Annotated in this window: 46 protein-coding genes, 1 pseudogene and 3 riboswitches (2 of these 50 only partly in view); of the genes and pseudogenes, 14 read left to right on the top strand and 33 right to left on the bottom strand. The window is 38.4% G+C overall.

Annotation, left to right across the window (positions count from 1 at the left end; translation table 11 throughout):
• From RE409_RS01890 to RE409_RS01870, 5 genes are all read right to left on the bottom strand, one after another.
• Window positions 1-467: the 5' portion of a toll/interleukin-1 receptor domain-containing protein gene (locus RE409_RS01890; protein ID WP_201254176.1), read on the bottom strand. 349 nt of this gene lie to the left of the window's left edge; the window shows 467 of its 816 coding nt (coding positions 1-467); its start codon is at window positions 465-467; its stop codon lies beyond the left edge, outside the window.
• A 267-nt stretch (window positions 468-734) separates the two neighbouring features.
• Window positions 735-2,255 carry a glutamine-hydrolyzing GMP synthase gene (gene guaA, locus RE409_RS01885; protein WP_201188434.1) on the bottom strand — a complete coding sequence of 507 codons (1,521 nt, stop codon included), beginning with the start codon at window positions 2,253-2,255 and terminating at the stop codon, window positions 735-737.
• A 178-nt stretch (window positions 2,256-2,433) separates the two neighbouring features.
• Window positions 2,434-2,535, bottom strand: a riboswitch (purine riboswitch).
• Between the two features lie 26 nt (window positions 2,536-2,561).
• A complete protein-coding gene (locus RE409_RS01880; RefSeq protein WP_201250146.1) occupies window positions 2,562-4,766 on the bottom strand; it encodes a DUF4129 domain-containing transglutaminase family protein in 2,205 nt (734 codons plus the stop codon).
• Window positions 4,763-5,959: a DUF58 domain-containing protein gene (locus RE409_RS01875; protein WP_201250147.1), complete on the bottom strand. Its 1,197-nt coding sequence runs from the start codon at window positions 5,957-5,959 to the stop codon at window positions 4,763-4,765. Before RE409_RS01875 ends, RE409_RS01880 begins: the two co-directional genes overlap by 4 nt.
• A complete protein-coding gene (locus tag RE409_RS01870) occupies window positions 5,959-6,915 on the bottom strand; it encodes an AAA family ATPase (protein WP_309558414.1) in 957 nt (318 codons plus the stop codon). Before RE409_RS01870 ends, RE409_RS01875 begins: the two co-directional genes overlap by 1 nt.
• A gap of 201 nt (window positions 6,916-7,116) precedes the next feature.
• A riboswitch (cobalamin riboswitch) is annotated at window positions 7,117-7,337 on the top strand.
• Between the two features lie 197 nt (window positions 7,338-7,534).
• Between RE409_RS01870 and RE409_RS01865 the strand changes: the two genes are divergently transcribed.
• Both RE409_RS01865 and RE409_RS01860 read left to right on the top strand, forming a co-directional pair.
• Window positions 7,535-8,041 (top strand): hypothetical protein, encoded by a 507-nt coding sequence (locus RE409_RS01865; RefSeq protein WP_242486089.1) that lies wholly within the window; start codon window positions 7,535-7,537, stop codon window positions 8,039-8,041.
• Window positions 8,042-8,044: 3 nt separating this feature from the next.
• Window positions 8,045-8,995 (top strand): ABC transporter substrate-binding protein, encoded by a 951-nt coding sequence (locus RE409_RS01860; protein WP_201188401.1) that lies wholly within the window; start codon window positions 8,045-8,047, stop codon window positions 8,993-8,995.
• On the opposite strand, the gene RE409_RS01855 is transcribed toward RE409_RS01860, so the two are convergent.
• Together RE409_RS01855 and RE409_RS01850 are read right to left on the bottom strand one after the other, a co-directional pair.
• Window positions 8,974-9,174, bottom strand: coding sequence for a hypothetical protein (locus RE409_RS01855; RefSeq protein ID WP_207198788.1), 201 nt, complete (start codon window positions 9,172-9,174; stop codon window positions 8,974-8,976). The two genes, RE409_RS01860 and RE409_RS01855, sit on opposite strands and share 22 nt — an antisense overlap.
• A 902-nt stretch (window positions 9,175-10,076) precedes the next feature.
• Window positions 10,077-10,991: a nucleoside hydrolase gene (locus RE409_RS01850; protein WP_309558413.1), complete on the bottom strand. Its 915-nt coding sequence runs from the start codon at window positions 10,989-10,991 to the stop codon at window positions 10,077-10,079.
• 592 nt (window positions 10,992-11,583) lie between these two features.
• Between RE409_RS01850 and RE409_RS01845 the strand changes: the two genes are divergently transcribed.
• A complete protein-coding gene (locus RE409_RS01845; protein WP_056523237.1) occupies window positions 11,584-11,766 on the top strand; it encodes a hypothetical protein in 183 nt (60 codons plus the stop codon).
• Between the two features lie 180 nt (window positions 11,767-11,946).
• Here the strand turns inward: RE409_RS01845 and RE409_RS01840 are convergent, their stop codons facing one another.
• The 7 genes and pseudogenes from RE409_RS01840 to hutP form a co-directional block, all read right to left on the bottom strand.
• Window positions 11,947-13,674 carry a glycine betaine ABC transporter substrate-binding protein gene (locus RE409_RS01840; protein ID WP_201188397.1) on the bottom strand — a complete coding sequence of 576 codons (1,728 nt, stop codon included), beginning with the start codon at window positions 13,672-13,674 and terminating at the stop codon, window positions 11,947-11,949.
• Between the two features lie 4 nt (window positions 13,675-13,678).
• Entirely contained in the window at window positions 13,679-14,884 is a 1,206-nt protein-coding gene (locus RE409_RS01835; protein WP_201188395.1) for a quaternary amine ABC transporter ATP-binding protein, read from the bottom strand.
• Between the two features lie 1,230 nt (window positions 14,885-16,114).
• A pseudogene (locus RE409_RS01830) lies at window positions 16,115-16,225 on the bottom strand (hypothetical protein); the annotation flags it as partial.
• A gap of 119 nt (window positions 16,226-16,344) precedes the next feature.
• On the bottom strand, window positions 16,345-17,643 hold the full coding sequence (gene hutI, locus RE409_RS01825) for an imidazolonepropionase (RefSeq protein ID WP_201188432.1): 1,299 nt from the start codon (window positions 17,641-17,643) through the stop codon (window positions 16,345-16,347).
• Window positions 17,644-17,656: 13 nt separating this feature from the next.
• A complete protein-coding gene (gene hutU, locus RE409_RS01820) occupies window positions 17,657-19,315 on the bottom strand; it encodes a urocanate hydratase (RefSeq protein WP_201188391.1) in 1,659 nt (552 codons plus the stop codon).
• A gap of 194 nt (window positions 19,316-19,509) precedes the next feature.
• Window positions 19,510-21,021, bottom strand: coding sequence for a histidine ammonia-lyase (gene hutH, locus RE409_RS01815; protein ID WP_201188389.1), 1,512 nt, complete (start codon window positions 21,019-21,021; stop codon window positions 19,510-19,512).
• Between the two features lie 317 nt (window positions 21,022-21,338).
• Window positions 21,339-21,803 carry a histidine utilization transcription antiterminator HutP gene (gene hutP / locus RE409_RS01810; protein ID WP_053348919.1) on the bottom strand — a complete coding sequence of 155 codons (465 nt, stop codon included), beginning with the start codon at window positions 21,801-21,803 and terminating at the stop codon, window positions 21,339-21,341.
• Between the two features lie 487 nt (window positions 21,804-22,290).
• On the opposite strand from hutP, the gene RE409_RS01805 reads away from it, so the two are divergent.
• On the top strand, window positions 22,291-22,440 hold the full coding sequence (locus tag RE409_RS01805; RefSeq protein WP_309558411.1) for a hypothetical protein: 150 nt from the start codon (window positions 22,291-22,293) through the stop codon (window positions 22,438-22,440).
• Between the two features lie 2 nt (window positions 22,441-22,442).
• On the opposite strand, the gene RE409_RS01800 is transcribed toward RE409_RS01805, so the two are convergent.
• Window positions 22,443-24,482, bottom strand: coding sequence for a sigma 54-interacting transcriptional regulator (locus RE409_RS01800; protein ID WP_309558409.1), 2,040 nt, complete (start codon window positions 24,480-24,482; stop codon window positions 22,443-22,445).
• A gap of 274 nt (window positions 24,483-24,756) precedes the next feature.
• Here RE409_RS01800 and RE409_RS01795 point away from each other — a divergent pair, with 274 nt between their 5' ends.
• Together RE409_RS01795 and iadA are read left to right on the top strand one after the other, a co-directional pair.
• Window positions 24,757-26,178, top strand: coding sequence for a YfcC family protein (locus tag RE409_RS01795; protein WP_201222360.1), 1,422 nt, complete (start codon window positions 24,757-24,759; stop codon window positions 26,176-26,178).
• 48 nt (window positions 26,179-26,226) lie between these two features.
• Complete coding sequence (iadA, locus tag RE409_RS01790; RefSeq protein ID WP_201222362.1) at window positions 26,227-27,399, top strand: beta-aspartyl-peptidase; 1,173 nt, start codon at window positions 26,227-26,229, stop codon at window positions 27,397-27,399.
• A gap of 280 nt (window positions 27,400-27,679) precedes the next feature.
• Here the strand turns inward: iadA and RE409_RS01785 are convergent, their stop codons facing one another.
• On the bottom strand, window positions 27,680-27,847 hold the full coding sequence (locus tag RE409_RS01785; protein WP_162878727.1) for a hypothetical protein: 168 nt from the start codon (window positions 27,845-27,847) through the stop codon (window positions 27,680-27,682).
• Between the two features lie 698 nt (window positions 27,848-28,545).
• Here RE409_RS01785 and RE409_RS01775 point away from each other — a divergent pair.
• Both RE409_RS01775 and RE409_RS01770 read left to right on the top strand, forming a co-directional pair.
• The gene (locus tag RE409_RS01775; RefSeq protein WP_201188379.1) at window positions 28,546-30,180 is read left to right on the top strand and encodes an acetolactate synthase large subunit; all 1,635 of its coding nucleotides are present in this window, start codon (window positions 28,546-28,548) and stop codon (window positions 30,178-30,180) included.
• 27 nt (window positions 30,181-30,207) lie between these two features.
• Window positions 30,208-31,641, top strand: coding sequence for an aldehyde dehydrogenase family protein (locus RE409_RS01770; protein ID WP_309558408.1), 1,434 nt, complete (start codon window positions 30,208-30,210; stop codon window positions 31,639-31,641).
• A gap of 328 nt (window positions 31,642-31,969) precedes the next feature.
• Here RE409_RS01770 and RE409_RS01765 read toward each other — a convergent pair whose 3' ends face one another.
• The 7 genes from RE409_RS01765 to RE409_RS01735 all read right to left on the bottom strand — a co-directional run bounded on the left by RE409_RS01765 (window position 31,970) and on the right by RE409_RS01735 (window position 41,595).
• Window positions 31,970-33,151, bottom strand: coding sequence for a D-alanyl-D-alanine carboxypeptidase family protein (locus RE409_RS01765; protein ID WP_201188375.1), 1,182 nt, complete (start codon window positions 33,149-33,151; stop codon window positions 31,970-31,972).
• Between the two features lie 536 nt (window positions 33,152-33,687).
• Complete coding sequence (locus tag RE409_RS01760; RefSeq protein WP_309558407.1) at window positions 33,688-34,896, bottom strand: M20 family metallopeptidase; 1,209 nt, start codon at window positions 34,894-34,896, stop codon at window positions 33,688-33,690.
• An 80-nt stretch (window positions 34,897-34,976) separates the two neighbouring features.
• On the bottom strand, window positions 34,977-35,849 hold the full coding sequence (locus tag RE409_RS01755; protein WP_309558406.1) for a MetQ/NlpA family ABC transporter substrate-binding protein: 873 nt from the start codon (window positions 35,847-35,849) through the stop codon (window positions 34,977-34,979).
• A 21-nt stretch (window positions 35,850-35,870) separates the two neighbouring features.
• On the bottom strand, window positions 35,871-36,521 hold the full coding sequence (locus tag RE409_RS01750; protein ID WP_098175930.1) for a methionine ABC transporter permease: 651 nt from the start codon (window positions 36,519-36,521) through the stop codon (window positions 35,871-35,873).
• Between the two features lie 13 nt (window positions 36,522-36,534).
• Window positions 36,535-37,557: a methionine ABC transporter ATP-binding protein gene (locus RE409_RS01745; RefSeq protein ID WP_201188370.1), complete on the bottom strand. Its 1,023-nt coding sequence runs from the start codon at window positions 37,555-37,557 to the stop codon at window positions 36,535-36,537.
• A 361-nt stretch (window positions 37,558-37,918) separates the two neighbouring features.
• Window positions 37,919-38,030, bottom strand: a riboswitch (SAM riboswitch).
• A gap of 1,943 nt (window positions 38,031-39,973) precedes the next feature.
• Window positions 39,974-40,225 carry a hypothetical protein gene (locus RE409_RS01740; RefSeq protein ID WP_201188368.1) on the bottom strand — a complete coding sequence of 84 codons (252 nt, stop codon included), beginning with the start codon at window positions 40,223-40,225 and terminating at the stop codon, window positions 39,974-39,976.
• Between the two features lie 659 nt (window positions 40,226-40,884).
• Window positions 40,885-41,595, bottom strand: coding sequence for an SH3 domain-containing protein (locus RE409_RS01735; RefSeq protein ID WP_201188366.1), 711 nt, complete (start codon window positions 41,593-41,595; stop codon window positions 40,885-40,887).
• 263 nt (window positions 41,596-41,858) lie between these two features.
• Between RE409_RS01735 and RE409_RS01730 the strand changes: the two genes are divergently transcribed.
• Both RE409_RS01730 and RE409_RS01725 read left to right on the top strand, forming a co-directional pair.
• Window positions 41,859-42,044: a hypothetical protein gene (locus RE409_RS01730; protein ID WP_309558404.1), complete on the top strand. Its 186-nt coding sequence runs from the start codon at window positions 41,859-41,861 to the stop codon at window positions 42,042-42,044.
• 277 nt (window positions 42,045-42,321) lie between these two features.
• Entirely contained in the window at window positions 42,322-42,489 is a 168-nt protein-coding gene (locus tag RE409_RS01725; protein WP_201188361.1) for a hypothetical protein, read from the top strand.
• Window positions 42,490-42,994: 505 nt separating this feature from the next.
• On the opposite strand, the gene gnd is transcribed toward RE409_RS01725, so the two are convergent.
• The 6 genes from gnd to RE409_RS01690 all read right to left on the bottom strand — a co-directional run bounded on the left by gnd (window position 42,995) and on the right by RE409_RS01690 (window position 51,897).
• Window positions 42,995-44,398 (bottom strand): decarboxylating NADP(+)-dependent phosphogluconate dehydrogenase, encoded by a 1,404-nt coding sequence (gene gnd / locus RE409_RS01720; RefSeq protein WP_201250152.1) that lies wholly within the window; start codon window positions 44,396-44,398, stop codon window positions 42,995-42,997.
• Window positions 44,399-44,475: 77 nt separating this feature from the next.
• Window positions 44,476-45,822, bottom strand: a complete 1,347-nt coding sequence (locus tag RE409_RS01715) for a GntP family permease (protein WP_309558403.1) — start codon at window positions 45,820-45,822, stop codon at window positions 44,476-44,478.
• A gap of 18 nt (window positions 45,823-45,840) precedes the next feature.
• Window positions 45,841-47,385, bottom strand: coding sequence for a gluconokinase (gene gntK / locus RE409_RS01710; RefSeq protein WP_201222374.1), 1,545 nt, complete (start codon window positions 47,383-47,385; stop codon window positions 45,841-45,843).
• The gene (locus RE409_RS01705) at window positions 47,378-48,109 is read right to left on the bottom strand and encodes a GntR family transcriptional regulator (RefSeq protein ID WP_201250155.1); all 732 of its coding nucleotides are present in this window, start codon (window positions 48,107-48,109) and stop codon (window positions 47,378-47,380) included. Before RE409_RS01705 ends, gntK begins: the two co-directional genes overlap by 8 nt.
• A 432-nt stretch (window positions 48,110-48,541) precedes the next feature.
• Complete coding sequence (locus RE409_RS01695; RefSeq protein WP_201222378.1) at window positions 48,542-49,309, bottom strand: ABC transporter ATP-binding protein; 768 nt, start codon at window positions 49,307-49,309, stop codon at window positions 48,542-48,544.
• A 170-nt stretch (window positions 49,310-49,479) separates the two neighbouring features.
• Window positions 49,480-51,897 carry an ABC transporter permease gene (locus RE409_RS01690; RefSeq protein ID WP_242489035.1) on the bottom strand — a complete coding sequence of 806 codons (2,418 nt, stop codon included), beginning with the start codon at window positions 51,895-51,897 and terminating at the stop codon, window positions 49,480-49,482.
• A gap of 651 nt (window positions 51,898-52,548) precedes the next feature.
• Between RE409_RS01690 and RE409_RS01685 the strand changes: the two genes are divergently transcribed.
• Window positions 52,549-52,725, top strand: a complete 177-nt coding sequence (locus RE409_RS01685) for a hypothetical protein (RefSeq protein WP_242486995.1) — start codon at window positions 52,549-52,551, stop codon at window positions 52,723-52,725.
• Window positions 52,726-52,796: 71 nt separating this feature from the next.
• Here the strand turns inward: RE409_RS01685 and groL are convergent, their stop codons facing one another.
• Together groL and groES are read right to left on the bottom strand one after the other, a co-directional pair.
• A complete protein-coding gene (groL, locus tag RE409_RS01680; protein WP_053348953.1) occupies window positions 52,797-54,434 on the bottom strand; it encodes a chaperonin GroEL in 1,638 nt (545 codons plus the stop codon).
• 59 nt (window positions 54,435-54,493) lie between these two features.
• Window positions 54,494-54,778, bottom strand: a complete 285-nt coding sequence (groES, locus tag RE409_RS01675; RefSeq protein WP_053348954.1) for a co-chaperone GroES — start codon at window positions 54,776-54,778, stop codon at window positions 54,494-54,496.
• A 336-nt stretch (window positions 54,779-55,114) separates the two neighbouring features.
• Between groES and RE409_RS01670 the strand changes: the two genes are divergently transcribed.
• Complete coding sequence (locus tag RE409_RS01670; protein ID WP_201188347.1) at window positions 55,115-55,840, top strand: CPBP family intramembrane glutamic endopeptidase; 726 nt, start codon at window positions 55,115-55,117, stop codon at window positions 55,838-55,840.
• A complete protein-coding gene (locus RE409_RS01665; protein ID WP_201188345.1) occupies window positions 55,837-56,052 on the top strand; it encodes a YdiK family protein in 216 nt (71 codons plus the stop codon). Before RE409_RS01670 ends, RE409_RS01665 begins: the two co-directional genes overlap by 4 nt.
• A 27-nt stretch (window positions 56,053-56,079) precedes the next feature.
• Here the strand turns inward: RE409_RS01665 and RE409_RS01660 are convergent, their stop codons facing one another.
• Both RE409_RS01660 and moaC read right to left on the bottom strand, forming a co-directional pair.
• Window positions 56,080-56,739, bottom strand: a complete 660-nt coding sequence (locus tag RE409_RS01660) for a redox-sensing transcriptional repressor Rex (RefSeq protein WP_053348957.1) — start codon at window positions 56,737-56,739, stop codon at window positions 56,080-56,082.
• Between the two features lie 34 nt (window positions 56,740-56,773).
• Complete coding sequence (gene moaC / locus RE409_RS01655) at window positions 56,774-57,283, bottom strand: cyclic pyranopterin monophosphate synthase MoaC (protein ID WP_053348958.1); 510 nt, start codon at window positions 57,281-57,283, stop codon at window positions 56,774-56,776.
• Between the two features lie 130 nt (window positions 57,284-57,413).
• Here moaC and RE409_RS01650 point away from each other — a divergent pair, with 130 nt between their 5' ends.
• Window positions 57,414-57,671, top strand: the start of a protein-coding gene (locus tag RE409_RS01650) for an ABC-F family ATP-binding cassette domain-containing protein (RefSeq protein ID WP_201188343.1). Its footprint extends 1,662 nt past the window's final position; the window shows 258 of its 1,920 coding nt (coding positions 1-258); it begins with the start codon at window positions 57,414-57,416; the stop codon falls past the right edge of the window.

Raw genomic sequence — 57,671 nt, 5'->3', positions numbered from 1 at the left:
ACTAATTCAACAAACTCCATTGTCGGCAAACCTTTTACGGAAAATTCCTGTTTTATCCCTTCAACAAATTCACATAATCTGTCTTCATTATTTAATTTAAAGGCCATTTGGTTGGGATTAACCGCCCCAGCAATATTTTCATAATCAAAATTAGGAGTCAAAATAGTTGTATAATTTTTATTCAATATCCAACAAGCACCCATTTCATTTAAACATGCTGCACTATCATAATAATTTTTTGATAAAACAAATATAACTCGACCAGTTCCATTAAGTTTATCAGCTAAATAATCATATATATCAACATCATTCGGAATATGATAACGATTTAGCGAACTGCAAACTATATTTGGAATATGTAAAGGAACTAATAAATTAACTAACTCTTTTACATATTTTTCATCACTACTAGCATGGCTAATAAAAATTGTATCGGGGATACTTGTATCATTTTTTTCACTCGACATACAACTCCTCCTTAACTAAATCTCTAAACATTTTCTAAATAATATTCAAAATGACTTTTGAATTAATTGTACATTACTACATATAATTTTATAATTAAAATTTCATATATTTTATCAATAGGGAAATTAAGTTTAAAACTTCTGAATAGAAATCACTATACAATATAAATTTCCCATAAAAATAAAACTCTGGTATCACTCAAACAAAAAAGCTTGGAAAAACCTATCTACATAGGCTTTCCAAGCTTTTTAATTGCTATCTAATATCTATTCCCACTCAATTGTTGCAGGTGGCTTAGACGTAATGTCATACACGACGCGGTTTACGTGGTTTACTTCATTAACGATTCTTGTTGAGATGATTTCAAGTACATCCCATGGAATTCTAGCCCAATCTGAAGTCATTCCGTCAATGGATGTAACCGCACGAATACCAATTGTGTAATCATACGTACGAGCATCGCCCATTACCCCTACACTACGGATATTAGGAAGCACCGTGAAGTACTGCCAGATTTCACGTTCCAAACCATTATTTTTAATTTCTTCACGTAAGATATGATCAGATTCACGAACGATTTCAAGTTTTTCATCCGATATTTCCCCTAATACACGAATACCTAAACCTGGTCCAGGGAACGGCTGACGCCAAACGATTTCATCTGGAATCCCCATTTCACTTCCAAGTGCACGCACTTCATCCTTGAATAGAGTATTCAATGGCTCAATCAGTTTAAATTGCATATCTTCCGGCAGACCGCCAACATTATGATGCGATTTAATTGTTTGTGCAGTAGCCGTACCACTTTCAATAATGTCTGTGTAAAGTGTTCCTTGTGCAAGGAAATCAATACCTTCAAGCTTCGTTGCTTCATCATCGAATACGTAGATGAACTCATTACCGATAATTTTCCGTTTTTGTTCCGGATCGGAAACGCCAGCAAGTTTCGAAAGGAAACGCTCAGCTGCATCGACTTTAATTACGTTCATATTAAAGCCTTCACTGAATGTTTTCATTACACCTTCGGCTTCCCCTTTACGCAGCAATCCATGATCAACGAAAATACATGTTAACTGATCGCCAATTGCCTTATGGATCAATACAGCAACAACGGATGAATCCACTCCGCCGCTCAAAGCGCATAGTACTTTTTTATCTCCGACCGTTTGACGGATTTTTTCCATTTCGACTTCAATGAAGTTTTCCATGGACCAGTCGCCTTTGCAGCCACAAACGCCAAATACGAAATTTTTCAAAATATCATTTCCGTATACAGAATGACGTACTTCTGGATGGAATTGTACTGCATACAATTTACGTGACTCATCACTCATAGCTGAGATCGGGCAAGATGGGTTCGTTCCATCGATGGTGAAACCTTCAGGCGTTTCGACAACTAAATCACCATGGCTCATCCAGACAATTTGTTCTTTTGGCAGATCGCCGAATAACTTAGAATCATTTTGAATGGCAAGTGTTGCTTTTCCGTATTCACGGTTTTTAGCTGGCTCCACTTTTCCGCCAAAATGTTTCGTCATTAGCTGCATACCATAACAAATACCGAAAATCGGCAGACCTAATTCGAAAATGCGCTCATCGCACCCAAATGCAGATGCATCATACACACTGTTCGGACCGCCTGAAAAAATAATCCCAGTTGGATTCATTTTTAGAATTTCTTCTGCTGTAATTGTATGAGGATGAAGCTCACTGTACACACCAAATTCACGAATACGACGAGTAATCAATTGATTATATTGGCTTCCGAAATCAAGTACTACGATCATTTCCTGGTTTTTTTGCAATTCTGTTTTCCCCGGCACAAACGTCACCTCTATCAATGTAATTCACCCAAAAAATCGAGTGATAGTTTCTTATAAAAAATATTATCATAAAAAAAGAAAAACTAAAAATCCACCCTCAAAAATACACAAAAAGTACAGACGAAGGCAGATTTTCAGCTTTCCAGTTAAAATCCGCCTTCATAGTCAAATCATTTACGGTGATTCGGTAGAAACTTTCGATCCATATTATCGAGGATATATGAAGGATATATTAGTTTAAGTTATTGTATCAATATAATAAAAAGCTGGTCAAGAGCTAGTTTTTTTCATTAAGCTTTCCCAACTGATTTGTAAGTGCTCCCATTCGCCATTTTCAACGTCTCCACGGTAAATTATTAATTCGTAACGAGCTGTCAACTTCTGCATCTCATCTGTACCGTACACTGCATCCACATATGCGGCGTACTCCCTTAATGTTTGCCCTTCCGGACGTGCTAAACCAGCACGTTTTAATTGTTTCAATAATAATACATAGGCCGTCGTAAAATGAGAGCCAGATTTCTTTTTATAGCGGAGAATCTGCAGGTGCGGAATCCACTTCCTTCTAGAGAAATAACCAATTGTCACAAGCATCAGCAAACTTATGAGAGTGATAGAAGTCCATTTCAAGATTCCTTCCTGGCTTCCCACAAACCTGTCTCTAGATGATTGAGTATCCTTATCAGGGGTATCATGACGTTCACTAGTCTCCATCTTTTTCTGCTCTGCATTAGCTGGAGTGTCCGTCTCCGAATTCTTTATATCATCCTGTTTCAAGTCCGAATTGTAAAATTCAACTTCTCCAGTGAATCCCTTTGTTGGTTCAAAGGGAACCCAGCCAATTCCAGAAAAATAAACTTCTACCCAGGAATGAGCATTATTATTCGTTACCTTATAAACGGATTCACCCTTATAAATTGATTTTTCTCCTTCAGTATAACCCTTTACCCACCTAGCCGGTATATTGGCGGCACGTAGTAAGACGACCATTGCAGTTGAATAGTTGTCGCAATATCCAATCTGGGTCTCGAATAAAAATTGATCGACATAATCTTGATTTGCCTCCGGATACGCAACATCATCCTTTGAATAAACAAAATCAGGACCATCAAAATAATTTTCAATGGCTTTCGCTTTATCGTACCAATTTGTTTCATTAATTGTAAGCTGCGATGCCAATTCATATATTCGATTAGGTAAGCCCTCTGGAAGCTGAGTATTTTTATCCATTAAGACACCCATCGTTTCATCCGGCTCTGTGACCTTCCTTAGCTCAGCCATATCAAACCTCGGCATATCATAGGTCATTTCATATTCTTTCAATAGAAGGCTTTCGCCGTCTTCCTTTTCGGATATGATTTTGTCCATATCCTTATAAAACTTGAACTCTTTTCCTTTTTTACCCTTGACCTTTTTTAAATAACCTGACTGCGGATGAAGAATATGAGAATACAATTCCATCATGGATACTCTCGCTGACATTTCATCTGCTTTTACTACCTCCGGAATATCGTAAGTATTTAACGAAGTCATTTCCTGGCCGTTAGAAAAAGTAAAAAAGTCTATTCCCTCTAAGGAAACCCATCCTTTTCCAGTATAGACATCTTTGTTCTCCACTTTCCAGTAATGACCTGCAGGAGCATTGTTATAAAAGACAATAGAACTATCTGGCTCTATCGATCCGCCAAGTTCCGAATCATCTTCATCATACCCCACCCTTTTGTCTGTGGAACTACTATCTTCTTTCATCACTTTATCTGAATAAGAAGTAATATACGGAACTGGATCCCGCCATTGTGGAGAGAACTTAGGGGCACCAAAACCGAAAAGGACACTTATCAAAATCATCCCCGTTAGGATCAAGATCCATTTCTTGATAGGAGCCCTTGAAAACCTAAGCTGCTCCTGAATGGACAGACGCATCAAGGCCAGCAGACCGAGCATTGCAAAACCAATTATGATGATTCTTATCATTGCCTTATCACCATCATAGGGAGTAAATGTATCAAGTATCGATATAAAAATCACCGTTAACATAAAAAAGAAAAAGATACTTTGCTTCACCATCACCCAGTAATGAATCAAATATGTCACAAGCCAAAGAAGCAAGAAAAATAGAAAAGTTCGAAATGGATTTGAAAGTAACTCCCATTTGCCATCGTATATATTTGATAGATTGGCTGTAAAATCAAGCAGATTGCCTTTAAACCATGAAAATTCAAATAAAGCGGTTTTCGAATGAAGAAACTGTACTGAAATCATTATATAAACACTTAAGAGGGTACAGCGGATTAGCCAATGGAAGTGGAAATAATGCAGTAGTAGGGAAAAAATCACAAACAGAACAAAAACAACAATATTCCCTGTATCCGTGAGTTTCTCAACAGGCCTTAACCATTCTGTGATCAACAACAGACCAAAGGTATACAGAAGAACATGCATCCACTTTTCCAACAAGGGGGTTGAAACATTCATTTCATCATCACCTCTCGTCTGTCGTGTTGCAGATACCCCTGTTCAAGAAAGCAAACCTTTATTCCCCGTGATACTGCTGCTGCTCTTGATTTTTTTTCCTCATCTGTAAAGTCTGCTGGGTTTTTCACACAAAACAACGTTAATCCTTGATTAGCGCGGAATGCACTCAATACTTCTACCTTTTCTAATGTTAATTCCGAGACAATGAAAATCACAGCTGCGTTGGCCGGCAGAATTTCCTTCCTTATGATCCCGTTCCAAGTGGTTATCCTACTCGGTTTTTCTTTAGCAAGGCGGTTAAAAATCTTTCGTTTCTGGTTATTGCCTCCTCCAGTCGGTAAGATTTGCCTCGATCCCGTACTAGCGAAACCAATCTCTATGCCTTTTTTTAACATGGCATGTACAAAGGAAGCCGTCATTACAATTGCTTCTTCGAAGAAAAGCGATTCCTGATTATCAAGTATGATAAACACATCACGGTTTTTCTGAACTTCAAATTCCTTTGTCATGATTTCACTTGTTCTAGCCGTTGCCTTCCAGTTAATCCAGGATAACTGATCACCTGGCTGATACTCTCTAACTCCAGATACTACTGATTGTTCTCGCTGTGTTTTTTTTGTTGATCCCACTTGTCCCTGATTGAATACACGCTCAAGATCTCTGTAGGTAAGCTCATGATATGAAGGGAAAACAGTGATTTTTAAAGGTGAACTATATGTCGCTTCCTTTTCAAAGACGCCAAAAAAGTCTCCTGTCCTGAAACGGATTGTTTGAAATGTATGCTCACCCCGTGGCAAATTGTTCAAAGTATATGTCATACTGAATGTATGCCTGAAACCAGGAAAGACAAGTGTTTTTCTTTGCATCCCCCTATTTTCCAATTCCTTCGGCAACTCTTCCTCTACCATCAAATATAAAAGAGGCAGCCTGTTTTTACGGGTAACAGTTAAAGCTATTTCTACAGAATCGCCTGCTCGGCATTCTCTTTTACTGACCTTTCTCTCAACGATAATGTTATTAATCGGATAAAAAAGTAGAATCGTAGAGTACACAGCGAACGGCAAAAATGTATAAAAAATAAACCAACTGACAAAACCGCCTTGAAACATCGCAAAAGAAAAGGAAATCGCTATAAGTAATAACAAGCCAATCACACTCATGTTTTCCTTTAAGATGCTGATCAAGTTCCGCATTAGGTCACAGCTCTCTTCACAGGCACTTGAATCGTCGCGACAATCTCGTGAATCACCATGCCAGCATCCACTCCCTCATAATTCGCTTCTGGCTTCAGGATAAGTCTGTGGGCAAACACGAACGGTACTAAATATTGCACATCATCCGGTAGAACATAATCTCTGCCCTGCAAAAGTGCATAAGCTTGGGCCGCCTTCATCAATGCAATCGATCCACGTGGACTCACCCCTAAATATACTCTCTCATGCGTACGAGATCGATTAGCCAAATTAACAATATACCGCTTTATCGTGTCATCCACTATCACTGCTTTAGCCTCTTCCTGTAAAGCTATTAATTCCTCTAAAGTAATAACAGATTCTAACTCTTCAAGTGGTGCGGCATATTGAGCTCGATGCAAAACCTCAATTTCTTCGTCAACACCCGGATAGCCCATTTTCATTTTTAATAGAAAACGATCCAATTGCGCCTCTGGAAGTGGGTATGTTCCTTCGTACTCAATGGGATTTTGTGTTGCCATAACGAAAAAGGGTTTCTCCAATCCCCTTGTAACCCCATCAACCGTCACACTTGCCTCTTCCATTGCTTCAAGCAAGGCAGATTGTGTTTTCGGCGAGGTCCGGTTTATCTCATCGGCTAAAATAATATGGCCCATGATTGGTCCTGGTCTAAAAATAAATTCTTGTTCCTTTGGATTGAAAATTGAAACACCCGTTACATCTGAAGGTAGTAAATCAGGTGTGAATTGTATACGCTTAAAGTTTGCGCCTATCGATCTTGCCAGTGCTCTGACCATGACAGTCTTACCTACACCAGGAACATCCTCCAATAAAACATGCCCCCCAGAAAGAAGTGCTACGATGCTCAGTTCTGCTATATCTCGTTTTCCAATAATCACTTTTTCAATATTCCCTAAAATCTTTTCCAGTTTTTGATTTACCTGCTTATACATCATACTCTACCTCCTGAGATTACCCTATTACTCTTATATAACACCTATTATATATTCTTTATACTCGATATGCGTTTTACATTAACATCCAATTAAACCTTACATTGTAAGTTTACTAGATAATTCGCAAACCATAAACGAATTTCTCTAAAAATATTCATACTGCTTTAGGAAAAAGGTATGGTAAACTGTTGCTAAGTGAATATAAACCTTGCAGAAAAAGGTGCTGACTTGTCAGCTTAATAGGGAATTTGGTGTAAAACCGAAGCTGTTTCCGCAACTGTAAGTGCTAATGAAATAAGATAAATACCACTGTTTGAGGATAAAGATTCACATCGATAACCATTCATCCTGTTCAAATGGGAAGGTTCTTAGAGTAAAATGACGCACGGGCCAGGAGACCTGCCTTTTTTATCGTATTATGCTCTTCGGAAGATAGGAGGATTGTACGGCAATCTTCCATCTTTTTCTGTTACAGATACATAGGTGATTGATGCCGACCAATGCCCTTGGTCGGCTTTTTCTTTTGCTGAGAAAAGCGATACTGAGGTGATTCATCTAACTATGAAGAGGAGGAAGAGTTATGGCAAAAAAGGATTTTCGTTTTTTATGCTATCCATACATGCGCGAATCCGAGTCTACCGTCGATTATGAAATACGTACCGACTCTTTGACGACACAAATTGGCTTGGCCGCCTCGCTTACAAAGGATGTTCCGGATGTATACCGAGATTTAATGGAATTGTTGCCGATGGCTTATCATTTAAATGGTTCAGTCCGTGGGAAATTGGCCATTACCGACAATGATCTGAAACGTCTAAGTGCCATCTACGACCATTATGTCGCAGAAGTTAAAGAGCATATTGAGACATTCGTGCTTCCGCAAGGTTCAACCGCCGCCTGTGTTCTGCATACTTGCCGTAGTGAAGCCAAAAAGTCGGTCCGTGCTTTACACAAGGTTAGTTTAGAAATAGAAATCCCTGAAATTCTCTTTGATTACGCCCATTTGCTTGCAAATGTTCTATTCGTGATGGCTGTCTACGTCAATAAGCAACATGGTATTGAGGAGATTCCTTTTATCAGTAAATCATACCCAACCAAACCCATGAAGAAGAAAACGGAGGAATAAATAATGAAGAGAAGCATACGATTTAGTTGGATTTCCACCTTGATACTTGCCCTTTTCCTTACCGGATGTGGAGTAACGGATGACCAGACGGCAAAGGAAAAGAAAGACACTAATAAGACAGAAGAAGTCAAAGCCTATACCGTTACCGATGATACTGGAAAGAAAATAAAATTTGATAAAGTTCCGGAAACAGTAGTTTCACTTCAACCAAGTAATACAGAAATTTTATTTGAACTAGGGCTGGGAGATAAGGTCGTTGGCGTGACCGACTTCGATAATTATCCAGAAGAAGCAAAGGATATTGAACATGTTTCCGATTCGGTGAATATCAATGCAGAGAAAATTATTTCCTTAAAACCAGATGCCATTATTGCTTATACCATTGGTGATGAAACGACGATGAAACCACTTGAAGATGCTGGAATCCCAGTATTCATTATTAAATCCGCGACAAATTTTGATGATGTATATGGGGATATTGGGCAAATTGCTGAAGTCATGGGCGTAGCTGAAAAAGGCGAAGAATTGGTGAAAGATATCCAAACCCAAATTACAAGTGTTGAGGAAAAAATTGAAACATTAGATGAAAAGGAACAAACCTATTTTGAAATTAGTCCAGCTCCAGAAATCTATACAACAGGAGCGGAAACCTTCCAACAAGAAATTCTAAAAACTGCAGGCATTGAAAACATCTTTGCCGACCAAAAAGGCTGGGTTAAGGTTTCAGATGAAGAAATTGTCAAACGAAACCCTAATGCTATCATTACAACTGCTACCTTTGCAGATGATGCTGTTGATGAAATTAAATCCCGTAAAGGCTGGGAAGATATCAACGCCGTGAAAAATGATCAAGTCTATCTACTTGATGAAAATATTATGTCACGTCCTGGGCCAAGGATTGGTGAAGCTGTAGAACTCGCAGCAAAGACCATTTATCCAGACTTATTTAAATAATGCGAAAGAAGGATGTTCCAAAGTTCTTGGATCATCCTTTCCTTTTTTACCTCTGCTTCCCTAAGTCCATCACTACAACCACACACTCTCCTGGAGCAGCTGCCCTCCATCGCTAATCCCTTATATTTCTCTTTTAAGGTCTCCCTTTGCAAATAACGAACCACCTGCTCTTCTTTCATCTTTATGCTAAGATGAATGCAATCTAATCATAAAAAATTCGAGGTAATGATCATGTATAAAAAATTCTTTATATGGGTCTTAGCAGTCGCCCTTCTTTTAGGAATTCTTAAAACCTTTCTAGGTATGTAGCAAAAAAACAGCCGTATGGCTGTTTTAAGAACACAGGTATTCACATACCTTTTAAAGCAATGTGAGAACTTCATTGAAAGTAAAAACACAGCTTATAAAAACATTAGTTTTGAAATTTATTTCGAAGGACCATTTAACTTTAGTTAAATGGTTTCCTTTTTATTTAGGCTCCGTTATACTACATTGTTGTTTTTTCCAAAAAAAGAAGACCACCCGAGTGCCAACTATTTTACATGTTTTATAAGTATAAAAACTTTATGCCCATGAATACGTGACTATTATGGAAAATACATTTCTTTTCCCCATAAAATAGTAACCTTAGACTTTCACTAATCCTTCCAATTATTTTATTAATCAAACGATTGATTAAATTTTAAAAAAACAAAAAAGCCAATATCGTTTAAGTGTTTTCCCTAAAGAGATTGTAGTATTAAGTTGGACTCCACCCGCACTCTTAAAAATACTGTGCGTTACCTGTAATCAATTCTAGATCATAAAAATGTTTATTTTGAAACTGCTCATGAAAACATTTCAGAAAGAAAATCGAAAAAGGACATCCAAATGAAAGGATGTCCTTTTTCCAGCAAATATAATGCTGATTTATTACCTATAGCCGTTGATTAAAACGATCCTTAGGTGAATATGAAACGTTAAAACCGCTAACTTTGAAAAGTATCAAACGGAGCATATCTCTTAACTAGTAATCCCCATGCAGAGTAATCGATATTCTTTAAAGTTCAAAGCTAGAGCCTCACATCATGAGTCCATGTCCTTATATAACTCGTTCCAAGAAATGTTCCACAAATCGATCTGCATCTACTTTTGTACAGACGCGAATCCTTGCCACACCTTCATGTTGACCGATTGTTCTACCTGTCTCTTCTCCTTCAGTCACAACCTTAACGTTCATCCATTCTGTAGTCACAAAACTTGGATCAATCACAACTCCAACTGCGAGTGGATCATGAAGAGCACAACCTCCAATACCCGGATTGAAAGTTTCATAAGACTTCATATAAAATTCGGTCATTTCTGCAAAGAATTGGGCAGTCCCTTTTCCAGTCGAACGCCATTCATCAAGCTTTGATCTTAGTAAAAACGTTTGATGTGTTACATCAAGTCCCACAACGGTGACTGGTATCCCTGAGGAAAACAAATAATCAGCTGATTCAGGATCAGATACGATATTGGCTTCAGCGTACGGCGTTACGTTGCCTGGTACTTTTACTGCACCACCCATTATCACTACCTCTTTAACAAGTGAAATAATTTCTGGTGCTTTTTTAATGGCCAAAGCGATGTTAGTTAATGGTCCAACTGCAATAATCGTTATTTCATGAGGGCGACTTTTCACCTGATTGATTATAAAATCGGTTGCATTTCCCGGTGATGCTGAAATAGTTGGTTCATTCTTAAGTGTATTTCCTAAACCGTCTTCTCCATGAACATGCTTTGGATACTTTTTCTTCATTCCACGCACCAATGTTTGATTGGCTCCTTTATAAACAGGAATATTCTTTTCTACCTTTTCCAAAACTGCCAGCGTATTACGAGTCGATTCAGCTACGGACACGTTACCAAAGCAAGTTGTAAAGCCTAGCACGTCCAATTCAGGAGAGTTTAATGCGTATGCCATCGCTAAGGCATCATCAACCCCAGTATCAACATCAAATATTATTGGTTTCATATATTTTCCCACTTTCTTTTTAAACGGATTACGATGATAGTACCGTTGACAAAATTTCTTATACAAACACTGGATCTTACAATACAGTTACTTTGGAAGCACCCTAGTGATTGGATACATCTACATCCGTTACATCCCATTTTTTCTTTTCTTATGTATTAGAGAAACCGGTTTTCCAACTAAATTTTAGCATTCAATTAAAGGTTATTCCACGGAAAGTTTAAGAATATTTATAATAGACAATTAAAAAGAAAAACAGATAATCCCCACAATTTAGCAGTAAATACATGAAAGAAATGATCCAAAATGGTACAACCTTGTTGGGTGATCCAGTTGGTGAACCTCACCTTTCCGGTTTTCATCTGATTTCTTAAAATATTTAAAGATATTTACTTAAATGTATTCTTGACTAGTAAATACTTATATTGGATTATTAATTCAAAGATATTTATTTAAATTCAATATCCGTGATTTCATTTTTAAAATAGGCCAAATAGTTGAAGGCTATAAATAGATAGATAATATGAGGTTACCAGTATAAAGAAAGTTGTTACATTCTAATTAGTTAATGGATATTCAAGGTGGAAAAAAGATGAAGATGTTAAAGTTAATTGAAGATTATCCTTCTACGTACAAAAAGGGAACAAAGTTCTTTATTATTTCAGATTCAGAGTTCATAGGAGTGAAAAGCTATGTATTACTTTCCGAAGATTTGCGAGGTAAAATCGTGGTATCTGAAGAGGAATTGAAAAATAAATTTGTTTCTATTAATTAGGATTCGTTTATTCTTTTTCTCTTTATACACTTCCCTTTAGCCAGCAATCATTAATTAGTGCATGTAATTATTAAAGTTTAAACTCTTTTAATTCAACATTTTAGGCTCACTTCCTCCCTAAAACATTTTCATCACAAAAAAAACGAGGAATTTTCATGTCCGAAAATCCCTCGTTTTTTCTTATTTCAAATCTTCAATTGAATCAATATCGACATAATCTGGTACGACCAGACCATTTTTTGTTCCTTTTAGATTTGGTCCAAGGTCAACCATGTCATCTTTATACTTATTATAGTATTCAAGATGTGTACCCGGGAGCCATGCAGCCACCATTGCGTCCGCACTTCCGTTTGCAACGCCGGCAAACATTGGTCCGACTTCAACTTGACTTAATGTTACGTCATAACCATTCTGTTCCAGAACCTTGCCAATCACATTTGTGCTGGCAATTTCAGTGTCCCATGCAACATAAACCAGTTTGATTTTTTCACCATTTCCTGATTCAGCACCTTTGGTCCATTCGGATACTTTGTCCTGATTTTCTTTTATCCATTTTTCTGCTGCTTCTGAAGGAGACATACCTTCAGTAACTTTGACCATTACATCTTCCATATCTTTAGTATCCCAGAAGAATTGATCAAGAATTTTATAAGCGCCTGGGGCATCTTGCTCAAGGCCTTTTCTGGCAATCGAATTAATATTTTCAGCCCCGCCAAAGGATTCATTCGGATCTTCGAGATATTTCAAGTCATATTTCGAGAACATCCAATGCGGTGACCATCCTGTAACCACGATTGGTTCTTTTTTATCAATCGCTTTTTTCAATTCAGCAACCATTGCCGCTGAAGACCCTTCAACCAACTTCCAATCATCCAGCTTATAATCATCTATAGCCGTTTTAGTCAACTTCATCAATCCTGCTCCAGGTTCAATTCCGATGATTTCATAATTGGCTTTGGCAGCAAAACTATTTTTATCCCCTTTTACAGCCGTATCTTTTGTAAAAGTACTGAATAGTGCAGTACCCACAACTAGTAGGGCCAGTATTGTAAAAATGATTTTCCGGCTAACGATATGTTCGTAAGCTGGTTTACGAAGGTTTTGCGTGATACGATCGAGTATGATTGCAATGATTACGATGGATAAACCTGCTTCAAATCCTTGCCCAACATTTATTTGGCTAACAGCCCGGTAGACATCCGCCCCAAGTCCGGGTGCTCCAACCAATGAAGCTGTAACTACCATGGATAGTGCCAGCATGATGCTTTGGTTAACGCCTGCCATGATTGTTGGAGTAGCCAATGGTATTTGTACCTTGAATAACTTTTGGCTGCTGGTCGAACCAAAAGCATCCGATGCCTCGATCAAATCATTGGGCACTTCCTGAATCCCAAGATTGGTCATACGGATCGTCGGTGCGATTGCGAAAATGAATGACGCAATGATCCCCGGCACTACCCCTATTCCAAAGAATAATATCGAAGGAATCAAATAAACGAATGCAGGCATCGTTTGCATGAAATCCAAGATTGGGGTAACGATCTTGCGCACCGTTTTATTTTGGGCACACCATATTCCGATCGGTATCCCTATAAGGATGGTTAGGAATCCTGACAATATAACGATAGCCAGTGTTTGAATGCTCGATTCCCAATAACCAAGATTATCGATCAATAGTAAGCTAATAAAAGTAAATATCCCTAATGGCCATCTGCTTGTATAGGTAACCAGAAGGGTTAGGACGATGATTAACACGATGGATGGTCCCGCACTCATTACATCGACCAGGATATCCAATAGACCCTCAATCCCATTCGTAATAAGTGTAAATAATCCAGCAAATACAATAGTTATCCAATCCACTAAAGAATCGACCCAAGCTCCCAGTGGGATTTTCGGAATATTCATTGAATTATTCACTCTCCATTTCATTCAAGGAATCTTTATTACCTGCTAAAGCGCCAATTACGGCCCCACGAAGAAGAATTCCTTTAATTCTATTCTCATCATCAATGACTGATATTGGCAGACTTGAAGTTGCCATCACATCCATAAGGTTTCCAAGCAATTCATCCTCTTTAACAGTTGGGATATCAGTTGTCATTACTTCAGAAATCGATTGGTTATTGCTCATTGCCTGACGAGCCTGTTCAGCAGTCACGGCCCCCAATAACTTCTTCTTTCTATCCACAACAAAAATGCTGGAATACCCTTGTTTACGCATAATTTCCAGCGCAACCCTCGGACCTCTGTCTACTGCGATCTTCTCCGGCCGTATCATCACATGAGAGGCTGTAAGTACCTTAGATAGATCAACATCTTCAACGAACTTCTCGACAAATTCATTGGCTGGATTCATCATGATTTGTTCAGGTGTTCCCAATTGAATCACACTTCCATCTTTCATTAGAGCAATTCTATCTCCAATTCTTAATGCTTCATCAAGATCATGGGTAATGAAAATGATCGTTTTTTTGTACTGATCTTGGATTTCCAGCAATTCATCCTGCATATCTTTACGTATTAATGGATCAAGAGCACTGAAGGCTTCATCCATCAATAGAATATCAGTATCGCTTGCGAGTGCCCGAGCTAACCCAACCCTTTGTTGCATTCCGCCACTAAGCTGTGATGGAAGCTGATTTTCGTAGCCTTTTAATCCAACGGCTTCAAGAGCCTTCATCGCTTTTTCTTGACGTTTTGTTGGATCTACTTTTTGAATTTCGAGCCCAAACTCAGCGTTTTCCAATATCGTTTTATGCGGAAATAAAGCAAAGTTCTGGAAGACCATGCTTATTTTCTTTTGCCTGACTTCTCTTAATCGGGCAGCGTTCATCTTCACGATATCTTCATTCCCAATTAAGATTTCTCCAATTGTTGGATCAATCAAACGATTAAACATGCGGATTAAAGTTGACTTCCCACTTCCGGACAGCCCCATAATGACAAAAATTTCACCAGGGTAAATTTCAAAATTGACATTATTAACACCGACTGTTTGTCCTGTTTCTTTCAATATTTCTTTCTTTGTTTTACCCTGCATCAATAAATCTGTCGCTGCTTTTGGAGATTTGCCAAATATTTTCGAGACATTTCTGACTTCTACATACGGCTTCATCGAGTCACCTCATTCTAATATTTGCCCATATGATATTCAGTTTTGCTGAATTCCCCCGTTTTATGCGAGTAATCAATATAAAAACATAAGTACCTTGAAATAAATGAAAATGGCTATAAACGATACGTCCTATATTTTTCTCTGTCCCGGATCAGTTTTCTTAAAAAAAAGCGGACTTGACTCAGTTTAATGATCGCCAGCTTGCACTAGACACAAAGTGCGAAAAAAAAATTTATAATTCCCATAAGTATATTGCTTGAAACATATATGTGTGATTAATTGAGCATTTTAAGTAGGGAAAAGAGGTGTAATCACATCTGGGGAAACTAGCAGGCACAGCATATACCAACTGAAATATAAATGATTTTCACTTAGAGTTTTCTTTGATCCAATCAATGGACTAAACATCTAACCCCTGAAGTACTTCATAACCTAAACAAAGGAGGAAGTGACGCTTTCACTTAACATAAAGCGCATAGGAAAAAAATTTATATTCCCATAAGTAATTCAATATGTGTCTAATAAATTGAGCATTTCAAGTAGGGAAAAGAGGTACAATTATAACTGAGGAAACTAGCAGACACAGCATATACCAACTGAAATATAAATGGTTTTTCACTTAGAGTTTTCTTTAGTCTTTGCACTTGACTAAACATATAACCCCTGAAGTACTTAATTACCTTAACAAAGAATGAATAGAAATTCAAATGACGTGGGGCGGAAAACTAGCGTATGCATGTTAGAATGGTGCCCCATATAAAAGGGCCACCTACCCTCTGTAAACCCTTATCTATCAACGGTTCAAGCCGTTACCGAAACGTCAAAAGTAATTTCCTGCAAACTTTTTTAAAAAAATGAAATTGTCCCACAAGCGATGGGGACGCTTTGCGGTCACTGTTAAATAAATCTAGTGGGTATTGAGAGGGTCTTTAGGGGTGCACAATGGACCTCATCCGCCTATGTGTCTCCAGAACAACTACTTGCCTACACTCCTTCGTCTAGTCATAAAGAAGAGTCGGCTAAGTTAGACTCAAGGCCGAAAATAAAAAACGAATCAATAACAATGAAGTGAAGTAGTTATTTCTGTGCGTGTAATATGGAAGATGAAGCAAGAGTTTTGAAGCTAAAGAGCGCTCAGGCAAAAAAAACGAACTTACACTTTTAGAAGTTCGTTTTTACTTTTTATGAAGAAACAGATACTTCTATATTAATAGCATTGAATACATTTGTAACACGTGCACCTTTTAACTCAATCCCTTTTCTCTTGGCTGCTTCTTCAATACAAATAGTGACTCCTTTAGCGGTAGCTGTTTCACGCCCTTGTGATCCGCCTAGTACAATAAGTTATTTAAACGAATAAAACCCTAAAGCTAAAACAGATAAATAAGTTAAAACCGTATCCTATTCAATATGATACGGTTCTAACTAATGGCAAGCGCAGTCAATGAAAAGAAGGGCAATTATGTTGTGGATACGGGCACGTTTTGCAGAATTCCACCTTCTACGATCACTTTTCCACTTTTAAGAACAGTATCAACTAGATTTACTGCATAGTTATACTGTAACGTTTGGTAATTTGGTGCATCAAATAAAACAAGATCTGCCTTTTTTCCTACTTCGATACTTCCGATTTGATCAGCTCTTCCAATTGCATGAGCTGCATTAATCGTACAAGCCGTTAAAACTTCTGCTGGTGTCATTTTCATCGTCAAACATGCTAAGTTCATGACAAATGGTAATGACTCAGTAGGAGATGATCCTGGATTGCGATCTGTCGAAAGAGCAACAGGTACACCGGATTCGATCATTTTTCTTGCATCTGCAGGCTTTTCCATAAGAAAGAAAGCAGTTCCTGGTAATAAGACAGCAATCACTCCACTTTCAGCCATTTGCTTAATTCCTTCAGTAGAAGCTTGTAATAAGTGATCTGCTGAAACAGCTCCCACCTTTGCTGCAAGTTCAGCCCCACCAAATTGGACAATTTCATCAGCGTGTATTTTAGGCTTTAATCCGAAGTTCTTTCCTGCCTCAAGAATTCGCTCAGACTGCTCTATCGTAAAGACTCCTTCTTCACAAAAAACATCACAAAACTCAGCTAGGTTTTCTTCGGCAACCTTCGGAATCATTTCTTCGATCACAAGACGCACAAACTCATCTGGGTTTTCCTTATAATCAACCGGAATAGCATGAGCTCCCATAAAAGTAGAAACAAGGTCAATTGGATGCTGCTCGTTCAGCCTTTTCGTTGCTCGAAGCTGTTTCAATTCATCTTCAAGTGTCAATCCATACCCACTTTTAGATTCAACAGTCGTAACACCATATTGTAAAAAACGATTCAACCGTTTCAACGATTCTTCAATTAATTGTTCTTCGGATGCTTCTCTTGTACTTGTTGTGGTCTGAAGGATACCTCCACCGGCTTTTAAAATATCAATATACTTCGCTCCGTTTAACCGCATTTCTAGTTCTTTTTCACGGCTTCCGGCAAATACAAGATGTGTATGGGGATCGATCAACCCCGGGGTTAGGACTTTCCCCGAGGCGTCAATCGTTGATACTTTTCCATCTATAGTTGAAATATATTGTTCAGCTTCGACATCTGACCCAACAAATGTAATCGTTCCACCCTCTATAATAACGCTTCCGTTTTCAATGATACCGATGTCTGACATGGCTTGGCCACGCTTAGGTTCCTTACTGCCACCCTTAACCGTCACCACTTGCGATGCACGTTTAATATACGTAATTGATTTCACGATGCTTTCACTCCTCTTAATCTAATGATGGAATGTTCATACCCTTTTCTTTTGCAGTTTGAATCGCTAAATCATAGCCTGCGTCAACATGACGAACAACACCCATACCAGGGTCTGTTGTTAAGACACGTTCCAGACGTTGTGCAGCATCTTCCGTTCCATCTGCTACAACTACCATACCAGCGTGAAGAGAATAACCCATACCCACACCACCACCGTGGTGAACAGATACCCAACTTGCTCCTGCTGCTGTATTCACTAATGCATTTAAAATAGGCCAATCTGATACAGCATCACTTCCGTCTTTCATTGCTTCTGTTTCACGATTTGGTGAAGCAACAGAACCGGCATCTAAATGGTCTCTTCCAATGACGATAGGTGCTGAAAGCTCTCCAGATGCAACCATGTCATTAATAATTTTCCCGAATCTTGCTCGTTCTCCATAACCTAACCAACAAATACGTGCTGGTAATCCTTGGAACTCAATTTTTTCTCTCGCCATTTTGATCCAGTTACAAAGATGCGTATTATATGAGAATTCGCGTAGAATCACTTCATCTGTTTTGTAAATATCTTCTGGATCTCCTGATAAGGCAACCCATCGGAAAGGTCCTTTTCCTTCACAAAATTGAGGACGGATATAGGCTGGCACAAATCCTGGAAAATCGAACGCATCCTTCACTCCTTCATCAAGCGCTACTTGACGAATATTATTGCCGTAATCGAAAGCGATTGAACCTCTTTTTTGCATATCTAAAATGGCTTGCACGTGTTGGGCCATACTTGCTTTTGATTTTTTTACATACTCTTCTGAATTGTTGTTACGTAAAATTTCCCCTTGCTCTAAAGTAAACCCTACTGGTAAATAACCGTTTAGCGGATCATGTGCAGAAGTTTGATCTGTCACAATGTCTGGGATAAAGTTACGTTTAAGCATTTCTGGAAGAACTTCGGCCGCATTCCCTACTAAACCAATCGAAAGAGGTCTACCTGCATCCTTTGCTTCTTCAGCTAACGCAATCGCTTCATCTAAGTTTTCTAACACGACGTCACAATAACGAGTTTCAATCCGTTTTTCGATGCGTGATCGATCGACATCAATGCCAATCACTACGCCGCCTGCCATCGTAACTGCTAGAGGCTGAGCTCCTCCCATGCCTCCCAACCCTGCTGTTACGGTAATAGTACCTGCTAGATCGCCATTAAAATGTTGATTCGCACATTCAGCAAACGTTTCATACGTACCTTGTACAATTCCTTGACTTCCAATGTAGATCCAACTTCCTGCCGTCATTTGGCCGTACATCATTAATCCTTTTTTATCAAGTTCATGGAATTTATCCCAATTAGCAAATGCTGGCACAATATTTGAATTAGCTAAAAGGACACGTGGTGCATCTTTATGGGTTTTGAAAACAGCAACAGGTTTTCCTGATTGCACTAATAAAGTTTCATTTTCTTCTAAGTCTTTTAAAGTTGACACGATACGATCAAATGCTTCCCAGTTACGTGCAGCCTTTCCGATTCCTCCGTATACAACTAGCTTTTCTGGATGTTCTGCTACTTCTGGATCTAAATTGTTCATTAACATACGAAGAACAGCTTCTTGCACCCACCCTTTAGTGTTTAGTTCTTTTCCACGAGGTGCTCTAATTACTCTTTGTTCAGTTTTCATTTATATTTCCTCCCCTATTAACATGAAAATATCTGAAACTAGATTCTTTGAATTTATAGAAACTAATAATTTCTTAGAAAAAACTATACTGAGACACAATTCATAAAAAGCATCATTTTTTATGAATTTTATGTTTAGGTGTCATAATTACCCTTTGAGAAACCCTATAAAAAAAAAATATTCATGTAATTTTATTAATGCATCAATTGATAATTAACTTCCCGTACGTCCTCTTTTAGTAACTTAGCTAATCTTTCAATATCAAGTGAGAAGATACGATCTTGTGTAATAGTTGGAACAGCTTCTCTTATTTTTGAATAAACTCTTTTTGTCTCAGGTGCTAACTTATTTGAGCCTCTAAAATCTGCAGCTTGAGCAGCACAAATGGCTTCTATAGCAAGGACTTTGCGACTATTCTGAATAATTTGGTAAGCATGACGTGCAGCCGTTGTCCCCATGCTCACATGGTCCTCTTGGTTAGCTGAGGATGGAATAGAATCTACACTAGAAGGATGAGCTAATGTTTTATTCTCTGAAACTAATGATGCAGCAGCATATTGGGTAATCATTAAACCTGATTGAAGACCAGGATCTGGACTTAAAAATGCTGGTAAATCATTTAGTTGAGGGTTTACCAATCGTTCAATTCGTCTTTCAGAAATACTTGCTATTTCTGACATTGCTATACCAAGAAAGTCCATTGCGAAAGCAATCGGTTGGCCATGGAAGTTGCCTCCAGAGATAACCTTTCCACTATCTGAGAATATTAATGGATTATCCGTTGCCGAGTTTATTTCAATGGTTAGTTTCTCTTTTACATAATTTAAAACTTGTTGAACAGCACCATGTACTTGTGGTATGCATCGTAATGAATAAGCGTCTTGTACTCGAATTTGTCCCTGAGTGGTTGTTAATTGACTACCTTCAAGATAAGAAAGAATTCTTCCAGCTACTTTTTGCTGTTCTGGATAAGGTCTTACTGAATGAGATTCTGGAGTGAAAGCGTCAACAATTCCTTGAAGGCCTTCTAATGTTAACGCAGCTATACCATCTGCAAGATCAGCAAGCTCTTGAGCTTCCATATATGCAACTACACCCACAGCTGTCATAGCTTGAGTTCCATTTATTAAAGCTAGGCCTTCTTTTGCTTGTAATTTTATCGGTTCAAGACCTGCTTGCTTTAGTGCTTCTCCCCCTGGCATTTTTTCACCATTGTAAATAGCTTCGCCTTCTCCAACTAATAGTAATGCTAGATGTGATAAAGGAGCCAAATCACCACTTGCTCCTAATGACCCTTGACTTGGAATAACAGGAGCAATATTGTGATTTAAACAATCAATTAGTAACTGCAGAGTTTCCAGACGAATGCCTGAAAATCCTTTTGCTAATGCATTCGCTCTGAGAAGCAGCATAACTTTGCTTACCTCCAAAGAAAATGGCTCCCCAAGGGCACAAGCATGACTTCGAATTAAATTGATTTGTAAGTCAGCTAAATCATCCTTTGAAATTACCGTATCACTAAATTTCCCAAATCCTGTGTTAACACCATAGATTACTTTGTTGTTGATAATACTTTCCTCAACTATATTTCTGCTTTTCTTTATATTTTCTAGAGCATCACTACTAATTTTAACGGAATAACCCTCATGAATAACTTGATGAATTTGATCATACGTTAATGAATTCCCGTCTATTTGAATAAACATTATCATCACTCCTTTATATAATAAAATCACCTTACTTTTTGAAAATAAAAAGGGGGCTATATCAAAAGAGAAATGTATTCCTCTTTTGATATAGCCCCCTATAATCTATTAACTATGGGCTTTAACTATAAGTTTAAACATTGAAATCAATCCTAAATAACTATAAAACCTAAATGACTATATACTTTAAGGTGTACGACTTAAAGTATAACTAGTATGGCACCTAATAATAGTATCGCCTTATCTGAATGTTTTGTCAATTGTTTTTCTAAAAATATTAAAAATTATTTGAAACTTAAATAATTTGGGTCGTTTTTTTATATATGATTAAATCCAAATCCTAATGCATCATGTTCGAATCCTTTTTTTGGAGCACCTATAGTTCCATATACAAATACACTAATCCATTCTCCATTGTATCCAGAAAAGTCAATATTTCCTCTAACAATTGAAAATGTTAAACCAACAGTACGCAAAATATCGCCTAATTGTAGGGTTCCTCTGCTTACTCCTTGCATCGCCTCTAATATTGCATGATAAAGAGCATGAACCTCTCTATACGAATTAGAATTTATTACATTGTTTGTTTTAGCACTCGTCTCAATCGCGGAAACTACTTTAGATAAATCCATGGCACCAACTTTTCCAACTGTATACTGACACCCTCTAGATATAAGTTCTTGTTCAATTTCTTTTACCATTTCAGTATTATGCATGAGAACCAATAAAGAAGTTAATTTCCCCATAGAAAAATTATTGATCTGGCTAACTTGATTATTCATAGATGTCCCTCCCCTTTATTTTCCCTAAGACTCAATAAGTATATACTTTAGGATACATAAGTTGTCAATCTGTATATGACCATACTCATGTGAGCGCATACATAACGATGTTGACAACTATTTATTCAATAGATATAATCTAGTCGATTCTGAAGTTTCAGATAACACAGCCTTTAATGACTGATTTACATTTATAAATACCTAAATTGGAATTAGAAAAAAGAGTATCACTGCATCTTATGTTCAGAATTGTTTCCGAAAGAATAGAACAAATGCGGGCCGAAAAAAAGTATAATTCATCTGAAGATTTTTGAATTATTATTTTGAAATTTTCAATTACTAGATATTTGAGTTACTTTAGAATACTCAAGTAAATAAAACAAGAATCCAATTTAGTTATTAGTGTATAGAATGGAACTTGGCATGAAGAAATCATCGTATTTCTTTTTTGCGAAGTTTTTTTGCTTTTGTGAAATATCTATTTTAATTGGGAAAGGAAATCACGAAGTTGAAAAAGTTGTTTTATGTTTCACTTGCAAATATTGGAGTAACCTATCGTTATATCCAACTCAATCAATTAATGGATGTTTATCTCATTTTCATCCAAAAGCAACATGCAGGAATCATTTTTCTTTAGCACTACACTGAACACTTCGACTTAAGAAAATATAAATACTCTATTCCGGCAGCAGTTATCTTCGTGCCGGCCCGTCCTCTACCTTTGACCACAAATCCTTCGCCTTCTAAAATATCCAAGCGGCGACGGACCTGCTGAGGGGACAAGACAAAGTCCGATTCTTTGCTTTGACTTGATATTAGCTCTCTGCTCGCCGTTTTTCCTTTTTCATTGTATTGCTTGATTACTTCCAAGATGAAAGCACGCTCCTGCATTTCCAGCATACTTTCACATGCGGAATATTCGGACGTCACACTGTCTCCCGCTTGTCCGTGCATGAACGGAAGGTCTCTTTTCGTCACAACATTTCCCTCACAAACCGTCAGCATGTAATCAATTGTGCTTTTCAGTTCCCTTATGTTGCCTGGCCAATTATATTGCATGAAATACTCCAGTACGTCTTGCTCTACCTTTACCCACTTCCCACTCTTTGTGATGAGATGCTTTATCAAAAGCGGAATATCCGCTCTTCTCTCATTGAGTGACGGAATGTAGAGATTGAGTACATTCAGCCGGTAAAACAAGTCTGTTCTGAATGAACCGTCACGCATCTTTCCTTGAAGATCTTTATTCGTTGCAGTAATCACTCGAACATTAATGGGTATAATTCTTCTGCCGCCAATTCTGCGGATTTCCCCCTCCTGCAAAACGCGCAGCAGATGTGATTGAACTGTGAGACTTATGTCGCCAATTTCATCCAAAAAGATAGTCCCGTTATCCGCCAATTCAAATAAACCTTTCTTGCCTCCCCTTTGCGCTCCTGTAAATGTTCCCTCTTCGTAGCCGAACAATTCGCTTTCAAGTAAAGTTTCTGTTAATGCGCTACAGTTCACAGCCAGAAATGGCCCGTTTTTTCGCAATGAATGTTCATGAATAGCATGAGCAAACAGTTCTTTTCCTGTTCCTGTCTCACCCTGAATCAAAATCGGATGCTCTGACAAGGCAAGCTTCTTAGCAATCTGCTTACGATCTTTCATTACATCATCCTCACCGATAATATCATCAAAGCAGTATTTCGTATAAAATCCTTTATTTCGCATTTCTCTTTGTGCTGTCTTTTCTATTTCAAAGGCTTGATGTACACTCTTGAAGGTTACGACAATTGTATTTTCTTTCATCATTTGCAACCGAAAAATTACGACGTCCACGCCGTTTATGTCGAAGAACTTGCTTTCATCCCTACCGTCCATGATGAAATCGGTAATATCCCGGCGATTCATTACATGCTCTAAATACTTATTAACCACATCTTGTGCATCCACATGAAACAATGCCGCAAGCCGATTATTGAATACCGTAATCCGTCCTTCCTCATTAACGACCAATATTCCATCATCGACAGTTCCCAACACATTTTGGATGTGCTCGCTCATCTGCTTGGCATCCCGCTCCGCTAATAACAGCTTACGTTGTAATTCAATGATATTGCTAATATACCTTTCTGAAATCTTAGAGGATATATCCTTGTTCAAACCGCAGCATTCTACAACTTCCAGAATTGTTGTTATATCAAAAAGACGAACGCCTATATCGATTACTTCTTTTATGTAAGAGGGGCACAGATGTATTTCCCCTGGTGAAACGGCAATTTGGACATCCTCATAAAACAATATCCCCTTCCGAAATGGGATAAATTGAACATGATCGACACCAAGCTGATATAAGGATTCAATAAGACTTATAGTGGCATCATCATCATCATTCACCACCAAAACTGCTGAACCATCAGGTATTCTTAAAAGTTTGTCAATGTATTCATGATTAACTGTTCTCTTTCCCACAATTATTTTCTCGGCATTTACGCTATACATTTCATTTGAATTATCATAAGCGGTATCTGATGAATACAAGATAATTCTATCTTCCAGTGACTGTGGCATTCCCTCATCGGTAGCATGGCTTTTAACATGAACATAGTCTCCCAGCAATTGTTCCAGCTGTTCCTGCAAGGCTTGCTTTGTTTTTGCACTTCCCGCTATAAGAGTAAGTGAGGATTTCGACATAAAAACACCTACCTGTCTTTAAATTGGTTCTATTATATCACCAAAAAGAACCAATAATGACCTTAAACTATAACCCAACCCTAAAGTTTTCATAAAAATCAATCTACCAATATTGGCACAGATTTTGCATATAAAAATCAGTGAAGTGCCTATGGATTTGAAAAGGAGGAAAACAGCAGAATACGAGAAAAAAAGTTGATAGTCTCTAGGCCGGAATTATTTTGTAAGCGTTTTAGTTCCATGCATTTATTTTAAAGACAAAGGAGAGACACGTATGAGCCAATCACAAGAAAAGATTGTTTCGCTTGGAACAGCGGGAAAAAAAGAGAGAAAAATCAATGTTTTTGTATTACTGCTCTGCATTCTCGCAATAGCAACTCTATTCACTTACATTTTGCCGGCTGGGGAATATGCAAGGATTGAAGCGGATGGACGAGCAACTGTAGACGCCAATTCTTTTAAATGGATAGAATCTGCACCGGTCGGATTGTTCGATATGATAAAAGCTATTCACACAGGAATGGTAGAAGCCGGAAATATTATCTTTTTCTTATTGATTATCGGAGGGTTTTTCGGTGTTTTAAGAGCAACAGGTACGGTTGATGTGCTTATCGGGACAATGGCTCGGAAGTTGGCGACGCGTGAAAAGCTATTGATTCCTGTCGTGATGCTGTTTTTCGCTGTAGGCGGCTCCTTAATGGGGATGGCAGAAGAAACACTGGCTTACCTTCCACTTATCATTCCCCTGGCGTTGGCTCTGGGATTCGATACAATTACAGGAACCGCCATTGTCATAGTAGGGGTAATGTCAGGATTTACGACTGCCGTCATGAATCCATTCACAGTTGGACTTGCCCAAGGAATCGCAGAATTGCCGATGTTCTCAGGCATAGGGTTCCGCCTTATTTTATTTGTTATTGTCTATCTGGTTTCCGTTCTTTATATCTATCGTTACGCAATGAAAGTAAAGACAAATCCTTCTATAGGAATCTACGGAAAATATACAAAAGAAGAAGCGAAAAACCTGCTGCAATCAAGTGCGAAGTTAACAGCGAGACATAAGCTCATCTTAGTAGCTTTTTTAATTAACTATATCGTCTTGGCGTTTGGAGTCATCAAGTTCCAATGGTACATGACAGAAATCGCTGCCTTATTCATTGTATTGACAATCGTAATTGGAATCATCGGAAAACTGTCTGCAGATCACATTGTCAACTCCTTTACTAATGGATCTGCTGCCTTGCTCGGCGGCGCTTTGATAATCGGCGTATCACGTGCCATTCTTGTCGTATTGAATGAGGGCCATATCGTCGACCCTATGTTGCATCAAGTAGCTGAATCTATCCAGCATATCCCGGCCTTTTTAAGCGTTGCCGGCATGTACAGCTTCCAAACTCTAATTCATTTTATACTAGCGTCCGGCACCGGTCATGCGATGCTGACAATGCCAATTATGGTGCCGCTCGCAGACTTATTGGATATTACGCGCCAAACTGCAGTGTTGTCTTTCTCTTTTGCGGACGGAATCGGAAATATGATTTTCCCGACCGCTACCACCTTAATGGCGGGATTAGCAATCGCAGGCATTCCTTGGACAAAGTGGGCGAAGTGGATTTTACCGCTGGTGCTCATTCAATATCTCATCGGGTTAATAGCTGTTATCATAGCCCACTTCATCGGGTATGGTCCATTCTGATAGCAGTATTTACAAGAAAGAAACAGTATTTACAGGAGGAGAACCGAATTGCTTACTTTAATTAAAAATGGCGAGATATACTCACCCAATTACTTAGGACGGAAAGACATATTGATTACTAACGATAAAATCGCATTTATAGATGACAGAATCGAGATTCCTGACAACTTTGCCCCTATACAAATCATTGATGCGACTAATCTTTTGGTTGTTCCGGGTTTTATAGATTCACATGTTCATATTATCGGTGGAGGGGGCGAGGGCGGATTCAAAACCCGCACCCCCGAGCTGATGCTCACTGATATTACTACTTCAGGTATTACAACGCTGGTCGGCTTACTTGGTACGGACGGAACTACCCGTAGAATGGAAAGCCTTCTTGCCAAGGCGCGGGCGCTTGAAGAAGAGGGGATTTCCTGCTTTATTCATACAGGCTCCTATCAAGTGCCAGTAAAAACATTGACGGGAAAAATCGAAGACGATATTATTTTAATCGATAAAATTATCGGTGTTGGAGAGATTGCAATCTCCGACCATAGATCATCAGAACCCACATTTGAGGAACTGACTAAAGTCGCCGCTGCGGCACGCAATGGCGGTATCCTGTCAGGAAAAGCTGGGATATTAGAAGTTCATGTAGGGGACGGAGATGGAAAGCTTTCCTTGCTGCATGAAATTGCAGATAAAACCGACATTCCGATTCGGCAGCTCCATCCGACACATATCAATCGAAATGAAGAATTATTCAGGGCGGGAATTGATTACGCGAAGCGAGGCGGATATGTAGACTTTACCACAAGTACCATTCCTCAATTTTTGGAGGAAGGCGAAGTGAAGTGCAGTATGGGCTTGCGCATGATGCTTGAAGAAGGGGTTCCAGTCGGACACATCACCTTCTCTTCAGACGGGCAAGCAAGCCTTCCCTTCTTTAACAGCCATGGGGAGTATGCAGGCCTACAAGTAGGAAAAGTATCGTCGCTATATCACGAAGTGCGTGATTCTGTTTTAGAGGAAGGCATCCCGCTGGAAACGGCTCTGAAGGTCATCACCACGAACCCCGCACAAGTGCTAAAGCTTTCGAGCAAGGGCAGTATCCAAATCGGCAAGGATGCCGATATCGTATTTTTGCAAAAGGAAACATTGACAATCGACACAGTAATGGCAAGAGGACAAGTGATGGTAGAAAAGCAGGTTCCGCTAATAAAAGGAACGTTTGAATAAGAATAGATCAAGATTTTTTAGGAGAAAAGCAGGTTCTGAGCGATGCCACTATGTTTACAAAACTACAGGCATACAAAAGTGTATCTCAACTTTAACGAACGTAAAATCTACCTATTTTAAACAAAAATACCCGTTCAAAAAAGTTGTACTTTTACGAACGGGAAATATTTAAAAGTCTAAATATTTTGATGGGACACAAGCCTTGTTTTATCAATCTAATTAGCGATTATTCCACAAATATCTAACCATTGTATTCCACCCGATTAATTTGCTGAGTAAATTAAGGCATCTCGTCCTCTTTTTCCCGATTTTTAAAAGCTTCATGTGTAACAATATCTTCAATCTGTTCATACTGTCGACTGTGTTCCTTCTCTTCGCTTATTCTATTATTAGGTAAGTTTCCAGGATGTCCTTTTTCTTTGTGATTAAAATTTTTACCACGACTCATACTTATTCTCCCCTTTCTATTCTTGCTCGTTTAGTTTTCTCCAGCGAAAAAAAATTATGATTTAATTTCACTGTTTACTAACTTACACCTATTTTCTAACGGATTTCATGAATCCACGCGCAATATTTACGAGATCAGCTCCCATCGAAAAGCAATCACAAACCTGCCAGGGGTGAACAGCTTACCTGAAGCGATATTTTTAGCACGCTTCTACATGCAATATGGAAGCAGACGATTCCTCATCCCCCCATTTTCCTCGCACTGCGAAAAAAGCGGATCCTTTAATAAGATATATCTTTTGGTTATCAGCTTTGTTTATCTATCGTATTTTTTCTTCTTCGGCAAATTTTGGCGACCTATCATTCCAATAAAAAGGGCTTCTTCATCAATAAAACCACGCGTAACTACTTCTCACATATACTTTGAGCATTTACGATATTTTTGTAGTAATTCCTTTAAAACAACTTCCCTTCATTATCACCATTAAAAGAATAGTGCCGCATTTCTGGACCGATTTTTGCTGAAAAATACTAATCTTCCTAGTACTGAGTAATTCCGTAGTATGGCGTGATGCTTCTGAATTTGTCAAAGCATTCATAAATAGACGAAATGGTTTTTAAAACACTCAGGTACATAATATTTCATAAGCAGTGCCAACATATAAGGAAAGAAATTGAATTGGTTGAGGAGGGAATAGTTTGAAGGCATCAGATTTGTTTGTACGATGTTTAGAGAATGAAGGAGTTAAGTATATTTTTGGAATACCTGGTGAGGAAAATACGGATTTAGTTGATTCTCTAATAGGCTCTGATATTAAATTTATCTTAGTTCATCATGAACAAGCAGCTGCTTTTATGGCAGACATCTATGGTCGGCTAACTGGAAAGCCAGGTGTTTGTTTGGGCACATTGGGACCGGGTGCAACCAATTTATTAACCGGGATAGGCAATGCTTATCTGGATTATTCACCTGTTGTCGCCATCACAGGTCAGGCGGGCCTTGATCGCATTCATAAGGAGTCGCATCAATATGTGGACATTATTGGAGTTTTTGAGGAAGTAACGAAATGGAATCAACAAATTAAGGTGCCACATACGATTCCGGAAATTATCCGTAAAGCATTTAAGACAGCTGTCATTGAAAAGCCAGGAGCTGTTCATATCGAGCTCCCTGAAGATGTGGCAATGATGGATACAGAAGGTGAACCACTACCAGTTACACCAATGCCAAGATCCCGCCCTGCCGAAGCAGAAATCAAAAAAGCCGTAGAATTAATCAATCGCGCTAAAAAGCCGATTATTCTAGCTGGCAATGGCGTGATCCGTGATGGAGCTACAGAGGCCTTGCGGAAATTTGCAGAAGCGAAGCAAATTCCAGTTGTGAATTCGTTCATGGCCAAAGGGGTTTTACCTTCCGACCATCCATTGACCCTTTATACAGTAGGGATGCAAGCAAGGGATTATGTTCTATGCGGGTTTGATTTGGCCGATCTCATTATCACCGTTGGCTATGATTTCGTCGAGTACTTGCCAAAATATTGGAACGATGAGGCGATGAATCCGATTATTCATATTGATGCCAGACCAGCTGAGATTGATGCTTATTACCCTCTTCAAGCTGAATTGGTCGGTAATGTTACAGAGTCACTTGAAGCCTTGACTACTGAAGTTGAAGAAAAAGAGCTTTGGCCAGAAGTGAAAAGGTTAAGGTCTCAGATTATTGAAAAGCTTCATTCTTCAGATGAAGTATCAGGAAGCCCTATCATCCCTCAGCGAATTATCGCCGATTTGAAAAAGGCGGAAAAAGGGGAAGCCATTGTCATTTCGGATGTGGGTGCCCATAAATTATGGATTGCCCGGATGTATCAGCCGGAAAAACCTAATCACACCATCATTTCTAATGGCTTTGCATCAATGGGTATTGCGGTTCCCGGTGCCATTGCGGCCAAACTGGCAAAACCTGATAAACCTGTCATTGCGGTCACAGGTGATGGTGGATTTCTGATGAATGGTGTTGAATTGGCAACTGCTAAACGTCTGGGTCTTGCCTTCGTGATTGTCATTTTTCATGATTCAAAATTCGGACTAATCGAGTGGAAGCAATTGAATAAGTTTGATCGTACGAATGCGATTGAATTTACAGACCCAGACTTTTTAGAATTCGCTAAAAGTTTTGGTGTTAAAGGGGTTAAAGTAACCCATTCCGATGAATTGCTTCACACATTAGAAGAAGCTGTTGCGAGTAAGGAGATTGTCTTGATAGATGTAGATGTCGATTACTCGGAAAATGTAGAGCTTTCGAAAACACTGGGTGATTATATTTGTAAATTATAAAACCATGTATTATTGGAGGAATGTCAGATGAAGCAAAAGTGGCAATTGTGGATCGGTGGCAAATGGCGTGAGGCTAAATCGTATGAGCCGTTATATAATCCCCATTCAAATGAAGAAATTGCACAAATCGGACAGGCTGAACCAGCGGATGCCATTGAAGCAATTGTTGAGGCAAATTCCGCTTTTCAGAAATACCGATCCTACCCGGCACACGCACGAGCCGAAATTTTAGTAAAAGCTGCTGCGATCATGGAAGAACGTAGTGAAGAACTTGCGAAAATCGTTTCTCTAGAGGCTGCGAAAACAATTCGAAATGCTCGTGAGGAAATCAATCGTACAGTTCAGACCTACCGTTTTTCTGCAGAAGCGGCTAAGAACAATTATGGAGAACAAATTCCGATGGATGCGGCACAGGGTGGAGTAAACCGTTTTGGCTTCACAATTCGTACCCCGATTGGCGTCGTAACGGCAATTACCCCATTTAACTTTCCATTTAATCTTGTCGCCCATAAAGTTGGTCCAGCTATTGCGGCTGGAAATTCAATTGTATTAAAACCTGCCGAACAAACGCCTCTTAGTTCACTCGTGCTTGCAGAAATTTTTAAAGAAGCAGGCCTTCCAGAAGGAGTATTGAACATCATTCCGGGCAAAGGGGATGTCTTAAGTGAAGCTTTGACAACCCACCCTCATGTAAAAAAAGTGACTTTTACTGGCAGTGTGGAAGTCGGACACCTTATCCAGCAGCAAGCAGGCTTTCGTAAGCTTACCCTTGAACTCGGATCCAATTCGCCGTTCATTATTGATGAAGGAGTCGACATCGATAAAGTCATAGAACGAAGTGTGATGGGCTCTTTTACAAATAATGGGCAGGTGTGTATCTCGATTCAAAGAATTTATGTCCACAGTTCACTGTACCAACAATTTTTGGAGCGATTCGTCAGTAGGACAAAACGGCTTGCCATTGGATCCCCTCTCGAGGAAAGCACTAATATTACTGCGGTCATTTCGAAAAAATCGTTGGAGCGGTTACAAAGTTGGATCGACGAGGCAGTACAGGAAGGAGCAAAAATTGAGTGTGGCGGTACAGTGGAAGGCAATGTTCTCTTACCTACCGTCTTAACAGATGTAAATCGTGACTCAAAGGTATTTCGTTTCGAAGTATTCGGTCCGATTGTCTGTATATTTCCATTCGATACGCTGGATGATGCTATCAAGGATGCAAATGATTCACGTTACGGATTGAATTCAGGAGTGATGACACCGAGCATAGAACGTGCTTTTTATGCGGCGGAACGCTTGGAAACGGGAGGAGTCGTCATTAATGATATCCCGACCTATCGGATTGATAATATGCCATATGGTGGCTGGAAGGACAGCGGTGTTGGCAGAGAAGGCGTCAAATATGCGATGGAAGAAATGATGGAGCAGAAATTCATTAGCTTTAAAATAAGTGACAACTGATTATAAATAAAAAGAGGAAGTATTTTGTTCAATATAAATCGTAGTGTATGTAGAGGGCGATATCCTAAAGATGTCGTCCTCTAGTATTCGTAAGAAGTAACAATGTATTAGTATCAACATAACTATATACCCCTAAAAGAAAAACCCTGTCCTGGAATTATCAATACCTAAATCATAAAAAGCCTTTAAAAATAAAGGAGTATACATATTAGTCATGTATAATATGTGTGCTCCTTCGTTCTATTTATTAAATTAAAGCCACCCTTAGTGGCTGATTTTAGGGAAAAGTATAAGGCAACAACGCCTCTGGTTGCCAGTCGGTTTTTCTTTAGTAACGAGTTCTAAAATCACTTCGTTTTTTTCTTTTCTTTAGAAAAACCGTTATCAGAATGATAAGAATGACACAGCCTCCCCATCCTAGAGATGGGACAGAAAATTTATTAGCTTCCTCATTGATTGTTTCTTTTTTAAACGAGGCCGGCACTTCTGTGTTCCTAACATCTGCGACCGTTTTAAGATCAAAGGATTCTATGGTGCTCCCTTCTTGGTTCATGATTGAGAGAATTCCATCATTACTGGTTTTTAGACTAGGTTCATCACTAATTAGATGGGTATAGTATAAGTCTTCGTTCAGCGTGTAGGATTTAGAGTGATCCGCTGAATAAAGTATGCTTTTTTTATCAATTTTGGCTGATTTAAAGTTTTCAAAGCCATAGCTGAATAGAAGCTCAGTATCAGAGTAGGCATCCTTGTCTGAAGGAGCTTTAAGAGTGACCGCAATCAAGTCCTGTTCTCCTCTTGTAGCAGTAGAAATCAGGGTGTAGCCAGATTTACTAACAAAACCTGTTTTCCCACCGGTTATTCCCTTATAGGGGAGTTCGCCTTTTAAAATTTTATGATGGGTAACTAGAGTTGTGTCCCATGTTTCCACTTCCCATGGTAAATCCTTCTTCCCAAAATATTCACGGAAAATTTCATTTTTCATTGCATATTGGGTAATTTTCGCAAGGTCACTGGCTGTAGTTACATGGTTTTTGTCAAACAATCCATGGGGGTTCGTAAAATGAGTATCGGTGACGTTTACTTCTTTCCTTAAAAACTCATTCAAATCCTCCATGAACAGTTTTTCACTACCAGACATATGCTCGGCAATTGCGATAGCTGCATCATTTCCGGAGTTGATGAGCATTCCTGCAATTAATTTGGAAAGCTCTATTTTCTCCCCAGGTTCAATAAATACCGAAGAGCCGTCTGCCTCAGCCGCTTTTTTGCTAACAGTCACTAGTTCATTCTTATCCCCGTGCTCAATAGCATATATAGCAGTAGCAACTTTCGTTAGACTGGCTGGATACATTTTTTTATTTGTGTTTTTTTCGTATAACACTTTCCCACTTTTCGCATCAATAATGATCCCAGCTTCACTAATGAGAGGTAAGTCTGATTCTGCACTTACAGTCGTAGAGGCGAAGGGGATTAAAGCCAAAATGAAGATAAAGAAAAACTTTTTCATATACCTCTCCTTTAATGATAAATCCTATATAGTCATAATAAAATAAATCTGAATGTTTAGAGATGTTTTATTGAAATTGAAATAAAACAGTAATTACCCTTTAATAATCATGGAAACATTTCGGATAAAAACCTTCTTTTACTTTCCTTAAATAACTTTATAAGGGTTCTGACCCTTTTAGTGGGATGCTCCATTTAAATGAAAAAAGAATCCCCATTTATATAGATAGGGATTTTTTTTATACCATTGAATTAGGGTATCACCGACATTTCGCATATAAACTACGCTGATACATTTTAGGGAGAGGAATAAAAGTGAAAAAAGGTAAGAAGGTGATTTGAGGCATTGGTAGCTACGACTGATTCCACATTTGACGATTTACTGGAAGCTTCTCAAAAAGCTAGAAATAACAAAAACAGAAGCCAAGGGGCTTCTGTTTTTCTTTATCTGACCTATATATATCGTTTTGTCTAAGCTAATGCACTTCTTATTTTATAGATTTGGAGAAGACCAACTACCATTGCTATCCGATTTATTTATATTTCCTTTTGCTTCGCTTCATGAAAAGCTGTTTTAACCTTATCCAACATATCTTTATCCGAAATCAACCGGTAGCCAGTAAGCGCAAGAGCTTTTGCACCAGTGAGGATGGCTTTGTCTCCTTCTTGAGATTTAGCACAGTCGCGGAATTCATTTGTATGGGCAATCAAATCATCTGGTCCAATTTTTATATATGGATGGGCTGTCGGGACTATATGGCTTACGTTCCCCGCATCAGTCGAACCAAAACCACTATCTTTTCTAGGAGCTACGGTTTCTTCTAATTGAGTCAGTTCTTCCTTTAACAGTTCATCAAGAACTGGATTTATGACAAAATCAAGCACTTCATTTTGGAAACGTTCGACTTTAACTGTGCTTCCTGTGGCAAGTGCAGCCCCTTCAGCAACATCACGTATTTTACGCGATACATCTTGGCATAGCTTCCATGTTGTTGCTCTAATGTAAAATCGGGCAGAAGCATATTCAGGAATGATGTTAGGTGCTTCTCCACCATTGGTTATTATTCCGTGGATTTTGACCTCAGATGGGAGTTGCTGACGTAAAGCACTAATGCCATTAAATAGCTGAATAACCCCGTCAAGAGCATTTACACCTTGTTCAGGCGCAGCAGCTGCATGTGCTGATTTTCCGTAAAAATGAAAATCAAGTGGATCTACAGCCAAAAATGGACTTGTTACACCAGTTTGACCAGCTGGATGGATAATGATGGCTGCATCTACCTCATCAAACAAACCGTGCTTCGCAAAGCTGCCTTTTGCACTTCCATTTGGCCCTCCCTCTTCAGCAGGTGTTCCGAAAACAATCACCTCTCCGCCTGTTTCCTCTAGTACTTGAGATAGTGAAATTCCTGCTGCGACACTCGTAGTGCCAATGATATTATGGCCGCAAGCATGTCCTAGACCTGGCAATGCATCATACTCAGCTAAAAAGGCAATTTTGGGGCCTTTCTTTGAGGAGGCTTTTTTGGCGATGAAGCCAGTTTCATGCCCAGCTATATCACGGGTTACTTCAAATCCTGCATCTTGAAGTAATTTGGTCAACGTTTTCGAAGCAAAGAACTCTTGATTCCCAATTTCGGGGTTTGCATGGATGGCTTGACTCGTTTCAATATATAATTCGGAATGAAGGTCGATGTGATCTTCAATGATCTGCTGATGCTGCTTCTGCAATAATTCTCTCGCCATATTCTTAACTCCCCTTTTGGTTTAAAAAGCCGGACAGGCACCTTGAATCCATCCGGCATTCCTTCACTTTGTTCTATTCATCATTTTTCATTGGCTGGTTTTGTCCAAGCATCTTGGTAATTAACTAATTCGTCTACAGAAACATATGCAGGAATGGTGTTTCCTTTAAACGTTTTTTCAATGAACGCTTCCACTTCTTTCGATTGATAAAGCTCCACTAATTTTTGTAGCTCAGGACGGTCGGCATTTCCCTTTTTAACCGCAATGATATTAATATATGGTTTCGCCGTTTTACTTTCATGGAATAATGCCTCTTTTAAAGTAAGGCCTGCTTCAACGGCAAAGTTATTATTAATGGCTGAAGCATCGGCATCATCCAATAGACGAGGCGTATTGCCGGCAGCAACAGGTTTGATTTTCAATTTTTTCGGATTTTCCTTAATGATTTCCAATGATCCCGATCCATTGAATTCCTCTTTCAATGTAATCAATCCAGCTTCTTGAAGAAGGAGTAATGCACGGCCAAAGTTTGTTGCTTCATTCGGAACGGCTATCGTAGCGCCATCTGGAAGATCTTTGAGATCTTTGTGTTTTTTCGAATAAAGGCCCATAGGTGCAATAACAGTTGATCCGATGGCCTCTAATTTCAAATTTTGATCGTTAACAAATTCATCGAAGTAGGCAACTGTTTGGAATGAATTCGCATCAATTTCTCCTTCACTTAACGCAAGGTTCGGTTGGATATAATCATTAAAAGTAACAAGTTCGATATTCAGCCCATCCTTTTTCGCTAAGTCAACAATGTATTCCCATGTTCTCGTATCCCCGCTGCTGACACCGACTTTCACTGTTTTCACATCATCTGAATTACCTGTTGACTCCGCTTTGTTTCCACATGCTGCAGCCACAATGGCCAATGCCAATACCATGATCGTTAATAAGATTTTCTTCATTTCTCCTACCTCCTGTTATTTTTATCTTCTTCTGATTTTTCTTGAAACAAAATTCCCGGTGGATTGCAATAATTGAACGATGATCACGAGCGCCGCTACTGTGACGACCATCGTCATCGTATCGAACCTTTGATAACCGTAAGCTAAGGCTAAATCTCCTACCCCACCTGCACCGACAGCACCTGCCATGGCCGTAGATCCAACAAGGCCAATTGTCGCTGTTGTAAATGTAAGGATCAACGAACTAAGTCCCTCGGGAATCAAAAAGCGATAAATGATTTGCCATGTCGTCGCCCCCATCGCCTGAGCTGCCTCGATGATCCCTTTGTCCACTTCCAACAGGGAGTTCTCCACAAGCCGGGCAATATAAGGAGCCGCGTAAAAGATTAGCGGAACAATGGCCGCATTCGTTCCGATCGCACTGCCGACAATCATTCTGGTAAACGGAATAAGTGCTACAAGCAAGATGATGAAAGGAACCGACCGCAATATATTGATGACCGGGTTCAATACATTAAAGATCCATTTATTCTCCAGGATGTGACCCTTTCTTGTAATGACAAGTAAGATTCCTAGCGGAAGTCCAATCAGCCCGGAAAATATCAATGAGATGGCTACCATATAAAGTGTGTCACCGAAAGCTGTCGACAGCTGGTCTGCCGTTATTTCCATTCCCCAAAGCGTATTACCCATTTATCTGCACCTCCTGGACGAGAATCCCCTCATCTTTAATATATTGATAAGCCTTGTCCACCTCTTTTTTGTTCCCTGTCACTTCAATAATTAAATTTCCAAAAGGTGTTTCTTGAATTTCAGAAATATTAGCTGATAAAACACTTAAATGAACATCATATTTTTTCGAGATGGTTGAAAGTAAAGGATTGCCTGATGTAGTACCAATAAAGTTAATTTTCCAAATAATCGGAATATATGATCCGGTATTTTTCAGGAAACTTTGTGGGATCTCGTCGTGAATAACAGTTCGTACAAAGTTTTTTGCGATACCTGTTTGGGGCTTCGCAAAAACTTCGAAAACCGAACCTTGTTCAACCACGCGTCCGCCTTCCATGACCGCAACCTTATTGCAAATTTCCCTAATTACAGACATTTCATGAGTGATTAGCAAAATGGTAATATTGTATTCTTTATTAATTTTTTTTAAGAGCTGCAGTACAGCACTAGTTGTTTGTGGATCCAATGCTGACGTCGCTTCATCACACAAAAGAATCGATGGGTTGGTAGCCAACGCTCTAGCAATCCCTATTCGTTGCTTTTGACCGCCAGACAATTGTTCCGGATAACTCCTTGCTTTACTTGATAAGCCAACGAACTCTAACAACTCGCCTACCCGCTCTTTGATTTCTTTACTAGGGGTTCCCGATAAAACTAGCGGCATGGCAATATTATCAAAAACTGTCTTTGAGTTAAGTAAGTTAAAATGTTGAAAAATCATGCCAATTTTTTTCTTTTCTGCCCGTAATTCCTTCGGGTTCAATTTGGTTAAATCCTTCCCCCCAACAATAACCTGTCCATCTGAAGGGTGTTCGAGTAGATTGACTAACCGAATCAACGTACTTTTTCCGGCTCCACTATAACCGACAACACCAAAAATATCGCCTTTTTCAACTGTCAAATTAATTCCTTTCAAAGCTTCAACAGTCTGTTTCTTTGTTTTATATACCTTTTTAACATTTTGAAATTCAATCATTCTGTCTCCCCCCACGCTGTTTATTTGTACGAATTCATTATCCAGAGAAGAGCTTTGCAAAGTTTCATAATGATAGGGTTAAATTTTCGAAACTCACGAGTAATTGCTCACAATTCACGAGTAAATGTGTGAAACTCACGAGTAATTGCGCGAAACTCACGAGTTAATCTGTCAAACTCACGAGTAATTGCTCACAATTCACGATTAGTGCGTGAAACTTACGAATAATTGCACCAATTCTCCAAATAACCATATACATTCTGAATAAACAAAAGAGGCCTCTTCCGTCATCAGACAGAAGAGGCCTCTTTTAGAAATAAAAAAGAGTAAACTCTTAATTTAATTATCTAAGAAAAGCTCCTTCTTATCTTTCAAACTTTCGTCCGTTGGAATTAGCACAGTATTTTTACAAAAGTAAAAACCCGCTGCCGAGGTATCATAGGGCCAAGTCCCTCCACATCTCTTGATAAGAAATAACGTATTTATTTAATTATGTTCCTCACTATATATTCAAATTTTACTAATGTCAACTCTATTTTGAATAATCTAAAATATTTTTACAGTATAATTTTTAATCGTTCATTTAACTATACCTTAAGACAGGTCAGATTTTGCCCTGCATACCATGTATACGGGTAACCTAGGCATAGACTCTATTACAAAAAAACGAAAACATTACGAAGTCAGTCAGGATTAGGACTTCCTTCCTCATAAGGAAAGCTCTGTATCTTGATGAAATAACGGCAAACCTTTGGCAAACTCACTATTCAGGTTGCTACTCACGGTCTGCCTTATCCATGCGGGGAGCTCCCTGCGCCCCCCACTCTTATAATCTTTTGATTGGGGTTTACGTTTATTTTTGAGTTTTTGACCATTTTTTGATAGCAAACTTTCGGTACGTTTAGTATCAAAAAAGAAAAAACAATAATAAATAGTACCATATATATGCGGTTATAAACTTTTTTGCATCTGTTTTAAATGTGTGAGGACCCTTTGCCCTCATATCTGTAATAATAAAAGTTATTTATTATTACAGCGAAGGAAGACTACACATGTGTTTTTTCATCTTTAGCACTATTATAAAAGCTCTTTCCTTAGAAGAGTTTATTTCTTTTAATTAAAAAACACTCGGTAGAGTTTGAATTCTATAGTATGTCTACTTATCAGCAAAAACAAATCGCTATTTAGAAGCTTCTAATTTTGTCGATATCTACTCAGAATTTGTAGATATTTCTCGGGAAATTGTTGAAATTTGGATTTGGTGATTCCGAATAGTTTGAACAAAGGAATCTCTACTTTTGATTTGATTGCCTTAGGTTTAAATAGTTATTAACGCAAATTAACATCTGAATATCGTAAAGGAGACTAAAAAAAAGGTAATAAAACCTTTTTCTTATTGCAGTAATGTTTCGTAATGGGTTCTTTTTTGTTCAGTTTTAACTATGACATATCGTTTGTCAGTTAGATGTTCATTTCACGCGGAGCTGCGAGTTCATTGGTTAAAAATTAAGATCTCTTTTAATTGAATGGGAACATGGGTTAAATAAATTGTCATATATATCGGGTATCGTTATCTCTTTTAAAGCTTCTAATTTTGTCGATATCTACTCAGAATTTGTAGATATTTCTCGGGAAATTGTTGAAATTTGAAAATGGTGATTCCGAATAGTTTGAACAAAGGAATTTCTACTTTTGATTTGATTGCCTTAGGTTTAAATAGTTATTAACGCAAATTAACACCTGAATATCGTAAAGACTAAAAAAAAGGTAATTAAACCTTTTTCTTATTACAGTAATGTTTCGTAATGGGTTCTTTGTTGTTCAGTTTTAAGCTATGACATATCGTTTGTCAGTTAGATGTTCATTTCACGCGGAGCGCGAGTTCATTGGTTAATAACATTAAGATCTCTTTTAATTGAATGGGAACATGGGTTAAATAAATTGTCATATGTATCGGGTATCGCTATTTCTGTTTCATTGGTTCCTACCAATCTTTCTTTTTCTTGATACAAGGGTTCTTCTCTCTATCGTCTAGGGGATTGCCCGTATCGCGTAACGCTATAAGCGTTTCGATATCGGATTGAACGAAGATATGCCAATCGCTATCTTTTAACAGCTCCTATCCATATCGCTCTAAGTTTTAAACATACTTTCAAACAGTGGATTTTGTATCTCCACTTCTTCTGCCACTTCCTTGGAAGAGGATGCTCATTCATTCGGATGTATATCCTGTCGCATATCGGCTCCCTCTTTCTATTAAAGATGAAGGTTCTGTAGATTTATTTGCATGTTATATCGCCCCGCGATACGAAACACACAAAAGAACCGATCAGCCCCTTTCTTGAGGAACATTATTAAGGACATGGATCTTGCTGGGGCTGGGAAACTGTTGTTTTAAGCTGAGGCATATCGTTTGTCAGTGGCCATTCATTTCACGCGTAGCTGCGAGTTCATTGATTAAAACAATTAAAATCTCTTTTAATTGTTCGGGATTATGGATTGAATTGTCAAATTTATCAGGTATCGCTATCTCTGTTTCATTAGTTTCTTCTAATCTATCTTTTTGTTGATACACAAGGTCTTTAGCTATATCGTATAGGGACTTGTCCGTATCGCGTAACGCTATGAGCGCTTCGATGTCGGAGTGAATAAAGATAGGAATCACCATCTTACAAACTCATATCCGTTTCGTTCTAAGTTTTGACCATACTTTTGAACAGTGGGTGTTGCATCCCCACTTCTTCTGCCACTGCCTTAGAAGAGAATACTCGTTCATTCGGATGTATATCATGTTTGTAAATCTAACCCAGCTTTTCTATTAAACCTATAGGTTTTGAATTTATTTGCATGTTATATCGCCCAGCGATACGAAACATACAAAAAGGAGACGGTCAACCCCTGTCTGGAGCAACTATTAAGGAGGACTCTTGTTTTTGAATGCAAGTTTTCAACCTCCTCAACTCCCTTTTTATCAAGCATGCCTTTTTTGCTTGCTTGTGTATTTTGTTTTAGTTGCATATCGCTTAAACAAATCTCCAATGAATTTCAATTGAGCCTTCGTTTGCCTTTAGAACGTCAATACATTGGTATCGCCGAGCTCTTACATAGCAGGTACCAAATCCTGTAAAGTTAAAATACTCTTTCTTAAATTCTGTGTTTCAGCTACGCGAATCATATGGCTCTATGTTTTTATTAAAGTTTTGTGGATTGGCATCTCAATGCTTTTATCCATCATTATATATTTAAAAAAGATTTATCAAATGTTTCTACATCTAATTTGCTTCCAAGAATCATTACACAGTTGGGCAAAAAAACTTAACGGTCGCCTTATTTTCTGAATATGGAGAAAAGCCCCCACCATTTTTCTGAACGTTTTTGTATCGCTATTTCTAAACGTTTATTAAACTCATTTTGGGAAGTCCATTCTTTTTTCTGTTCGACCCGCATATTTTGTATTTCTTTTTGTAAGAGTTCACTTTTTTGTTTTTCTTGTTGTAGCAATGTTTCGTAATGGTTATTTTGTTGTTCAGTTAATTGTTCAATTTTAGCATTAGTTCTTTGCGCTGAATTTCCAATACTAGAACTTATAACATGATGATCTTGCTGGAGCCGGGAAACCTTTGTTTTAAGCTCTGACATATCGTTTGTCAGTTGGACATTCATTTCACGTGTGGCTGCGAGTTCATTGACTAAAAACATTAAGACCTCTTTTAATTGATTGGGGTCCTGGGGTAAATTTTCTTCATATGTATCGGGTATCGCTACCTCTGTTTCATAGGATCCTTCTAATCTTTCTTTTTGTTGATATACAAGGTCTTTAGCTGTATCGTCTAGGGGCTTGTCCGTATCGCGTAGCGCTATAAGCGCTCCGATGTCAGATTGAACAAAGATACGTCGATCTCCATCTTTCAAAAACTCATATCCATTCCGCTCTAAGATTTGACCATACTTTCGAACAGTGGGAGTTGCAATCCCCACTTCTTCTGCCACTTCCTTGGAAGAGAAAGCTCGTTCATTCAGTTGAATATCACGTCGCATATCGGACCTCTTTTCTATAACTAGTTGTATCTGTAGTCTACCTGACCTTAAATTTTCTGTCTAGATAAGTGTAGACTATCCAGAAATTATTAGGGATACCGATAAAATTTCCTTTTCCTTTCTTCTACTTCCATATACGTTTTAGATTCTCTATTGGCTTACCTTCCTTCTCTTGCATAGCCGCCGCTATCTCCTATCCATCCTTATCCATTGTTTGTGTTACATCTGGTCGGTCTTGGCGCCTTGCCCCGTGCCAAGCATGGGTGGGGTTGATAGAAATTCAACAACGATTAGGACATACAGATATTCAAACACCGATGAACTTCTATGCTCATACGACTGACTACATGAAAGAAAAGGCCTCCCAGCAGTTCAATAAACTGATGGAAGACCTTCACTATAAAAATATTTACATGTTAGGTGAGCATCCATTTCTAAATCCTCGTTAAATCCCTATATTTCAAGGGATTTAAGCAATGATTACATCATGCCGCCCATTCAATTAATAATTTAATAGGAAGTAACAAGGTAATGATACCAACGTTTTTGGCCATAGCCACCTAAAACAACTTCACTTAATGTCATGATATTTCAATGTCAGGTGAGCATTTTAAATTAATTTTTTATAAATTACTATATGAAAAATTCGAAAAAAGCCCAACCCTATTAAAAGAGAGTACATATTTTTTAAATAAACCTAATTCATTATACCGGAAGGAGATTATCATGAAAATTAAAAAGTCCTTAAATCGAATTCAAGCTGCATTATTGAAGAAACACATAAATGAGTTTAAAGAAAAAGATGGCATTTTAGAAGGAACAGAAGATTTGATTTTTTATGTCTATGAATTTGAATCTCCCAGCAAAACTGTGAAAGGTGCAATATTATTATAATAAAACTAAGAGGAGATTAATAAAAGAGCTTTCAAAGGGTTCTTAATGGGTGTCTTGTTTTATTACTTGGGTTGAATGTTTCAGCTTGTGGGTTTGATCATGTTATAGGGAATGGAGAAGTTACTGATCTTGATTTGAAGGAAGTAAAGTCATTTATAGCCGATAAAAAAACAGGCTTTTAAATTGTCTTAACGTATATTATCCGCTTTTTGTCGGCAGAACCCCTTTATGTTAAGGTCCAGATTGTTGATAAAAGATTGGATTGTGTTTTATTGATAAGTATAATATTAAGCTCGGTGAACCGTATCATAAGTAAATTAGGTTTTTATGTTGTAAAGAAAAGCAGAAATATACAAAGTCATTGAATTGGCTATGTATATTTCTGCTTAAATTAATTAAGAAATCATTATACTTTTTTACTGATTTTTTAAGAGTTTATCAAATTTCTTCATCTCAAATTCATGAACGGTTATTGAAAAATGACTGTTTCTTTTGTCACTTTCTATCACTGCCAGTTTGTGTGAAAGACTCCTGCTAAATCACGTCGTTCATAGGTATGTGCACCAAAATAATCACGTTGTGCTTGCAAAAGGTTTGCATTTGAGATGCCTGTTCGATAACTATCGTAATAAGTAAGTGAAGCACTTAAACATGGAAACGATATACCAGAATTTATTCCTTCACAGACAACCTTTCGCAATCCTACCTGGTAATCTGTAACCTTTTCAGCAAAATATGGTGAGATTAATAAATTAGCCAGATTCGGCTGCTCTTGATAGGCTTCGCTAATGACGTTTAAAAATTCTGCACGAATGATACAACCTCCGCGGAAAATCAGCGCAATATCCTTTAAAGGCAAATCCCAACCGTAAAGTTCAGAAGTCATTTTATATTGAGTAAAACCTTGCGCATACGCACAAACTTTTCCCATATATAATGCTTGTCTAATATAGTCAATCCACTCATTTTCATCTAATTTTTGCTGAACGTTCTCAGGGCCTGTTAGAATATTTTCTGCATTAATCCGTTCCTCTTTTAAAGCGGAAATGTAACGAGCAAACAAAGACTCTGTAATAATTGATGCTGGTATTCCGTTATTAATAGCTTGCATGCTGGTCCATTTACCTGTGCCTTTTTGTCCTGCTTTATCAAGAATCACATCGATCAAGGGTAAGCCCGTTACTTCATCTTTTTTCCTTAAAATCCCGGCTGTAATTTCGATTAAATAACTTTTCAGTTCGCCTTGATTCCATGTTTCAAAGATGTCAGCAATCTCATTAACTTCTAAATGCAACTTTTCTCTTAAAAACGTATAGGCTTCGGCGATTAATTGCATATCTGCATACTCAATCCCGTTATGTACCATTTTTACAAAATGACCTGCTCCTTTTGGACCGATATAGGTACAGCAAGGGTTATCATATACTTTGGCTGCGATTTTTGTCAGAATCGGAGCTACTTTTTCATAGGCTTCTTTATCTCCACCTGGCATGATTGAAGGTCCTTTTAACGCCCCTACTTCTCCACCAGAAATACCAATTCCTAAATAACTGATTCCTTTAGATTTCAATTCATCATATCTGCGTTCAGTATCTTCGTAATGGGAGTTACCGCCGTCCATGATAATATCGCCTGATTCAAGATGAGGAAGTAATGAATTGATCACCGAGTCGATCGGCTTACCCGCCGTCACCATTAGAAAAATCTTTCTTGGAGTTTCTAGTGACTGAACAAAGTCCTGGATTTCGTAATACGGATGGAGCGACTGACTGTCCAATTTAGCAACAAGCTGATCCGTTAAATCTCTTGTGTAGTTATAGACAGCTACTTGTTCCCCTTTACTAGCCATATTTAAAGCTATATTACTGCCCATTACCCCTAAACCTATGACACCAATTTTATTGAACATTTAATTCTGCTCCTTTTATGTAAGAATAATAGGCAGTAAATCCCTACATAAGTGGGGGATTTACTGCCGGGAAAGGCCTATACAAATAAGCTTAGTAATAGAATAAATCCTAATCCAGCTACTGAAATAATCGTCTCAAGCAAGGTCCACGTTGCAAATGTTTCTTTCATGCTTAAACCAAAATACTCTTTAAACATCCAGAAACCAGCATCGTTAACGTGTGAAGCGATTAAACTTCCCGCGCCTGTAGCAAGTACTACTAGAGCAAGGTTAACGTCCGTCTGACCTAACATCGGAATAACTAAACCAGCTGTTGTTAAGGCAGCAACGGTAGCAGATCCTAAGGAAATACGCAGGATTGCCGCGATGATCCAGGCAAGCAAGATTGGTGATAATGATGTTCCTTTGAATAATTCAGCTACGTAGTCACCTACACCGCCGTCGATCAATACTTGCTTGAAGGCTCCGCCGCCCCCTATGATTAATAGCATCATTCCAATATGCAAGATTGCTGATGTACAAGATTCCATAATATCTTTCATTGGAATCTTTCTTGCTAATCCCATTGAATAGACCGCAAATAATAAGGAAAGCAACATGGAAGTACCGGCTTCGCCAATAAAACGGATAGCTGCTAGTAAACCATTATCTTCAAAGCCCATTGTTTTTTGCATCAAAGTGATAATCGTAGCAATTGACATTAAAATAACGGGAAGTAAAGCGGTAAATACACTGATCCCAAATCCAGGTGTGTCTTCAAGTTTAAATGATTTTTGGTTTCCTAAAGAGGCAATGCTGCCTGTTTTCGTAAATGATGCAGGTACGAGTTTTTTAGCTATCTTCGTAAATACTGGTCCAGCTAAAATAACTGTTGGGACCGCAATAATGAAGCCGTAAAGTAAAACTTGACCAATGTCTGCACCATATTCACCAGCGATAACTGTTGGTCCTGGGTGCGGCGGCAAGAAACCGTGTGTTACGGATAATGCCGCTACCATTGGAATACCAAGATATAATATCGAAACTTTTAATTCTCTTGAAATTGCAAATACGATTGGAATTAATAATACTAATCCCACTTCAAAAAATAACGCGACACCGATAATAAATGATGCTGCTACTACTGCCCATTGAATATTCTTTTCACCGAATTTTTTAACAAGGGTCATGGCAATGCGTTGCGCGCCGCCTGAATCTGCGATTAACTTACCCAACATCGCTCCAAGTCCAAAGATTAACGCTAAGTGACCAAGTGTTCCGCCTAATCCAGCTTCAATGGTTTTGACAATTTCCTCAAGTGGCATCCCAAGTGCTAAAGCTACTCCAAACGATACAATGATTAAGGAAATAAAGGTGTTTAATTTTAAGCCCATTATTAAAATTAATAAAGCGACAATTCCTAAAGCGACAATAACTAATGGCATTGTAATTCCTCCATGTGTTTACTTTGTAGCATTTATTAAGTTTCTTTGATAATTCGCAATCTGAGTATATTCGTTTTCCAATACCCTTGATAGGTTAATAAAAATCGGCAGTAGTTGCCTGTATTCTTTTACAGAATCATATTTCGGTGTGTGCTTGTGGGTATTGCCTATCATTTCAGAAACTACTTCGAAGGAATCAATTTCCCCGGTGGCATATAATCCTAATATACAAGCACCCAGGCATGAACTTTCGTAGCTTTCTGGAACCACCACTTCCGATTCGAAGATATCGGACATCATTTGCCGCCAAACAGACGACCTTGCGAAGCCTCCCGTAGCTTGAATTCGGGTCACCGGACCGTCCATACATTCGGTTAAGGCTAAAAATACGGTGTATAGATTGTAAATGACTCCTTCTAGAGCCGCTCGAATCATATGTTCTTTCTTATGTGATAGTGTTAATCCGAAAAATGAACCCCGTACGTCTGGATTCCATAATGGTGCACGTTCACCTGCAAGATATGGATGGAATAACAATCCATCAGCGCCTGGTCTTACACGTTCGGCAATCTTGGTTAAGACTTCATAAGCGTCGATTCCAAGTCTTTTAGCTGTTTCTACCTCGGAAGAAGCAAATTCGTCGCGAATCCAGCGAAGGACCATCCCGCCATTATTTACCGGCCCTCCAATCACCCAATGCTTTTCCGTTAAGGCATAGCAAAAGATTCTTCCTTTTTCGTCTGTTTTCGGCTCGTCAATAATCGTTCGAATCGCACCGCTTGTCCCAATCGTGACAGCAATTTCACCTTTCCGGATAGCGTTTACACCTAGATTTGAAAGGACACCATCACTTGCCCCAATGACAAAAGATGTTTGTGGATCAATCCCGATCTGTTTGGCTAAATCCGGGTCACAGTTGTTAAAGATCTTTGTTGTTGGTACGAGTTCAGATAATTGATCACGCGTTATTCCAGCAATTCTTAGGGCTTCCTCATCCCAATCCATGTTTTTGAGATTCATCATGCCCATAGATGAAGCAAGGGAATAATCGACAACATATTGATCAAAGAACTTTTTAAAGATATATTCTTTAATCCCGATATACTTTTTAACATTGGTTGCGATCTCTGGGCGATCATTCACGATCCAGGTGATTTTGGATAATGGTGACATCGGGTGAATCGGTGTTCCGGTTCGTTTGTAAACTTCATGCCCATCAAATTCATCTTTTATTTTATGGGCCAAAGCTTCACTGCGATTATCTGCCCAAGTGATACAAGGGGTTAGCGGCTGGTCATTTTCATCCATAGCTATAACACTATGCATCGCACTGCTAAATGAAATAAATGATATCTTTTTATCTGAATGCTGTTTCGTTATATTTGAAAAGGCTTTCAAAACGGCCTGAAAAATCTCTTCAGGGTCTTGTTCCGCTGTTGCCATATCCGGTGTGTAAAGAGGATAACCAATATTCTCTTGCTGAATGACATCGCCTTTTTTCGTAAATAATACAGCTTTTGTACTTGTTGTTCCGATGTCTACACCTAACATATAGCTAGTCATTTTCTTGTTCGACTCCTTTTGAAAGCATCTGTTGAGACATCCATAAGTCATCAACTTTCTCTTGAACATCATCAAAGTTTTCATGTAACGACTTAATCATGAGGTCTCGATCTTTTGTTTTGATCGCATCAATATAAAGTTGATGATTATTTATGATCCGTGTAAAGTCTTCATACTTTTCTTTAAAACGACAACGCATGGATAGAAGAATCAAACTTTCCATCACAGGTTTTAAATTATCCCAGATCATCAGAATGTAGGAATGATTGATCGACCGAATAATTGTTTCGTGGAATAGGACATCCTGATAGGAAAACTCATCAGCATCTCGGTATTTTATGGAGATTTTCATCATTTCCAGTATTTTACTAAGTTCCATTACTAATTCATTCGTGTCCATCCTCACTAGACGTTCAAATACAAACGTCTCGATGAGTATCCGTACATCATATATTTCTGCATATTTTTTTTCTGTTAAACCAATGACAACCGCACCCATTCTTTCTAATCGGATGATATTTTCAGATGCCAGTATTTTTAACGCTTCTCGAACTGGTGAGCGACTGACACCGAAATCAGCAGCTAATTTATTTTCAGACAGGATGGTACCGCTTTCAATCATCCCCGAAATAATACGCATTCTAAGCTCGGATGTTACACGATCACCAGCTGAAGCTTTTGAAAGCCATTTTACAGGATAAAGAAATTCCTTTGATTCAGCCATAAATTCACCTTCTTGTAGAGTTCAAGTACACTTGTATACAAGTATTATAATAAAAATAATGAATAATGCAAGCATTTTGAATGTAACTAGATTCTCATCAATATAAGTCAAAGTTTGTTGGGAGTTTAGAAGGTTCTAGTGCAAAAATAATGAAATAGAAACATAGAATGGTAATATCCTGTTAACTTTGGGATTAAGCAGCTACTCCGAACAACTTACGAATGAATTCAACCTCATTTTGGGCAGACTTTGCCTGTTGATGAGGTTGATTTTTTTTAACCATATGCATAGGTTCGATACCACTCAAAATATTCTGCTTGATTGTGTTAACAAATTGTTAGCGTGTCTTTCCTTACAAACATTCTTCATTTTTCCTATCGAACTTACCAAATAAAGTTTCCATATGAACTTTATGCGAATGCCAATGAAAAATTAGAATCCATTTTCTACTAACCATTTCATAATGCTTTCTTCTCTTTTCTTAATATCGTCATGCTGGTTATCGTATTTACTCATTTTCTTCTGTGCAACAAGATTTCCATCTACCATAAACAATATTCTTTCGGTTTTTGCTGCCACCTTTGCATCATGCGTCACGAGCATGATGGTTGTCCCTTCATTATTAATCTCTGCCAGAATAGACATAATGTCTGCTGACGATTTGGAATCTAATGCTCCGGTCGGTTCGTCTCCAAAAATGATATCCGGATCATTTATCAATGCTCTGCAGATGGCGACTCTCTGCAGCTGGCCGCCAGAGCCTTGAGTGATCGTATTATCTGCAAGCTTTTCAATTCCTGTCATTTCCATCAGTTTTTTTGCTTTTTGATACACCGTATTTTTATCCGCGTCTTTTGATACAAGAGCAGGAAACATAACATTGTCAATCAATGACAGGTTTTTTAATAGATTAATATCCTGAAAGATAAATCCCATGTGATTCAGTCGAATCTTCGCCAATTCTTCTTCTTTTAGTGTGCCAATTTCACAGTCTTTAAATTTCACACTGCCGGAAGTAATTCTATCCATACCGCTTACATTATAAAGAAGTGTTGATTTCCCGCTTCCGGATGGCCCCATGACCGATACGAATTCACCTTCTTCTATATCCAAGTTTACATCCTTTAAGATATGAAGCTCATTATCTTTTCCTAATTCTACTTTTTTGTTCATACTTATTGCTTCTAATATATTGCTCATCTATATTCCTCCAATGCCAAATATTAAAATCAAAGTCTATTTCCACAGAGGCGCCCCGGAATGCTTTTTTTCAGGAATCTGCATTCTTATCTGCATAGGGGTCTTCACACAGGAGACTTCTTCTGCCTTAGCAGATACACTTCCTGCCCGAACCTTTTTTTTCAGTACTTCTAACTTCTTAAAACGACAGATAAATCATCTTTTACGGCTACCTTACAGGACACAAATATCGTAAAGCCGACTACTACAATCAGCACTAACGGACATAACAGCCAAGTCTGCCATACAACATGAACAAATTCAATTTTTGCAGCTCCCATAGTGGACATTGCCATACTTACAAGTAACTCCCCTAAATAATTAGAAGCCAGCACTCCAACTATGATTCCCAATATCAGTACCATCATAGTTCCTGCCATATATTGATGTTTAATATTTTTAGAAGTTAATCCCATACTTCGCATGATTGCAATCTGAGACATATCCTTTGATAATAGCATCCGAAGGAATAGTGCCGTGATCAATACAGCTATGATTACTGCAATGGCGAATGCGCCTATCACAACTGTACTCATCTGATCAATGATATTTCCAAGAGTCTGCCGTGTATATTCTTTGATATCATTGACCTGCGTAGAATCATAGGCATTCTGGTAGTAGTCCATTTTCTCACGAATATCAACGCCTTGAGCCACATCCATGTACACAATATACCAAAGAACGGCCTCATCATTTACTCCAAGACTGGTATGCGCCTTTGCTGTTTTCCCGCCATTTGTAATATCTTGATAAATACCAGTTACTTTCAAATTCTTTTCTTCCCCGCCAACCTTTACTGCTACTTCATCTCCTACTTTCTTGTTTAATCCGTCTTTTGACGCATTGGCAAAGGAAAGTGATATTTCTCCTTCACCCTCCGGTGTTCTTCCTTCCAGATAATTTAATGGAAATACGGAAAAATCTCCGGTTTCAATATTCATATAGTCCCAGGATTCCGCATTTTTGACCTGGTAGGAACTTGTGATGTAGGCCGCATACTTTTCAATATCCGAATCATTTTTCAGCTCTTCCTGCAGCTTTTTAAAATCTTCTGTAATACTATCGGTCCTTCGAAGATCGATTCTCATATCAGACTTTCCTATTCCCATGTATGTGGAAAATTCCGGTGAATTCATGGTGTTATAAATATTTATAGGAAGTATTACAATAAACGTACATACGATAAAAATAAAGAACAGTAACCTGTATAATTTGAATCGTTTCCATACATCCCTAAGTCCCATATAAATATTGGTGCTGAAGAATTTGTTCTTAAGCAGTGGAAAACTGTATTTTTGGTTCTTTCCACGCTCCATAGAATCTTTCCGTAAGGCTTCTACCGCAGAAATCTTATCGATTCTTTTCAGTACTTTCTTGCAATACATCACAATCATGAAATATACCAATAATGGAGCTATTAGAGATAGTACATATTTTAAGTTTCCTGATAAATCCGAAGATATGTAAAGTCTCATATTACCGTTAAACAGATTTACCACGGCAAAGGAAAGCAGATAGCCTATTATACCGGCTACTACTGACATAACTCTGTATTTGTTAAGATATACCTTTTTTATATCTTTTTTGGATATTCCTATTGCTTTCATCACACCGATTTCTCTTAAATCTTCATCAATGGTTGCCAGAAACGTAAGTCTGATACAGAGCGAAGCTATAATAATCAGCAGAACACTGATAAGTATAATGACCATCACAACTGCCGCATCTGACATGGCATTAAACATCAGAAATATCTTTCCTCCGACTGTAGGACCGTTTGCTGGAAGACCTCCTTCGATATATGCAGTCTGAAGTCCTTGAGAATCACCGTTTTCATGCAGTTTGAATTCGATCAGATATTCCAGTTCCCCGGCCTGCTTTAAAAGCATTTCATTATAGTCTGCCTGATTAATAACAAACCGTTTCGAAGAAGTAAGGGAAGAGTTCATCTCATAATCTCTTGCATAATCTGAAATGACAAACTCATTCTCATACTCTCCGCTTTTCACCGTAATCGTATCACCTATTTTTAAGTCATATTGTTGCATGAAATAGATGGGAACCGCCACTTCCCCTTCCGTTACATCCAGCTTTTTATTATCCAGATCCAATATAAAATCGAATTTTTTATTCTGTACAACAAATGAAATATCCTGTACAGTTCCAGCCATCGTTTGATTATTGCCGAAATGAATATTACTTCCATCCAAAGTCAGAAGAAACATCGTCTCCTGCATCGCTATATTCTCACGCTGTTCTTCTGTAAATTTATCGATTTCTGCCTGATCAAATTCTCCGGAATGCATCTGCGTAATGTCAGCTGGTACTGCACGTTCCTGCAGGTCCGACATCGACTGAATCAGATTGGCAATGTTATTTATTGCACTAGCTCCCAAAAGAACTGCCATAGCGATAAATACAAATACTGAAATTGTTACAATTTTCTGTCTGACAAAATCATTCCTTACCATCTTTAAAAACAATATTTTTCCTCCTTCTACATAGATAATTTTTTCTATTTTATCCTTGCCTCTATCAATCTTGCTCATTTCTTCAGGGGAATAATTTCCGTAAACTTTCGAATTAATAAGGCTCTTAATGAACTTTTTTCATTTCTATAACTTTTTCATTTCCAGAACAAGCACTAAGCATGGATGTTGAAAATCTTAAACAATAACCTTTGAAAAACTATACATGCTGATTTCTTAGTAGACTTGACCTGAATAATTATTGAGAGTACAAAGTAATCATACAAAATGGTATTTATTAGGTAAACCAACTTAAGCCTAATTGTTTACTAAGCCCGCAGCCCTATTTTAGTATGTTGACTATTGGAGTTAATTAGAAAAAATCAATCGAAATGGAGGGAAGGAAGTGGAAGGAGTAACAATTGCTTCAACTGCAACTGACAATCCCAAAGAGTTAATTGATGAACTAATGCGTACATATGGTCAAGATTTAGGAATTTAATTCAAACATATGGATATACAATAGGTCTAGTAATCTTTATCTATCTTTCTAGCTCGAATTTGGATGATTTCACTTTCAATAAAAGACCCATTCGGAAAATTACTTATCATTTGAAGCGTATTACTTTTTGCTACTCAATATATAGTTTAATTACCGCTTCACCTACCACAACCTTTCGTCTAGATTTTTTCGCTTTGGGCGTGACCAACTGATATTACACTATATTATTATTGGGATTAATCATACCTTCTCTACTTGCAGAAGCTGATGTCTCACTTGAACAAATTATGGACAGACTTGGTCATACCGATGATCTGATTACAAAGAATGTATATCTCTATGTAACTCAAGAAATGAAAAAAGAAGCTTCCCATAAGTTTGTTCAACTTATGAGAAGCTTCCGTTAAAATCCTCAATGTTAGCAAAATGTTACCATTTCACTCTCAAACCCTTATATATCAAGGGATTGACGGCTTTATTACATCATGCCGCCCATTCCGCCCATGCCACCCATATCAGGCATGCCCATGCCACCAGCGCCAGCAGGTTCTGGTTTGTCAGCAACAACAGCTTCTGTTGTTAAGAACATTGCAGCAACAGAACCAGCGTTTTGTAGAGCTGAACGAGTTACTTTAGTAGGATCCACGATACCAGATGCAATCATGTTAACCCATTCGCCAGTAGCTGCATTGAAGCCAGTTCCAACTGCTTCACCTTTAAGGCGTTCTACGATTACAGAACCTTCAAGTCCAGCATTGTGAGCGATTTGGCGTACTGGCTCTTCGATAGCACGAAGAACGATTTTCACGCCTGTTGCTACGTCGCCTTCCGCTTGAATTTCTGCCACTTTATTGTATACGTTTAGAAGAGCTGTACCACCACCGGCTACGATACCTTCTTCAACAGCAGCACGAGTAGAGTTCAATGCATCTTCAATACGAAGTTTACGTTCTTTTAATTCTGTTTCAGTAGCTGCACCGACTTTGATTACTGCTACACCACCAGCTAATTTAGCAAGGCGTTCTTGTAATTTTTCACGGTCGAATTCAGAAGTTGTTTCTTCTAATTGAACACGGATTTGGTTTACACGAGCTTGAATTTGAGCTGTATCTCCAGATCCTTCAACGATAGTTGTGTTTTCTTTTGTAACAACCACTTTAGACGCACGTCCTAAAGATTCGATTGTTGCAGATTTAAGATCAAGTCCGATTTCTTCAGTGATTACTTCGCCGCCTGTAAGAGCTGCGATGTCTTCAAGCATTGCTTTACGACGATCACCGAATCCAGGAGCCTTAACCGCAACTGCATTGAATGTTCCACGAAGTTTGTTCACAACAAGAGTTGCAAGCGCTTCGCCTTCTACATCTTCAGCAATCAATAATAGTGGTTTTCCTTGTTGAACAACTTGCTCAAGTACAGGAAGGATTTCTTGGATATTCGTTACTTTTTTATCCGTGATTAAGATATATGGATTGTCTAAAACAGCTTCCATTTTATCTGAATCAGTAACCATGTAAGGGGAAGCATATCCACGGTCGAACTGCATACCTTCTACAACGTCCAATTCAGTTGTGAAACCTTTAGACTCTTCGATTGTGATGACGCCGTCGTTACCAACGCGTTCCATAGCTTCAGCAATCAGTTGGCCTACTTCTTCATCAGCTGAAGAGATAGCAGCAACTTGTGCAATCGATTCTTTGTTTTCAACAGGTTGAGAAATGGCTTTTAATTCTGCAATCGCAGTATTAACCGCTTTTTCGATTCCTTTACGGATACCCATTGGGTTAGCACCAGCTGTTACGTTTTTAAGACCTTCACGGATCATTGCTTGCGCTAGAACCGTTGCAGTAGTTGTACCGTCACCAGCTACGTCGTTTGTTTTGCTTGCTACTTCAGCAACCAATTTCGCACCCATGTTTTCGAATGCATCTTCTAATTCGATTTCTTTAGCGATTGTTACACCGTCATTTGTGATAAGCGGTGAACCGAATTTTTTCTCAAGAACCACGTTACGACCTTTTGGTCCAAGCGTTACTTTAACTGCATCTGCAAGTGCGTCCACACCACGAAGCATTGAGCGGCGTGCTTCTTCACTAAATTTAATTTCTTTAGCCATTTATAAGTACCTCCCTAAAATTTTAAGAAAATTTTCGTTCAGTTAAGTATGATGTATAATTAGCCAATAACAGCTAAAATGTCGCTTTCACGTAAAATTAAGTATTCAGTATCTTCGTATTTCACTTCAGTACCAGCATATTTTGAGAAGATAATTAGATCGCCTTGGGCAACCTCTAAAGCAACACGTTCGCCATTTTCAAGAACACGGCCCGTACCAACTGCTACGACCTTACCTTCTTGTGGCTTTTCTTTTGCAGTATCAGGAAGAACAATACCGCTTGCCGTTTTTTCTTCAGATTGAACTAGTTCAATAATAACGCGATCACCTAATGGTTTTAACAAGTGAAACAACCTCCTCATATTCTCTTGATAATTTGCTTTGTGATTATTAGCACTCTTCATCATCGAGTGCTAACACATTTATAATATTAAATAAACCGAGCCTTTTTTGCAAGTATCTTATCGAAAATTTTTTATTAATTTCTGATAAATTCCGGGTATACTACTTTAGGATAATGTTTCTTTTAACAAAGGAGATGAAATGTTCTCTTATGCGTACGTTTAAGTGGAGTTATGTCTCATTATTTGATACCATTTTGGAGTATACGTTTAGAGATTGTCCCCATGTCAGGACCGTTATAAGAGAAATGGCGGACTAAATAAAAGGAGTTTTCATTTTTGAAAAAAGAATATTGGTTCGTCATCATCACTTACATAGCCATGCAATTATCCAGTATTGTTGGGATGCCTATTTTCATGCTGATTGGATCTTTAAGCGAAATGCCTGCTGATGAACTCAAAGTTAAAGCAGCAGCATACTGGATTGTATTCAGCTTTCTCGCAGCTCTAACACTGATTTTAATTTTGATGAGAAAAGATATGAGGGAAAGGATAGACACACGTAATCAAGCTTCAATCCCTACGTCTATATTGTGGGCGATAGCAGGTGTATTTCTGGCACTTATTGCTCAAAGCCTAGCTGGAAGCATTGAACAAATGCTCGGGGTGAAGTCTGAATCTGAAAATACGCAGAATCTTATTTCACTCATATATGAAGTCCCAATGGTCATTTTCGTGACTTCAGTAATTGGACCTATTTTGGAAGAAATCCTTTTCCGGAAAATCATTTTCGGATCACTTAATAAACGCTTTAATTTCTTTATTTCTGCTTTAATTAGCTCAGTTATTTTCGGCTTGGCGCATGGTGAACTCGAACATCTTCTTTTATATTCAGCAATGGGCTTCACCTTTGCATTTCTTTATGCGCAAACCGGTCGTATCCTTGTGTCGATGGTGGCACATATTGCAATGAATACCCTTGTTATCATCCTTCAAGTGTTTTATAGAGATGATATTGAGAAGATGCTAGATACTGCACAGGCCTTTATCGGAGGTTTATTATGAAACGTCGTCAATCACCACTATTTATCGGTATCATCTATGCAGGCTTAGGGGCTCTTTTTACGGCTATCGCAATCCAAACCGTCAATTCAACAGGATGGGGAATCTTTGCCTACATACTCGTACTTATTGCAACTCTTGACTTTGGGTCAGGGTTACGTATGATCATGATGCACTTTAAAATTAAATCCGCAAACAATAAGAAGAAAAAATAAAAAACGCTGCGAAGACGCAGCGTTTTTTTATTCCTCTAATGCAACTTCTTCTACCACAGGATAATGCTTTAAAAAGTAGATGAGGGACTGAAGCTCTACAGCCAGGTCAATGTGGTGAACTCTTATGGACGGCGGTACAGTCAGCCGAGCAGGAGTGAAATTCAATATTCCTTTTATATCAGCTTTAACTAAACGATCGGTTATCGTTTGAGCCACTTGGGCAGGTACTGTCAAAATAGCTGCTGTAATATTATTTTCCTGCAAAAGCGTATCTATTTGGTCCATATGATAGATTGGCACATCAGCTATTCGCTTTCCAACCTTATCTTCAGAAACTTCAAATGCCATTTCAATTTTTGTATTATTATTTTTCAAAAAATTGTAATTTAAAAAAGCGGTCCCTAAATTCCCTACTCCAATTAAAGCGACTTTTGTCAATTCATCTTGATCTAGTGTTTTTCTGAAGAAGGATAGTAAATAATTTACATTATAGCCGTAGCCCTTTTTTCCAAGCGCGCCAAAGTAGGAAAAATCACGGCGAATTGTAGCCGAATCAACTTTTACAGCTTCGCTAAGCTCTGCCGAGGATACTCTTTGTTTACCTGAGGAATGTAAGTTCTTTAAAAATCGATAATATAAGGGCAACCTTTTGGCCGTTGCCTGCGGTATCTTTGGGTCATGGTTCATCGTTCTTCCCCGCCTTCACACATGCTTTTCAAACTTATTCTTCTTTATCTGTTTGATTCAACTGTCTTTTGTAATCGCTACTAGACACCCCACCTGTTTTCTCCACTAAAAATGTAGGCCCGATTACCATTCCTTTATCAATAGCCTTACACATATCGTAGACAGTTAAAGCGGTCACAGATGCAGCTGTTAACGCTTCCATTTCAACACCTGTACTCCCTTTTGTCTTGGCTTCTGTTTCTATTTTAAGCCTATAACCTTGTTCTTCTTTTACCCAATCAAAGGCTATATTGACCCCTTGTAGAGAAATAGGGTGACACATCGGGATTATATTGGATGTATTTTTGCTTGCCATGATGCCTGCAACCTGTGCAACTGACAGAACATCACCTTTTTTCATTTTCTGGTTCGTGATTTTTTCATATATTTCATCGTTCAATAAGATACTCGATTGAGCTGTTGCCGTCCGAATGGTTTCAGGCTTCGCACTCACATCAACCATTTTAGCTCTGCCTTGTTCATTAAAATGCGTTAAGTCCCCCATTAATAACCCCTCCTAAATCATACACTATTATTCCACATTATGTAACAGCTTGTTTTTGCTTAGACCTCAGCTGTTGCCGATAATTACTATAATACGTTACACTAACAATAATCAATTGAGGTGAAAATTTATGATTTTATTACAAATCAATCAACTATCCAAATATTACGGAGCTGAACTTATTTTATCAAATATGAAGCTCGAAGTTCAAAATAAAGATCGAATTGCCCTAGTTGGCCGAAACGGCGCTGGAAAATCAACTCTGCTAAAAATCATAGCCGGACAACTTTCCCATGATGGCGGCGAGATCATCAAACCCAAAGGCGTCACTATTGGCTATATGGCACAGGATACAGGTTTAGAATCCGAACTTTCCATTTGGAATGAG

It is taken from the genome of Peribacillus sp. R9-11 (genome assembly GCF_031345095.1).
Taxonomy (GTDB): Bacteria; Bacillota; Bacilli; order Bacillales; family DSM-1321; genus Peribacillus; species Peribacillus butanolivorans.
This window is presented reverse-complemented; position numbering and strand designations above follow the sequence as displayed.

Coding starts and splice junctions, on each gene's coding strand:
- guaA (WP_201188434.1), bottom strand. CDS start 2,255: ATGATCGTAGTACTTGATTTCGGAAGCCAATATAATCAATTGATTACT.
- RE409_RS01880 (WP_201250146.1), bottom strand. CDS start 4,766: ATGAATGTTTCAACCCCCTTGTTGGAAAAGTGGATGCATGTTCTTCTG.
- RE409_RS01875 (WP_201250147.1), bottom strand. CDS start 5,959: ATGCGGAACTTGATCAGCATCTTAAAGGAAAACATGAGTGTGATTGGC.
- RE409_RS01870 (WP_309558414.1), bottom strand. CDS start 6,915: ATGATGTATAAGCAGGTAAATCAAAAACTGGAAAAGATTTTAGGGAAT.
- RE409_RS01865 (WP_242486089.1), top strand. CDS start 7,535: ATGCGCGAATCCGAGTCTACCGTCGATTATGAAATACGTACCGACTCT.
- RE409_RS01860 (WP_201188401.1), top strand. CDS start 8,045: ATGAAGAGAAGCATACGATTTAGTTGGATTTCCACCTTGATACTTGCC.
- RE409_RS01855 (WP_207198788.1), bottom strand. CDS start 9,174: ATGAAAGAAGAGCAGGTGGTTCGTTATTTGCAAAGGGAGACCTTAAAA.
- RE409_RS01850 (WP_309558413.1), bottom strand. CDS start 10,991: ATGAAACCAATAATATTTGATGTTGATACTGGGGTTGATGATGCCTTA.
- RE409_RS01845 (WP_056523237.1), top strand. CDS start 11,584: ATGAAGATGTTAAAGTTAATTGAAGATTATCCTTCTACGTACAAAAAG.
- RE409_RS01840 (WP_201188397.1), bottom strand. CDS start 13,674: ATGAATATTCCGAAAATCCCACTGGGAGCTTGGGTCGATTCTTTAGTG.
- RE409_RS01835 (WP_201188395.1), bottom strand. CDS start 14,884: ATGAAGCCGTATGTAGAAGTCAGAAATGTCTCGAAAATATTTGGCAAA.
- hutU (WP_201188391.1), bottom strand. CDS start 19,315: ATGAAAACTGAACAAAGAGTAATTAGAGCACCTCGTGGAAAAGAACTA.
- hutH (WP_201188389.1), bottom strand. CDS start 21,021: ATGTTTATTCAAATAGACGGGAATTCATTAACGTATGATCAAATTCAT.
- hutP (WP_053348919.1), bottom strand. CDS start 21,803: ATGAATAATCAAGTTAGCCAGATCAATAATTTTTCTATGGGGAAATTA.
- RE409_RS01800 (WP_309558409.1), bottom strand. CDS start 24,482: ATGTCGAAATCCTCACTTACTCTTATAGCGGGAAGTGCAAAAACAAAG.
- RE409_RS01795 (WP_201222360.1), top strand. CDS start 24,757: ATGAGCCAATCACAAGAAAAGATTGTTTCGCTTGGAACAGCGGGAAAA.
- RE409_RS01785 (WP_162878727.1), bottom strand. CDS start 27,847: ATGAGTCGTGGTAAAAATTTTAATCACAAAGAAAAAGGACATCCTGGA.
- RE409_RS01770 (WP_309558408.1), top strand. CDS start 30,208: ATGAAGCAAAAGTGGCAATTGTGGATCGGTGGCAAATGGCGTGAGGCT.
- RE409_RS01765 (WP_201188375.1), bottom strand. CDS start 33,151: ATGAAAAAGTTTTTCTTTATCTTCATTTTGGCTTTAATCCCCTTCGCC.
- RE409_RS01760 (WP_309558407.1), bottom strand. CDS start 34,896: ATGGCGAGAGAATTATTGCAGAAGCAGCATCAGCAGATCATTGAAGAT.
- RE409_RS01755 (WP_309558406.1), bottom strand. CDS start 35,849: ATGAAGAAAATCTTATTAACGATCATGGTATTGGCATTGGCCATTGTG.
- RE409_RS01750 (WP_098175930.1), bottom strand. CDS start 36,521: ATGGAAATAACGGCAGACCAGCTGTCGACAGCTTTCGGTGACACACTT.
- RE409_RS01745 (WP_201188370.1), bottom strand. CDS start 37,557: ATGATTGAATTTCAAAATGTTAAAAAGGTATATAAAACAAAGAAACAG.
- RE409_RS01740 (WP_201188368.1), bottom strand. CDS start 40,225: ATGGTGATTCCTATCTTTATTCACTCCGACATCGAAGCGCTCATAGCG.
- RE409_RS01735 (WP_201188366.1), bottom strand. CDS start 41,595: ATGCGACGTGATATTCAACTGAATGAACGAGCTTTCTCTTCCAAGGAA.
- RE409_RS01725 (WP_201188361.1), top strand. CDS start 42,322: ATGAAAATTAAAAAGTCCTTAAATCGAATTCAAGCTGCATTATTGAAG.
- gnd (WP_201250152.1), bottom strand. CDS start 44,398: ATGTTCAATAAAATTGGTGTCATAGGTTTAGGGGTAATGGGCAGTAAT.
- RE409_RS01715 (WP_309558403.1), bottom strand. CDS start 45,822: ATGCCATTAGTTATTGTCGCTTTAGGAATTGTCGCTTTATTAATTTTA.
- gntK (WP_201222374.1), bottom strand. CDS start 47,385: ATGACTAGCTATATGTTAGGTGTAGACATCGGAACAACAAGTACAAAA.
- RE409_RS01705 (WP_201250155.1), bottom strand. CDS start 48,109: ATGGCTGAATCAAAGGAATTTCTTTATCCTGTAAAATGGCTTTCAAAA.
- RE409_RS01695 (WP_201222378.1), bottom strand. CDS start 49,309: ATGAGCAATATATTAGAAGCAATAAGTATGAACAAAAAAGTAGAATTA.
- RE409_RS01690 (WP_242489035.1), bottom strand. CDS start 51,897: ATGAGCAAGATTGATAGAGGCAAGGATAAAATAGAAAAAATTATCTAT.
- groL (WP_053348953.1), bottom strand. CDS start 54,434: ATGGCTAAAGAAATTAAATTTAGTGAAGAAGCACGCCGCTCAATGCTT.
- RE409_RS01665 (WP_201188345.1), top strand. CDS start 55,837: ATGAAACGTCGTCAATCACCACTATTTATCGGTATCATCTATGCAGGC.
- RE409_RS01660 (WP_053348957.1), bottom strand. CDS start 56,739: ATGAACCATGACCCAAAGATACCGCAGGCAACGGCCAAAAGGTTGCCC.
- moaC (WP_053348958.1), bottom strand. CDS start 57,283: ATGGGGGACTTAACGCATTTTAATGAACAAGGCAGAGCTAAAATGGTT.